Raw genomic sequence first — 52,202 nt, forward strand, 5'->3', positions numbered from 1 at the left:
CCCGCTTTCAGTTGGAGTTTGTGTTCCGCGATGCCAAACAGCACGCTGGACTGACCACTTGTCAGCTCCGGTCTACGGTGGCACTGGAGAACCACTGGAATGCCTCATCCTTTGCGCTGAGCCTGGGACGGGCAGAGGTTTTGCTGGAGGCCAACGGCCTCCAGCAACGTCCCGCCACTTCACGAGTGTTTTCCTATGAGGACATCAAACGACGGGCTTACAACCGACTCCTGGCCTGGCGAATTTTGAGCAATCTGGGTCTTCAGTCGCGATTTACTGAATTAGAAAAACACCCGTCTAGGCCGCTGGATTTGGGGGTTAAAGCAGCCTGAATCCGGCTAAAAGTGTCCGAACCATCAATGAGACCCGGAGGGTGGACCTTCAGGCCAGCACCAGATCCAGCGTCGCCACGGTTAAAACCCCCTCGCCCGTGTGGTGAATCCCCGCCGGGCCGGGAACGAGATGGATGGGCTGGGCAAAATCCGGGCTGTCCATCAGAACCGTGTGATACTCGCCGTTCTCGCCGCAGGCATCGGCCCCCAGCCGCTCGATTTCAGCCACCAGTTCGGCGTCCAGCGTCCTGCCCAGCAAGCCTGTGGGCAGGGCGTCTTCCCTGACGGCGACGATCAGGGCGCGGAAGCCCAGGCCCAGCAGCTCGTCCACCAGTGCCCGGCGGGATTCAAGCCACAACGGTAAATCGGCCCGCAAACCCGCTGCCGCGCAGACCTGTTCCTCCCAGTCGCGGTGGGCGGCCAGGTCGATATCTCCGAAGACAGCCCGCGCCGCACCGTCCACCGCCGCGCCCCCCAGCAGCGCCGTGAACTCGGCCTCGTAGGTGGCCCACGACGCCCGCGCCGTTCGCAGTGGCACGCCCAGCGCCGAGGCCTGTGCCGCGACAACTTCCGGGCGCAGGCCGTGGGAACGCGACCGCTGTCCCGCCCCGTCCAGCATATTCACGATGGCAAGGGGGACGCCTCCCGCCCGTTTTGCACGGTGGAAGGCCAGGGCGCTGTCCTTACCGCCGCTCCAGGAGGTAACAAACAGCTCCCCGGTCACGGGCGGGGTTTCAGGGCTGGAATCCGCAGGCCGCCGCGTCCGTCCCAGCCCTTGAAGGCGTAGAAGCGGCCCGGTTCTCCAGTTTTCAGGAAGTCGCTGAGGGGTTCGCGCATGGGGGGGGATTCCAGCTTTTCCAGCGCCTCCTCTGGGGTGCAGAAGCGGGCCTCGACGATAAAGCCATCGGGATCGGCGGGATTTAAGAGGCCGTCCCAGGTGGCCTCGAACGCCACGGCGATGGCGCGCTCACCCCGGCGCTCGTCCTCGATATGCACGGTGTAGGCCATGTGCAGGATGCCAGTCAGCCTCAATCCGGTTTCCTCGAAAATCTCGCGGTACAGGGCCTCAGGCAGGGTCTCGCCGTTCTCCACGACGCCGCCGGGCAGGGTGTGGCGCACACGCCCGTGGCCCTGCCAGTCGTTGCCCACCAGCAGCACCCGCCCGAAGCGGTCCCGCAGGATGCCTGCCGCCACCAGCAGGTCACGCCGCGCCATACTGTCCACTCTGGCCTGCGCCCTCGTCCTGCCCGGCCATCTCAAGGAGCTGCCGTTCCTTCTCGGCGCGGGCCAGTCCGGCCACCACCGGGACCAGCGCGCCGTTGATCACGCTGTCCAGCGGGTGGTTCTTGTCGTCACCCTCCAGCCGGTGATCGGTGACGCGGTTTTGCGGGTAATTGTAGGTGCGGATCTTCTCGCTGCGGTCCCCGCTGCCCACCTGCGAGGCGCGCTCGCTGCGCTCCTCCTCATCGCGGGTGGCGCGTTCGCGTTCGGCCAGACGCGAGGCCAGGACAATCAGCGCCTTCTCGCGGTTCTTGATCTGCGATCTCCCGTCCTGGCAGACCACCATAATCTCGTCGGGCGTTCCGGCGCGGTAGACGGCCCGCACGGCGCTGTCGGTGGTGTTCACGCCCTGCCCGCCCGCGCCCTGCGAGCGGTACACGTCGATGCGAACTTCGGAGAGGTCCAGATGAACCTCGTCCTGCTCGGCCTCGGGCAGCACCGCCACAGTCACGGTACTGGTGTGGATGCGCCCCGCCGACTCGGTGGCCGGCACGCGCTGGACGCGATGGACACCCCGCTCCCATTTGAAGGCGCGGAAGGCGGAATCACCCGTCACCTCCGCCACCACCTTGCTCGCGCCGCCCAGATCGCTCTCGTTGGCGTCCAGCACATTGACTTTGAGGTTCAGCCCCTCGGCATAACGGGTGTACATCCGCAGCAGATCGGTCACGAACAGCCCGGCTTCCGCGCCGCCCGCCCCGGCGCGCAATTCCAGGATCACGTCCTTGGCGTCGTCGGGATCGGTGGGCAGCAGCAGGACTTCCAGCTCGGCCTCGATGTCTGCCAGACGGGTTTCGATGGTCTTGATCTCGCCCGCCGCCAGCTCCTTCATGTCGGGGTCCGGGAGAAGTTCGCGCGCCCCGGCCAGGTCACTTTGCAGGCCATCGCGCTCGCGCAGCAGCGTCACCAGGGGCAAGAGTTCGCGGTGGCGGCGGGTCAATTTGCCGTACTCGCGCCCGTCCGCCAGGGCCGCCGGATCACCCAGGCGACGCTCCACCAGCCCAAATTCGGACTGGAGTTCTTGCAGGCGCGAACTCACGACTCATACACAGTCCACAGCGCATGGGGGCGCGGCGGACTCTCAGCCGACGAGGAATTCGTCAACAGACAGACTCTGGACACAGGCAACATGCGGCGCAGTCTAGCGTCCGCCTGCCGGGATGACTTGGAGCGAGGTCACAGGGCCGCTTGTGCCCCACACCTAACCCGGCCCGGCCCCCGCCGCGCGCCCCGCGTTAAGGTTGGGGCCATGAGAACTGTTACCGTGGGCGTCCTGGGCAGCGGCACTGTCGGCCAGGACGTGCTGAACCTGATCGAGCGCCGGGAAAGTGTCTTCAGCGATCTGGGCGTCAGGATTGAGATCTCGGGTGTGCTGGTGCGCGACGTGAACAAGGTGCGCGACGTGCCGCTCGGAACGCGCGTGACCACCGATCTGGGCTTCTTGCAGGAGTGCGGCGTGGTCATCGAGGCGATGGGCGGCGTGGACCGCCCGCTGGAGATGCTGCTGCCGTACCTGCGCTCGGGCCGCCCGGTGATCACCGCTAACAAGGCGCTGCTGGCCGAACGCTGGGACGTGCTGCGCGACTACGCGCTGGCCGGAACTCTGTACTACGAGGCCAGCGTGATGGCCGGAACCCCGGTGATCGGCCCGATGAGTACCGTGCTGCGCGCCAGCACCTTTACCCGCCTGCAAGCCGTGCTGAACGGTACGTGCCTGTACATCCTGAACCAGATGGAGGGCGGCAAGAATTACGCCGACGCGCTGGCCGAGGCGCAGGCGCTGGGCTACGCCGAGACACCGCCCACGCTGGATGTCGGCGGCTTCGACACCGCCCATAAACTGGCGGTCCTGGCGCGTTTCTGCGCCGACGGCAACTTTCCCTACAGCGCCGTGGAGGTGCAGGGCATCGAGGACATCACCCAGAAAGACATTCAGGACGCCCGCGCCGCCGGAGAACGCATCAAACTGGTGGCCGAGCTGGAACGCCAGGGAAGCGGGTGGAGGGCCACCGTCGCCCCGCAGCGCCTGCCGGACAACCACCCGCTGTGTACCGCCGGGGCCAGCCGCAACGCCCTGGTCTACGAGGGCGAGGAATGCGGAATGCTGATCTTTGCCGGGGGCGGCGCGGGCGGCATGATCACCGCCAGCGCGATGGTGGGCGACTTGCTGGACCTCCTGATCGGTTTTCCAGGGCATGTGCCGCTGCATTGAGGGGCCACTGCGCGGCATCTAAAAGCTAAACCGTCAAACCGCAAAAAGACTCGGACATCTTTGGCGGTTAGACGGTTGGACCGTGAGACAATTTTCTTCAGTACCCGACGGTGTAATACGCCGTGTCGCTGATCCAGTCGGTCTGGGGCACCGGCTGCACCACCGGACTGGGCACCGGATCGACGACGATGCTCAGCGCCTGCGCCAGACCCTGACTGGTCTTGGGCTTGACGGTGGCAAAACTCCCGCCGTTCTGGTAGCTGCTGAGTTCGGTCAGGCTCAGGGCGCGGCGGCTGGCGATGACCAGCACGCGGTTCAGGCCGTAGGGACCGGCCACGTTAAAGGTGAACTGATCTCCGCTAGCGGGAAAGGCGCGAGTCTGCCCGGCGCGCACATAGTTGCTGGAACCGTTGCTGGAGCTGATGCGGTTGGGCAGAATCTGATCGGTGCTGCCGTCCGGGTTGACGTTGAACAAGTAGACGAAGGCGTTCTCGTTGACGCTGGTGTACAGCGTGATGTGTTCGCCGATGCGGTAGGTGGGGTTTTGCGAACCGCTGCGGTCACGGTCCACCCATACGCGGGCGCTCAGGCTGGTGGGCACCGGATTCACGATGATGCTCTGGGCGCTGATCTTCGGCGCAGCGAGGGCAGGCGCGGCCAGTCCCAGCAGGGCAGCAGACACGGCAAGCAGCAGGGCGGGCTTCTTAAAGGATGAAATCATGTTGGAGCCTCCGGGGAAAAGCAGTCGTCACCGCTGACGCGGGGAATGTCCCAGCGCACTTTTTCGGCGCGTCTCTGCTTATGCCCCTACGCTACGCCTCTGCATCTGACGCCCGGTGAAGGTGAGCTGACTGAAGGTGAGGAAGCTGACCTTCTGGTTCATGAGACGGCACAAAAAGCAGCCTCCCAGATCAAGGGAGGCTGCCTTTGCTTATGGTGGCAGGGATACCAGGATTCGAACCTGGACAAACAGATCCAAAATCTGTTGTGCTGCCATTACACCATATCCCTACGGCTGTTTCCGGCACTTTAGCGCGGCGGTCAAGAGTATAGCGGCGGGGGGCGCGGGGGGTCAACTGGCCTTCACCCGGCCTCCACACTGTAGGGACCGCAACGGGCAGCGCGTTTATCGGATGCCACGCTGGCGGCATGACGTTCAAAAAAGGCGATCAGGTGAAGTGGAACAGCCACGGCGGCGAGGCCAGCGGCAAGGTAGTACGCGTGACCCACCAGGACGGCGAGGTCAGTGGCTTTCGGTACCGTGCCAGCAAGGACGATCCCCGCTTCATCATTGAGGTGGAGGGCGGCAAACACGTCGCGCACACGGCGGACGCGCTGTCGAAAGCCTGACCCCTGGCCTGCGCGTCCGCTTTACCGTTAGCATGGCGGGCGTGAGCATCCTGCCCGACTGGCGTATCCGTGAACTGGCCCATGCGGGCATGATCGACCCCTTCGAGGACCGGCTGGTCCGCACCGCCGAGAACCAGCAGGTCATCAGCTACGGCCTGAGCAGCTTCGGTTACGACCTGCGCTGCGCCGACGAGTGGAAGATCTTTACGAACGTCAACAGCGCCATCGTGGACCCCAAACACTTCGACGAGCGCAGCTTCGTGGACATCACGGCCAGCGAGATCATCATTCCGCCGAACTCTTTTGCCCTGGCCCGCAGCCTGGAATATCTGAAAATTCCCGATACGGTAATGGTGGTGGCGCTGGGAAAATCGACGTATGCACGCTGCGGCCTGGTGGCCAACGTGACGCCCCTGGAACCCGGCTGGGAAGGCCACGTCACCCTGGAATTCTCCAACACCACGCCGCTTCCCGCCAAGATGTACGCCTTCGAGGGCTGTGTCCAACTGCTCTTCTTTGAAGGCGAGCGCCCCGAGGTGACCTACGGGGACCGCAAGGGCAAGTACCAGGGTCAGCGGGGCGTGACGCTGCCCCGGCTGTAAGCGCCGTGAGCATCCGCCCGCGCACCGATTCTGATTTTCCAGCCTTGGTAGACGCTTTGCACGGCACCCACTGTGCCGACGCCCATCTCACCTCCATGCCCGCCGATCCCGCTGCATTCCTTGCGCCCCCGCTGACGCTGAACGCCTAGATGGCCGAGGTTGAGAGGGCACGGGGCGGTGGGTCAGGTGGCGTTGTGGGCCGTGCCAGAACTGGTGCCAGGATGGACCGCAGTCACTGGCCTACCAGCGCAGGAGGTCGCTTGCATCTCGCGGCTGCTCGCCGTACCTGACCACCAGAGGTAGGGGCTGGCCCACCAACTGTTCCGGGCAGCCTGGGCCGGGGCCGCTGGCCGCCATTCGCAGCTCTACGTCCACATTTCATCGCCCTAAGTCTGCTTGACCTCACCTTCATCTCTAAATCCAGCTTGAGCCTTTCCTCTCCCCAGTGGCCCGGCAGTCTGTCAACCTTGCCCCATGCCAGACAAAGACGACAAGAACAGCGGCCACACCAGCCAGCCCGCCGAGTACGACCGCAACAAGAAAGAGGTCCACGAGATCGAGCATGACCGCAAGCCGTCCTTCAAGGGCAACAACGACCGCGAGGCCAACGCCGCCCGCAACAACGAGCACGACGGCCTGAAGGAAAAGAAGGACGTGGAAGAAGCCCGTTCGGTCCCCGCCACCAAGCAGGGCTAACCACCAAACAGACGGCGGGGCCAGGAGGCGAGACTTCCTGGCCCCCCTTTCATGCCTCCGCCGCTACAGTGGGCCATGACCGAACCTTTCCGGCCCACCCCCGGCATCCTCGCGCTGGCCGCCCTGTTCGCCGCCGCAGGGATCACGCATTTTGCCCTGCCGCAGTTCTTTGACCGGATCGTGCCGCCAGGGCTACCCCTGTCCGCGCGCACGGCCACGCTGATCAGCGGCGCGGCGGAACTGGCGGGCGGGCTGGGTCTGCTGCACCCGGCCACCCGGCCCGCCGCACGCTGGGGGCTGCTGGCGCTGCTGCTGGGCGTGTTTCCCGCCAATATCTACATGGCGCAGGAACCGCAGAAATTCGGCGTTCCCGCGTGGGCGGCCTGGGCCAGACTGCCCCTTCAGCCGCTGCTGATGTGGCTGGTCTGGCATGCAGGGCGCGGGCGCGGCTGACCTGACCCACCCCGCTGACCGGGGCACGTATACTCCGCAGGTAAACAAATTCTTAAGGGACGGTCTCGGCACGCGGTACGTGCTGAAGACAGGGCCGTCCGGGGAGAGGTAGGAATGCCAGCACTGCTGGGACTTGCGCGCGCGATAGACCGTTTTTCATCCTGGCTGGGCGTCATTATCGGCGGAGTGACATTGCTGATGATCGGTGTGGGCCTCTTCAACGTGTTCGGGCGGTTCGCGGACCGTTACCTGGGAACACAGTTCAGCAGCAATTCTCTGCTGGAGTTGCAGTGGTACCTGTTCAGCGTGATCTTTCTGCTGGGCGGAGCGTACGTGCTGAGCGTGGACGAGCATGTACGGGTGGACGTGCTGTATGGCCGCCTGGCCCCCAAACGCCGCGCCCTGATCAATCTGGTGGGGACCGTGCTGTTCCTGCTGCCGTTCTGCGTGATCGTGCTGTGGGTGGCGATTCCGTGGTTCCGCCTGAGCTTTGGCATTCAGGAGGGCAGCCCCGATCCGGGCGGCCTGCTGCGCTGGCCCGTCAAGCTGCTGATCCCCATTGGCTTCGTGCTGCTGTTCATTCAGGGCATCAGCGAGGCGATCAAGGCGGCGGGCGCGTTGACCGGCCATTATGAATACCGCACCCAGGACGAGCTGGAGGCCCTGGCTGCCGATGTCCAGCTTGACCGCGCCGGGCTGGACGGCCTGCTGGTGGGTCTTCCTGACGAGGCCGAGGCCCGGATGAACGAGACAAAAATGAATGACGATCAGAGGAAGAAGTAATGGACGCCATCGGCCTGTGGATGTTTTTCGGCGCGTTCATTCTGATCTTCAGCGGCTTTCCGGTGGCCTTCTCGCTGGCCGGGACCGCCATTATTTTCGGCCTGATCGGGCTGAGTACCGGGCATTTCGATGCCCTGCTGCTCCGCGCCATCCCTGACCGGATCTTCGGCACGATGGGCAATTTCACGCTGCTGGCGATTCCGTATTTTGTGTTCATGGGCGGCATTCTGGGTAAAAGTGGGCTGGCCGAGGACCTGTTGCGAACGGCGGGCCTGCTGTTTGGACGCCTGCGCGGCGGCATCGCGGTGGCCGTGGTGCTGGTGGGGCTGCTGCTGGCCGCCACAACGGGGGTGGTGGCCGCCACGGTGGTCACCATGGGATTGATCAGCCTGCCGATCATGCTGCGCTACGGCTACGACAAGAGCCTGGCCAGCGGCGTGATCGCGGCGTCGGGGACGCTGGGGCAGGTGATTCCGCCCAGCGTGGTGCTGGTGGTGCTGGGCAGCGAGCTGGGCGTGTCGGTGGGTGATCTGTTTTTGGGATCGCTAGTGCCGGGGCTGATGCTGGCGGCGCTGTATATCGTCTATGTGATCGTGCGCGCGGCCATGAATCCCAAGCTGGCCCCGGCCATGCCCGCCGCAGAATTGAACATCAAGCCCGCCGCAATGGCCTTACAAGTGGTGCGGGCCATGATTCCGCCGCTGATCCTGATCTTCGCGGTCCTGGGGTCCATCTTCTTCGGCCTGGCAACGGCCACAGAAGCCGGGGCAGTGGGCGCGCTGGGCGCAGTGCTGCTGGCCCTGGCCAACCGCAAGCTGACGCGCGCCGGGCTGTGGGACGTCACGCTGTCCACCGCCCGCCTGACCACCTTCGTAATCTTTATCCTGATCGGCTCCACGTCGTTCTCGCTGGTGTTCCGGGCGCTGGACGGCGATCTGTACATGCAAAACATCCTGGCGAACCTGCCGGGCGGGGTGCTGGGCTTCCTGATCGTGACCAATCTGGCCATTTTCATCCTGGGCTTTTTTCTGGACTTCTTTGAAATCGCCTTCATTCTGCTGCCCATCTTTGCGCCCGTCGCCCGCGAACTGGGCATAGACATGATCTGGTACGGCATCCTGCTGGGCATCAACCTCCAGACCAGCTTCCTGACCCCACCGTTCGGGTTCTCGCTGTTTTATCTGCGAGGTATTGCAGGCAAATACCTGGCCACCAGTGACATTTACAGGGGCGTGATTCCGTTCATCTTCATTCAGGTCTTCGTGCTGACCCTTTGCGTGGCTTTCCCCGGATTGACGGCACTGCGGGCTGCTGGGCCGTAAGCATTCACCGCAGTAGAGGAGAGGCCCGCACCATGACAGTGCGGGCCTCCTTTATGGTGCCGGGTGACTGGAAAACCTCAGGGGTTGAAATCCAGCAGGGGCTTTTCATTGATCTGGTGCCAGGCGTGGACGCTGCGGCGGTAGGACTCCCAGGGGGTGTAGACCTTCTTGTAGCTGGCGTTCTTGCCAGAGTTCTCGGCGTGCAACTCCTGCATGGCCTTGTTGCCTGCCTTAAGGATGTCGGAGGAGTAGCGGCGCAGTTGGGTGCCGCCCTTTTGCAGACGCAGCAGCGCCGCCTGGTTCTTGGCGTCGTAGTCGGCCAGCATCTGGATATTGGCCTCGGCGCAGGCACTCGCCAGGATTTCCTTGTACGCCTTGGGCAGCGCGGCGTAGGCCTTTTTGCCCACCATCAGGTCCAGCGCCGGGCCGGGTTCCCACCAACCGGGGTAGTAGTAGAACTTGGCGGCTTTTTGCAGGCCCAGCTTCTCGTCGTCATACGGCCCTACCCACTCGGCGGCGTCGATGGCCCCACGGTCCAGCGCCAGATAGATTTCGCCGCCAGGGATGACCTGCACGTTTACGCCCAGCTTCGCCATGACCTGCCCGCCCAGGCCCGGAATCCTCATCTTGAGGCCCTTGAGGTCCGCCGCCGTCTTGACTTCCTTCTTGAACCAGCCGCCCATCTGCGCGCCGGTGTTGCCCGCCGGGAAGTTGATGATTCCGAAGTCGTCGTACACGCCGCGCAGCAGTTCCAGACCGCCGCCGCTGTAGACCCAGGCGTTGTGCTCATTGGCGTTGAGACCAAAGGGGATACTGGTGGCAAAGCCCAGTGCGGGGTTTTTGCCCACGTAATAATATGCAGCGCTGTGGCCGCACTCCACGGTGCCCTGCTGCACGGCGTCCAGCACTTGGAGGCCCGGCACCAGTTCGCCCGCTTCGTAAGGGCGGATGGTGAATTTGCCGTCGGTCATGGCGCTGACCCGCTCGGCCACGCTGACGGCCCCGCCGTAGATGGTGTCCAGGCTCTTGGGCCAGCTCGTGGCACATTTCCAGCGGATGTTGCCCGTCTGGGCAAAGCTGTGCGGCGAGAAAACGGTGCTGGCCGCAGCGGTGGCGGCGGCCCCTTTCAAGAACTTCCGGCGATCAATTCCCATGAATACCCTCCTGGTCACGTCCATGAACCGTGTGGCACATGGCGTCCCGTTAAGTTGAAGATACACGCAGTATAACGGGCGATCTTGACCTGGCCTTCATGCGAAGGGTGTGCACGCCCTCAATTGGCCTGTAAAGCCTCCAGTGCAGCCCGCAACACCGGCGGCAGGTCCACGGGCCGCCGCGAGGTGCGGTCCACGTACACATGCACGAAATGGCCCTGCGCCGCCGCTTCCCCCGCCCCGTCTTGGAAGACCGCCAGCTCGTAGCGCACGCTGCTGCGGCCCAGCTTGGTGACCCTCACGCCCACGCTCAGCGCCTCGGGAAAGGCGACGGGCGCGAAGAAGGCGCAGCCGGTTTCCACCACCAGACCGATCACGTCACCGCCCTGAATATCCAGCGCGCCCTGGCCCGCCAGGTAAGCGTTCACCGCCGTATCGAAATAGGCGTAGTAAGTGACGTTGTTGACATGCCCATACACGTCGTTGTCGGCCCAGCGCGTCTGGATGGGGTGGTGGTAGGGGTAGGCGGCGCGGGGCTGGGGCGTGGGACGGGTCATAGAGCCAGAGTAAGGCCGCCCGCTACACTCAGGCCATGACTCAAAAGAGTGAAAGGATCGTGATCGTGGCGGCCCGGCGCACGCCGATTGGCAGCTTTCTGGGCGGGTTGAAAGACGTGTCCGCTGCCGAACTGGGCGTGGCGGCAGCGCGGGCGGTGGCGGGGGGCCTGCCCGAGAGCGACATCGCCGACGTGATCGTGGGCAACGTGCTTCAGGCAGGCGTGGGGATGAACGTGGCGCGGCAGGTGGCGCTGGGCGCGGGTCTGGCAGACCATGTGCCGGGATTAACCGTCAACCGCGTGTGCGGCAGCGGCCTCCAGGCGATCATCAGCGCCGCGCAGGGATTGAAATCCGGGGACGGAAAGCTGTATCTGGCGGGCGGCACCGAGTCCATGAGCCGCGCCCCGTACCTGCTGCCCCGCGCCCGCGAGGGCTATCGCCTGGGCCACGCGGCGGCGCTGGACAGCATCCTGTCTGAGGGGCTGACCGACGTGTTTAACGACTACCATATGGGCATCACGGCTGAGAACATCGCCGTACAGTGGGGCATCACGCGGGAGGAGCAGGACGCCTTTGCGCTGGAGAGCCAGAACCGCGCCGCCGCCGCGCTGGAGGGCGGACACTTCGCCGAGGAGCTGGTGTCAGTGGAGGTGCCAGGGAGAAAGGGACCCACTACCTTTGGCACCGACGAGTACCCACGCGCCACCTCTGCCGAGGCGCTGGCGAAGTTGCGCCCGGCCTTCAAGAAAGGCGGCACCGTGACGGCGGGCAACGCCAGCGGTCTGAACGACGGCGCGGCCATGCTGGCCGTGACTACCGAGGACTATGCCAGAGCCAATGGCCTGAGCATTCTGGCCGAGATCAGCGGGTACGCGGCGATTGGCGTGGACCCCAAGGTCATGGGCATTGGCCCAGCCAAAGCCGTTCCCGCCGCGCTGGAGCGGGCGGGGCTGACCCTGGCGGACGTGGACCTGCTGGAGCTGAACGAGGCCTTTGCCGCGCAGTCGCTGGCGGTGGTGCGCGATCTGGGGGCGGACCCGGCCAAAGTGAACATCACGGGCGGCGCAATCGCGCTGGGCCATCCCATCGGCGCGAGCGGGGCACGGGTGCTGGTCACGCTGATCCACGCGCTGCGGCGCACCGGCAAGGAAACCGGGGTGGCCAGCCTGTGCATCGGCGGCGGCATGGGCATCGCCGTGGTGGTCCGGGCGCGGGGCTAAGATGACCACCGAAGCCGAGAAGGAGCTGTTTCTGGCGATCCGCGCGAACGACGCCGGGGCGGTCTGCGAGCTGACCCGGCAGGACCGCGCCTTGCTGGAGGCCGTCAGTCCGATGGGTGTGTCGCCCGTGCTGTTCGCCATGTATTACGGTCACCCGGACATGGCCCGCGTCCTCGTCAAACAGGGCGCGTCTCTGAACATCTTCGAGGCGGCGGCAGTCGGAGAGGCGGGGCGGGTGCGGGAGCTGTTGGACGCCGATTGCGCGCTGCTGCACGCGGTCAGTCCCGACGGGTTCTCGCCGCTGGGCCTCTCCGCCTTTTTTGGTCAGGATGAGGTGGCCGGGCTGCTGCTCTGGCGCGGGGCCAACGTGAACGCGGTCAGTCGGAATGCCATGCAGGTTCAGCCGCTGCATTCGGCGGTGGCCGGAAACCACTTCAACCTCGTCCAGAAGTTGCTGGAAGCCGGGGCAGACGTGAACGCCGCGCAGCACGGCGGCTTTACGCCGCTGATGGGCGCGGCGCAGAACGGCGACGCGGAACTGGTCAGGCTGCTGCTCTCGCACGGGGCACAGGCCGGTGCCCTGACCGACGACGGGCGCAGCGCTGCCGATCTGGCGCAGGAGGAGGGCCACGGCGAGGTGCTGATCCTGCTGGCCGGGCTTGAATAGGCGGGCTTTCATGGAGCCTCAAGAAAATGGGAAGGCCGTCCCTATCCGCCCCACCACCCCCTGGGACAGACTGGGGCATGAGTGACGAGCGCAAGACCGACGTACCCAACCCCAACGTGATCGGCCCAGAAACGGACGGCAGCGCGGGCGCGGTCACAGGCTTTGACACCCCCGATCCCAAAGACAATCACGCCGTGGTCTACACCACCACGCCGGGTGACGACCGGGTGGGCAGCGTGGATCACAGCGAGGGCGTTCCCCCGCAGGCAACGGAATCGGCGCACGACATTACCGGCAAGTATGACCACCTGGCAACGCGGGACGTGGCGGCGATGGAACATGACCCCGAGGCCCCTGAATTCGCCGGGGCACAGACCGTGGCGGGTCTGGGCGGCGAGGCGCTGGACGAGGTGGTCCCCACGGCAGGTCTGGGCGTCAATCCGGCGGCGGCGCTGAGCCGTGGCCCCGTGGTAGGACGCGCCGATCAGAACCCCGGCTATACGCCGCCCAGCGAGAAAGTCGCGCCGCATGTGCACGAGCAGCCTGGCGACCTGCTACCGGGTCAATCCGAGGAACTGGAAGACGAGATCAGCGGTCACCAGCGCTGATCCAGTTTCGGGCCTGATGAGGCCGCACAGGGAAGCCGCACGGGGATGACCCGGCGGCGCTTCATTCTGGCTTCTTTAGAGAGACGAGACGTACACCACGCCGTCTTCCACCTCGGTCTTGAACAGCCTGACGGGTTTCACGGCGGGCAGACTCCTGGCCTTGCCCGTCGCCAGCTCGAATTTCGCGCCGTGTTTCTGGCAGGTGATCCGGCCCATCTGGACCTCGCCGCCCAGCAGCGGGTAATCCTGATGGGTACAGTTGTTTCGCAGGGCATAGAACTGTCCCTCGTAGCGCACCACCAGCACGCTGATCCCGTCCATGTCCACGGCGCACTGGTGGCCTTCTGGCATCTCGGCTTCTGGACCCACCCGGACCCGCTCGGAACTCGCTGCTGCACTCATCGCCGCGAGTCTAGAGCAGCGGGCGTGCGGACGCCACCAAAAGGGGTGCTATGGAGCGCATCCGCCACACTCTACGGCAGGATACCGGGGTCCCTCCGCCAGCAAATGCCAGCAAACGGAAGAAGGGTCTCGGCAGGCGGTTCACGCCTCCACAGACCCTTAAACCTTGCACTTTCAGGCGAAATTCGGCTGCCGCCCCAACGCCCGCAGCCGCATCATGCTGCCGATGAAGACGGCGGTGGTCAGGCCGGTCAGGCCCAGCAGGACGATAAAGGCCGTCTGCGCGCCCAGCGTAGGTTTCAGGGCGGCGAAGATCAGGGGCAGGAAGAAGCCGCCCAGGCCGCCCAGCAACCCCACCAGACCGCCCACCGTGCCCATCTGGCCAGGGTGCCACTGGGCCACCAGCGTATAGGTGCTGGCCTTGCCCACGCCCATGCCCAGGCCCACCACGGTGGTCAGCAGCATGAAGGCGGTCAGGGGCAGTTCGCGGGTTAAAAACAGCAGGCCCAGCAGCATCACGGCAAACGCCGTCACGGTCACGCTGCGCGGGCCAAAGCGGTCGCTCAGGTAGCCGCCAACGGGGCGCAATAGGCTGGCCGGGAAGATGAACAGCGCGGTCAGCAGGCCCGCCTGGGCCAGTGGGACGCCGTAGTGATCGACGTAATATTTGGGCAGAAACAGGCTGAGGGCCACGTACGCGCCGAAGAAGACCACGTAATACAGCCCGAAGCGCCAGACCTGCGCCTGGGCCAGCGGGCGCAGCCAGTCGGCCAGCGTGCGGGTGCTGGGCGTGGCGATATCGGCGGGGGTCAGGGCGGCGGTCAACGCGGCGCAGACCAGCAGCGCCAGCGAGAAGACGAAGGGCACGAAGTGCCAGCCGCCCGGAATCAGCAGGCCCAGCGGCACCACGCCGATCAATGCCGGGGCCAGCAGCTTGGTGATGCTGGCCCCGGCGTTCCCGGCCCCGAATGTGCCCAGCGCCAGCCCCTGCCGTGCGGCGGGCACCCACTGCGCGATCCAGGCATTGCCCACCGCAAAACTGACGCCCGCCAGGCCCACGCCCAGCGCCAGGGCCAGCAGCAGGTTGTAGCCGCTGGCGAAGGCCAGAGCGAAAGAAAATGCAGCGGTCAGCAGCGTATTGACGATGAAGACCTTCTTGCCGCCGTAGCGGTCCGCCCAGATGCCCGCAGGCAAGCGCAGCAGCGAGCCGGTCAACACCGGAATGGCCGTCAGCAGCGCGAACTGACCGTCGCTCAGGCCCAGTTCCCCCCGGATCGGCAGGCCCAGAATGGCGAACATCAGCCACACGGCGAACATCAGTGTGAAGCCGATGGTGCTCCAGGCCACGACTTTGCGGGCCTCGGCGGACAGGGCGGGCGGGGCGCTGGCGGGCGTCAGGGGAATATTGGTCATGGGTCAACCTCTGGTGGAAAGGGGGAGAAACGAGGGCGGAAACCGGACAGCTCAGCCCAGAACAATCTCCAGGCCGCCGCGCGCCACCGAGAACGCCTGAGCGTGGGCCGGGAGCAGCGTCACCGCCGTCGCCTTGAACGCGGGCATCTGCGAGTGGGGGTCCAGGGTGTCGGGATCGGTCAGCAGGTTGGCCGCCTCGGGCCAGTGGAAGGGCAGGAAAACGGTATCGGGACGCAGGCCGGGGTTGAGGCTCAGCGGCAGCGTGACCTGCCCGTGCGCCGTGCGGAGGATGACCTCCTCACCCACGCGCAGGCCGTAGTCGCGGGCCGTTTCGGGATGGACCTGTGCGCCGTGATCGCCCCCATTTTTGGCGATTAAAGCGGCGTTGCGCCGGGTCTGGGTACCACTCTGATAGTGGTAGCCCAGCCGCCCGGTGGTCAGCGTCAGTTGGCGGGCCGGGGCGGGAGCGGGCAATTCGGGAACGTGCAGCGTGGCCCAGCCGTCGGCGGTGGGATAGGCGGGCGCGTAGGCGTGGGGGGTGTCGGGGCCGTCCGGGTGGCGCACCGGCCACTGGGCACTGGCGCGGTCCAGCCTTTCGGCGCTCAGGCCGCTGTAATCTGCCTTGCCGCCCTTCGTGGCCCGAAAGAATTCGCCTTGCAACTCGCGGAACGTGGCGTATTTAAAACCCTGCGGGCGTCCGACGGCTGCCGCCAGATCGCACAGAATGCGCCAGTCCTCGCGGGCCGCGCCGGGGGCGGTGATGGCCTTGCGGCGGCGCTGCACACGGCCTTCCAGGTTGGTGGTGGTGCCTTCCTCCTCGCACCACATGCCGCCGGGCAGGACCAGCGTGGCAAGCCGGGCGGTCTCGCTGGGCAGGAAGTCGATCACGATCAGGTGCTTTAAAGCCTTCAGGCATTCGGTGACCTGCCCCGCCCCCGCCGCGCTGACCACCGGATTGCTGCCCAGCACGACCAGGGCCTCGACGCCGCCCGGCTGGCCGCAGGCGTTCAGCAGGTTCTGGGCGCTCAGACCGGGCTGGGGCAGGTCTTCGGGCGCACAGCCCCACAACGCCGCCATCTCGGCGCGGTGGCGGGGATCGCGCAGGGAACGCGCGCCAGGAAGCTGATCGTTCTTCTGGCCGTGTTCGCGCCCGCCCTGGCCGTTGCCCTGGCCGGTCAGGGTGCCGTAGCCGCCGCCGGGTTTGCCAAAATGCCCAGTCAGATACGACAGGTTCAGCCACGCCTGCACGGTATCGGTGCCGTGGGCATGCTGCTCCGCGCCGCGTCCGGTCAGGATCAGCGGCTTGGCGGCCTCGGCGTAGCGTCTGGCCAGCAGCAACAGCTCGCCCTCCGGGAGACCACATTCGGCGGCCACGCGCTCTGGCGGGTACGCACTCGCGTGGGCCAGCACCTCGGCCAGCCCGTGGGCGGGCGCAGTGGGGCGAATCTTGCCCCAGCGTTTCATCAGATGGATCAGGCCCAGCGCCAGCACGCCGTCGCTGCCGGGGCGCACGGCCAGATGTTGCCCGGCCACCCTGGCGGTCACGGTGGCGCGCGGATCGATGCTGTACACCACACCGCCCCGGTCCTTGGCGGCCTTCAGGTACTGCATGATCGGCGGCAAGGTTTCTGCGATGTTCGCGCCCACCAGCAGAATCAGGTCACTGCCCGCCATCTCGCCCAGCGGAAAGCCCAGCCCCCGGTCATAGCCCACGGTGCGGTTCAGCGCCGCACTGGCCGAGGCCATGCAGTAGCGCCCGTTGTAGTCGATGTTCGGCGTCTTCAGGGCCAGCCGCGCGAATTTTCCCAGCAGGTAGGTTTTCTCGTTGGTCAGGCTGCCGCTGCCGTACACGCCCACCGCCGCCGGGTTGCTGTCCAGCAGCGGCGTCAGGGCGTCCCGCACGTAGGCCAGCGCCTCGGCCCAGGACACCGGCACCAGTTGACCGTCCTTGCGGAGCAGCGGATCGGTCAGGCGTTCGGGATGGCGCAGATCGTTCAGCGCCGCCTGCCCCTTCTTGCACACCGTTCCGTGCGCCACCGGACATTCCCTGGTGGGCATCAGCTTGACGGCTAGACCGTTTTCCACATGGACATCGAAGTTGCACTGCACCGCGCAGTACGGACAGGTGGTGCGAACGACGCGCGGGCCGGGCGGGGCAGCGGTGGGCAGGGAGGTAGGCGCGGTCATGGGGCTGAGCCTGCGGGATGCTTTGCAAAGTGTCAAGGCCAAGACCGATTAGCTGACAGAATTAACGAGACAACCAGCCATATAGGTCTAGAAGACATGCGGTCTGTTCAAAAGTCTCTTGACAAACTGCACAGAATCGGTCCCAATAGGCAGCAGGTCTGGCCCCACGCCAGCCCGACTCCCCCGCCTCCAACCGTGGAGGACGTTTCAGGAGCCTGCTATGCCTCAGCCACAGAACCAACCCACGTCCCTACCTACCCCCACCCGCCCGCCTCAGATCGTCGTGATCGGCAATGGCATGGTGGGCCACCGCCTGGTGGAGCAACTGCAAACCCAGGCGGGCGCTGTAGCACCTCAACAGACACCACAAATCACTGTCATTTGCGAGGAATCGCGGCTGGCCTATGACCGCGTTCACCTGTCCAGCCACTTCGATGACCCCGCCCCCGATCTGGCCCTGGCGACTGCTGAGGGCTATGAGCAGGGTGGCGTGCGCGTCGTCTACGGGCAGGCTGAGGCGGTAGACACCGCGCAAAAGACTATTCAGGTAAACGATCAGACCCTCAGTTACGACGCCCTGGTGTTTGCCACCGGCAGCTTTCCTTTCGTGCCGCCCATCGCTGGCAGGGACGCGCCCGGCTGTTTCGTGTACCGCACGCTGGATGACCTGGAACAGATCCGGGACGCGGCCAGGAATGCTAGGAGCGGCGTGGTCATCGGCGGCGGGCTGCTGGGGCTGGAGGCGGCGGGCGCACTGCAAAAGCTGGGGCTGACCACGCATGTCGTGGAATTTGCCCCGCAACTGATGCCCGCCCAACTAGACGCAGAGGGCGGCCAGACGCTGCGCCGCACCATTGAGGACATGGGTATTGGCGTGCATGTGGGTAAGTCCACCTCTGAGGTGACGCTGGACGACAGCGGGCGCGTGTCGGGTCTGGCCTTCGCGGATGGCAGCGCGTTGGAGGCCGATCTGGTGGTCTTCTCGGCGGGCATCCGTCCACGCGACGATCTGGCACGGGCTTCCGGGCTGGCGCTGGGCGAACGCGGCGGCATTGTCATCGACGACACTTGCCAGACCAGCGCGCCGGGCGTGTACGCGGTGGGCGAATGCGCGCTGCACGGCGGGCGCATCTACGGCCTGGTGGCCCCCGGCTACAGCATGGCGAAGGTGGCGGCGGCCAGTATCCTGCATGGGCTGGGGTTGGGAAACGCCCCGGCGACGTTTACGGGCGCTGACCTCTCCACCAAACTCAAGTTGCTGGGCGTGGAGGTGGGTTCCTTTGGCGACGCAAAAGGCGTGACCGAAGGCTGCCGCACCGTGTCCCTGAGTGACAACGTGCGCGGCACCTACAGCAAACTTGTTTTGTCTGCCGACGGCCTGCGTATGCTGGGCGGGCTGCTAGTGGGCGACACCGCGCGCTATAACGATCTGCTCGATCTGGCGCTGTTCGGGACGCCATTGACCGTACCGCCCGAAACATTGATCGTGCCACCGTTGCCGGGCGGCGCTGTCCTGCCCGCAATCACCAACGCCCTGATCTGCTCATGCGAGAACGTGCGCGCCGACGCCGTGTGCAACGCGATTGGCGAGGGTGCGCGCGATATCAAGGCGCTCAAAAGCTGCACCGGGGCCGGGACGGGCTGCGGCGGCTGCGTACCAAGTCTGCACGGCCTGCTGCAAGGTGAATTGCGGCGGCTGGGCGAAACGGTCAGCAACCACCTCTGCGAACACTTCGCCTACTCGCGCCAGGAGCTGTTCAACTTGATCCGGGTCAGGGGACACCGCGCCTGGGATGGGGTGCTGGCCGCGCACGGCAGCGGCCTGGGCTGCGAGGTCTGCAAACCCGCCGTGGGCAGCGTCCTCGCCAGCCTGCACAATGAATACGTGCTCAAGCCGCAGCACGCGCCGCTTCAGGACACCAACGACGCCTTTCTGGCCAACATCCAGAAGAACGGCACATACTCGGTGATGCCGCGTGTGCCGGGCGGCGAAATCACGGCGGATAGCCTGATTGCCATTGGCGAGGTGGCGCGCAATTTCGGCATGTACTGCAAGATCACCGGCGGGCAGCGCATCGACCTGCTGGGCGCGCAGCGCGACGATCTGCCCGCCATCTGGGCCGAACTGATCGCGGCGGGCTTCGAGAGCGGACACGCCTACGGCAAGAGCCTGCGAACCATCAAGAGCTGTGTGGGTTCGACGTGGTGCCGCTACGGCGTGCAGGACAGCACCGGGCTGGCAATCCGGCTAGAACTGCGCTACCGGGGCCTGCGCAGCCCGCACAAGCTGAAAAGTGGCGTGTCCGGCTGCACCCGCGAGTGTGCCGAGGCCCGCAGCAAGGACTTCGGCATCATCGCCACCGAGGCGGGCTGGAACCTGTACGTGGGCGGCAACGGCGGCGTGACCCCCAGACACGCCCTGCTGCTGGCCGAGGGGCTGGACGAGCAAACCCTGACCCGCACCATTGACCGCTACCTGATGTTCTATGTCCGCACGGCAGACCGCCTCCAGCGCACCAGCGCGTGGCTGGAAGGGTTGGAGGGCGGTCTGGATTATCTGCGCGCCGTGATCATGGACGACTCTCTGGGCCTGTGTGCCGATCTGGACGCCGCGATGGATCAGCACGTCGGCAGCTACGAGGACGAGTGGGCCGCCGCCCTGGCCGATCCCGCCACTCCTGCCCGTTTCCGCACGTTCGTCAACGCCGACACCCGCGACACCGGGTTGCAGTGGGTGGAGGAACGCGGCCAGTTGCGCCCGGCATTTGCCCATGAGATGACGCAGGGTCTGACGCCGCTGCCGATGGCAGGCGGGGACGACTAGCGAAAAACCTTCAGACCCCCAGACCTTTTAACTTCCAGACCCTCTGACCACTCCAAAGGAGTCCCCATGACCCTCAATCTTAATCCCCATTCCAGCCCTCCCCTTCCTTCCTGGCAGCGCGTGTGCAGTCTGGCGGACATCCTGCCGGGCCTGGGCGTCTGCGCGCTGGTGGACGGACGGCAGATCGCCGTCTTTCATGTCGCCGGGCAGGTCTACGCCGTGAGCAACCGCGATCCCTTCACCGGGGCAGACGTGATCTCGCGCGGGCTGACGGGCAGTTACCGCGACAGGGAAGCAAAGGAACGGCCCAAGGTGGCCTCGCCGCTGCTGAAACACGCCTTCGATCTGGAAACGGGGCAGTCGCTGGACCACGCGGACATGACCTTGCCCACCTACCCTGCGCGGGTTCAGGAAGGTGAGGTATGGATTGGTTTGGTGGACTGAGGGTGCTGAGTCTGGAATCGCGCGGCGCCGAGGAAATGGCGACGCTGATCGGCAAATACGGCGGCGTGCCCGTGGTGGCCCCCAGCATGCGCGAGCAGAAGCTGGACCTGACCCGCGCCATCTGGACACCTTGCGCGGCATTCAACTGGTGGCGCGCGGCAACAAGCCCATGCAGGCGCTGAAGGAATTCGGTCTGTTGGGCGTGAATGTCGCCAAACCCCACACCTGGCACGAGGTCCAGGCCCACCTGCTGTCTGCCCTGGAGGCCGGGCAACACGCCGTCCTGCTGGAATACGGCGAGGCCATGCCCGCCCCGATGCTGCGCGAACTGGGCTTCGCGGGCCTGCGTGTAACCAGCCTGCCGGTGTACCGCTGCGCCTTCCCGCTGGACACTGGCCCGCTGGACGCGTCGGTGCGCGACTGCGTGCTGGGCGGCCCGGACGTGCTGCTGCTGTCCAGCGGCACCCAGGCCCTGCACTTCCTGAAATACGCCGAGGGGCTGGGACTGCTGTCCCACGCCCGCGAGGCGCTGAACCGTCTGGTGATCGTCAGCATCGGCCCGGCGTGCAGCGAGGCCGCCGCCGATCTGGGCCTGCGGATCGATCTGGAGGCCAATCCGCACAAGATGGGCATTCTGGTGCGCCTGGCCGCCGAACACACGCCGGGCATTATCGAGAAACGGCGGCTTTTGCGGGCGGGGTAAAACAGGCCCCTCACCCCAACCCCTCTGCAAGCAGGTCTGCGACTCTCCCCTGCGGAGAGGGGCTTTTTGTTGCCCCTTCTGGTGAGGGCGCAAATGCCGAGTCACCTTCTGACCCTCTACCACGGGGAGAGAGTGCCGCGCCACTCGGCGGGTGAGGGGTCCTCCCTACAACAGCCGCCCATCATCCCCCGCATCCGGCGTCTGCACGGGCACGCCGCGCGCATTCAGGGCCTCGCGCAGCATGGGGATGTTCTTGAGGGCGTGGCCCTTGGTCGTGTTCTGAAAGAAGATATAGAGTTCGCTCAAATCCTCGGCCACCAGCGCGATTTTCTCGGCCCACTCGTCCATCTCGGCGCGGTTGTAGCGGTAGTCGTGACGCTCGGCGGCGCTCTTGCCCTCCCACCAGCTTCCCTCGTTACGCCCGTGCAGGCGCAGGTAGCCCACGTCGCCGGTGACATGTACCTGCGGTTCGGGCATGCCGCCCACCGGGGGGTAATCGGGGCTGACCCAGATCAGGCCGAACTCGCCCATGCCCTCGCGCACCTCGGGTTTGTCCCAACTGGCGTGCCTTAGCTCCACGGCCAATTCGTGTCCGGCAAAGCGCTCGGCCAGCGCCAGCAGGTATTTGCGGTTGTCGGCAGTGCGGTGAAACGAGTAAGGAAACTGCGCCAGATACGGCCCCATCAGCCCGGCGTCGCGCAGCGGTTCTGGACTCTGGAGCATCCGGTCATAGTCGGCGTCGGTGGGCGCGCGGTCATGCGTGAACGCCTTGTTCAGCTTGACGGCAAAGCGCGTGCGCCCGCCGGACTTGCGCGCCATGCCCCCAAAGGCTTTCAGGCCGGGGATGGCATAGAACGAGCTGTTTAGCTCCACCGCATCGAAATGCCGGGCGTAGGCGTCCAGATAGCCGTCTTTCTTGACGCCCTCGTAGATCAGGCCGGGGGCCGTCCAGTCGTCGTTGCTGTAGCCGCCGCAGCCGATATACACGCGCATGAATTCAGGGTAGAGCGTGGGTCAGTCGGCAGGGTCCGGGATGAAGGCGGGTTCAAGATGGAGCCTTAAAAAAGGCACGGAACAGCCTCCACGCCTTCCGTTCTTCTGGCCCGCTCAGTACAGGCGCGGATGCCGGTTCAGATCGGTCCAGAACGCCTGGATGGTGTGCATCGCCTCGCTGAACTGGGCGAAGTCCAGCGGCTTGATCACGTAGGCGCTCGCGCCGTGCGCGTAGGAATCGCGGATGTCGCGGTCCTCGCCGCTGGTGGTCAGCATCACCACCGGGATATCGCGCAGAGCTGACTCTGCGCGGATGGCGTCCAGAACGGCCAGACCGTCCATCTGAGGCATCTTCAGGTCCAGCAGGATCAGGTCCGGCAGGGGGGTATTGTCCTGAACCGCACAGCGCAGTAAACCCAGGGCTTCCTGACCGCCCCCGGCCACCACGACTTCGGGCCGGGAATCGCCTACCCGCTCGCTGCCGATGGCAGACAGGGCCAGTTCCAGATCGTTGGGATTGTCGTCGACGAGCAGGATTCGGTGCGTGATCACGGCATTCTCCATGAAGGGTGGGCCGGCAGACCGCCCTGTCGATACACAGGTGGTCCGGGGTGGCTGGCTCGGCCTGGGGAAGCCACCAGATGCCTCCAGTTTAGCATAGTGAATAAAGGAATCTTAAACTTCAAGGGGGGTGTGAACAACTTGGCATTGGGCAAATTTTGTGTGTAGAAGGACACAATCTGGTCTTGAGCGGCAGGAAGCAGCTCTCATGATAAGGCGGGCCGTGGGGCCGCACCAGCCGCCAGGATCAGACCCCCCAGGTCCGGCCTGGTAGACGCCTGCCGCGCGCCGCGCCCGTGGTCACGTAAACTCCGGGACATGTTGACCAAGCGCATCATTCCCTGTCTGGACGTGCAAAATGGCCGGGTGGTCAAGAACGTCCGCTTTTTTGAAGATCACCGCGATGCGGGCGATCCCCTGGTGCTAGCGCAGGTCTATGAGCAGCAGCAGGCCGATGAACTGGTCTTTTACGACATCACCGCCACCCACGAGGGCCGGGGCCTGATGCTGGACGTGGCCGCGCGGGTGGCCGAGCAGGTGATGATGCCGCTGACGGTGGGCGGCGGCGTGAATGCGCTCTCGGACTTCCGGCAACTGCTGCTGGCCGGGGCCGACAAGATCAGCGTCAACAGCGGCGCGCTGACCCGCCCCGAGCTGATCCGCGAGGCCAGTGACCACCACGGCGCGCAGTGCGTGATGCTGTCGGTGGACGCCAAGCGCCGCCCGGACGGCAGCGGCTGGAACGTCTTTCGCGCGGGCGGGCGGGTGGACACCGGGCTGGACCTGCTGGAGTGGGCCGTGCGCGGGCAGACGCTGGGCGCGGGCGAGATCTGTCTGAACATCATGGACGCCGACGGCACGCAGGCGGGCTTTAACCTGGAGGCGACCCGCACCGTGGCCCGCGCGGTGGACCTGCCGGTGATCGCCTCCGGCGGGGCGGGGCAACTCTCGGACTTTTACGAGGTCCTGACCGCCGGGCTGGCCGACGCCGCGCTGGCGGCCAGCGTCTTTCACTTCGGCGAACTGACCGTGCCACAGGTCAAGGCGTACCTGCACGCGCAGGGCGTGGCGGTGCGGCCCGAATGGCAGGACACGGCAACTGTGGAGGAGGCCGTGCTGCAAGGCGGGGCCAGATGAGCGGCGCACCCCAGCCCCCTGACCTCTCGGCCCTGAACTTCGGCGCGGACGGCCTGATTCCGGTGGTCACGCAGGACGCGCGCACAGGGGCGGTGCTGATGCAGGCGTATGCGGACCGGGACGCGCTGGAACGCACCCTGGCCACCCGCGAGGCCACCTATTACAGCCGTTCGCGCGCGGGGCAGTGGATCAAGGGGAAAACCAGCGGCCACACCCAGCGCGTGTTGGGCGTGTCTGTAGACTGCGACGGCGACAGCGTGCTGTACCGCGTGGAGCAGACCGGGGCCGCCTGCCACACCGGGGAATACTCGTGCTTCTACACGCCGCTGCTGGAAGACCAGACCCCCACGGCTGGCCTGGACGGCACGTTGGAGCGCGTCTATACCACCATCTCGGAGCGCCTCGCCACGCTGCCGGAGGGCAGTTACGTGGCCCGGTTGCACGCCGGGGGCCTGGACCGGGTCCTCAAGAAAATCAGCGAGGAGAGCGGCGAGGTGCTGCTGGCCGCCAAGAACGGGGACCGCGCCGAACTGGCGACCGAGGTGGCCGACCTGCTGTTCCACACCCTGTTCGCGATGGCCGAGGTGGGCGTCTCGCCGGGCGACGTGGCCGCCGTCCTGCAAGGCCGCGAGGGAAGGAGCGGCCTGAAGGGGCCGAAGGAAGCGGGCTGAAGGCGTGGTGAAAGGAGCGTGAAGCCCCGGCCTGATCCAAATGCCCGCGCGGCGCATATGGCTGTTCAGGAGCGCGTGTCCACCTGGGGAGGCACGCGTTCCCTTTTTTATTGCCCTGCCTTTTATTGCCCCGCTTTTCATGGTTCAGCCGCGCTGGCCCGGCCATGACTGTCCCCCCGGACGACAGCCCCGCCAACAGGAGCGGATGGGACAAGGGCCAGTGGCGGGCCTGGGCGCGGGAACGCCGCGCGGCCCTGCCCGATCACTCGGCAGCAATCACCGCGCATCTGCATACCTTCTTGCAGGAGGCGGGCGCGCGGCGGGTGCTGGCCTACCGCGCCCTGCCCGACGAGCCAGATGTAGCGGCGCTGGCCCACGACTTCGAGTTGCTGGCTCCCCGCGCCCGCTTCCGGCCCACGCCCAGATTGACGCTGCACCCGTGGAACACCGCCACTGAGCCGAACCGCTTCGGAGCCTTGCAGCCGCCCGCCGACGCACCCGAGGTTCCATTGAGCAGCGTAGACGCGGTGCTGCTGCCCGGCCTCGCCTTCAATGAACGCGGCATCCGCCTGGGCTACGGCGGCGGATTCTATGACCGCCTGCTGCCCGGTTTCGGCGGCCTGAGCGTGGGCGTCATTCCGGGGGCGCTGATCGTGCCGCACCTGCCTGCCGATCTGCACGACGTCCCGGTGGCCTGGCTGGCGACAGAGGGCGGAATGATCCGCATTTCCAATTCGTCCTCAGGCGGAGCTGGCTAATGGGCCAGAGGCTCGAAGACCCTGGCGAAGGTAAAGGCGTGCGGCATCGGCCCATGCTCGGTCAGATGCCCTAGCCGCTCCCTGGCCTCCAGCACCGTGGGGCGGTGGCCGTCTTGCACCCACCACAGCGCCACAAAGATGTCCATGCGGGTGAACCACTCGCGGCGGCGCTTGAGGAAGTCGGTGTGATGGCTGCGGTACGTGAAGCTGCGCAGCGCCTCCGCGTCCTGCCAGACGCTCAGGTTCACGATGATGCTGGAATTCTCGTTGTAAGAAATGTTGGTGGCGTTGCCGCCGTCGTCCTGGAGCCGCCACACGAAACCGGGCGTGGCCTCGGCCAGTGCGTTGACCGGGTCCAGATTTGCCACGAATTCGGCCATCATGGGATCGTCCAATGGCGCGCGCACACGGGCGAGGTTGACCTGAGCAAGCTGCATGGGGCAGGCTAGCGGCTCGGGGTCAGGAGCCGCGTTGCGGGTACGGCATGCGCGTTGCCGGATCGCCCAGATCGATCTCGAAGTAGAGGAAACCCTCCTCTCCTGCCCGGCGTCGTCGGGGCGGTAGCCCATGCGCTGGTAGGCGGGGCCAGTCTCATGGGTGTTGGCGTATCAGAACACGTAACGCAAAGGTCTTGCCCGCGCCCAGTCCTCTACCGCACGCATGAGCAACCGGGCCACGCCGCGCCGCCGCCACCCCGGAACGGTGTACAGGTCTTCGAGCTTGGCCGTACGGTGCGATTCACCGGAGCGCAGATGAGGACCGTAGTCGTGCAGGGCAGCGTAGCCAGCGACCTCTCCCCCGTCCGCCTGAGCCACCAGTACGGGGCGCAGTGGATTGCCGCAGAAGGAAGGGAAACGACGTTCCAGCGCCGACTCGTCCTCCACAAACCCCATGTCCAGCAGCATGGGTTTCAGGGCCGGAAAGTCGGCGGGGGTGGCGGGGCGCACGTGCATCCTCACACCGTAGCGCCGCGCCCGCCCCTGCGCGTCCGCCCTCTGTAGCATGCGGGCATGCCCCGCCGACTTCTGCCCCTGCTGAGCCTGCTCCTGACCGCCTGCGCCCCCGCCCTCGGCGGACCGGTCCAGCCACTCGCCGACTTGACCGCCACGCTGAGCGTCCCCAATCCCGAACATCTGCGGGTGGTGGTGATGGGCGATCAGGGGACCGGGACGGAGGTTCAGCGGCGGGTGGCGGCGGCCATGCAGACCGTGTGCGCGGTGCAGGGCTGTGACCTGGGCGTGGGCCTGGGCGACAATTTCTATCCGGCAGGGCCGAAAGAGGCTGGCTCTCTCCTCTTTAAAACCAGATTCGCAGACGTTTACGGCCCGCTGAACATTCCCTTCCTGATGGTGCCGGGCAATCACGACGAGAGCGGCACATTCAACGGCGACGGCACAGACGCCAGGGGCGCGGACGCCGAAGTCGCCTATTCGCGTCTGAACCCGCAGTGGGTCATGCCGGGACGGACCTACCGCGCGCCCGTGGGAACGCTGGCCGAGTTCTTCGCCGTGGACACCTCGCCGCTGGCCGCCTACCTGCCCGTGCGCCGCGCCAGCGAGCGGCCCGGAGGCGTGTGGGACGCCGCCCAGCAGGCGTGGCTGACGGAGTCCCTGGCAGCCAGCCCCGCCCGCTGGAAACTGGTGCTGGGCCACCATCCGCTGTTTTCCAACGGCAAGCACGGGGACGCCGGGCGCTACGACGGCCTGCCCTTTGCCTTCCAGCGCGGGGACGCCGTGCGGAAGCTGTACGGGCTGGCCTGCGGTAGGGCGGACCTGCTGCTGAGCGGCCACGATCACGCCCTGGAGGTCTTCGCGCCGCAGCCCGAATGCCCCGGCACCTGGACCGCCGTTTCGGGCGCGGCGGGCAAGACCGAGGGCGGCAGCAAAGGCACCCGCCCCGCCGCCGCCGAGTTCTACGGGCAGCCCGGCTTCCTGTGGCTGGACGTGACGCCGCAGATCCTCACCATCAGCACCTATACGGTGGCCCCAGACGGAGTGCCGACGCTGGCCGGGGCGCAGGAAATCAGGAAAGCAGCGAGATAGATCGCCCCGCATCTCCACGGACTCCTATTGATAAAGTGTTGAAAACATTTGGACATCCCAGCGGGCGTTCAAATGTCCTCATGGGCGCTGCCCCGGACAAGACAGCGAGCAGGAAAGCAACGGCGGGGGCCTCACCGCCGCCCCAGCCTGGAGGCCGGGCGCGACGTGCAGCCCGGTCTGGGATTCGGAAGGATGGCAGGGTCTCCTGAGCGGCAGGTCATGGGCCGCGAAAAGGTCACCGTGCCACCCGCAGTGCCTGGAAAGTCAGGCAGAACCTGCGCGTGGTGGGCAAGTTGCGGCCAGTGCCGCTCAACCACAATCCGGTCGAGGTTGAGGAATGGTCCGCCGGGTGCGTGGGGCTGGTGAAATCGGCCAGCAATGACAGCGTCACGGAACTGCTCACGCTGGGCAAGGAGGGGCAGGCCGCCCTCCCCCACCGTCAGGGTCAAAAAAAGCCCTCTCCGCAGGGGAAAGGGTAGGGGTCCGGGGTCTCTTTACAGCCCGGCTTCGGCCAGGAAGGCGTCCAGCTTCTGCGGGCGAAAGCCGCTGAGGCTATGGACCACGTCGCCGCTGACCAGGGTGGGCACGCTGCGGCGTCCGCCGTTGACCTTCATCACGTATTCGGCAGCCCCCTCATCCTGCTCGATGTTGATTTCCTCGAAGTCGAGGCCCTTGCTGGTCAGGGCGCGTTTGGTGGCGTGGCAGTCGGGGCACCAGGTGGTGGTGTACATCTTGATCATGGGCAGTTCCTCCGGTGTGTGGTGAGTCAAATGCGGGCGATCACCGTCCCCCGCCCGGCGTACCAGTTTACTAAATAAAGCAGGGATGACAAGTGCGCCGGTTCAGCAAAGGCGAACGGCCCACCGCGCGGGCAGGCCGTTGCGTATCCTGGAGCGTTACGCCGGGGCGGGGGCTTCGGCGGGCGCGTCCGCTTTGGGGGCGGTGGCCTGGGCGATGATCTGAGGCTGGGCGTCGGGCTGGGCGTCCGTGGGCGCGACCGCAACCATCTCGCCGTCCTCGTCGCGCTCTTTCCTGGGAGCGGGGGCGGCCCTTGGGGTCATGATCATGTTCATGTCCATGCCCATCATGCTGGGGTTGCTTTCCGGCACGCCGACGTCGGCCAGGGTCTCGGCCACACGCACCAGGATGCGTTCGCCCAGTTCGGGATGGGTACGCTCACGGCCACGGAACATGATCGTGACCTTGACCTTATGGCCCTCTTCCAGGAAACGGCGCACATGCCCGGCCTTGGTGTTGAAGTCGTGCGCGTCGATCTTGACCCGGAACTTGATGGCCTTGACTTCCTGGGCGCGCGCCCGCTTGCGGTTTTCCTTCTCGTTTTGCTGCTGCTCGTAGCGGAAGCGGCCATAATCGAGCAAACGGCAGACGGGCGGCACGGCCTGTGGACTGACCATCACCAGATCCATTCCCGCCTCACGCGCCATGTTCATCGCCTCGCGCGTGTCGATAATGCCCACCTGCTCACCTTCCCCGCCGATCAGACGAATCTGCCGGACGCGAATCTGCTCGTTGACCTTGTGATCTTTCGCTATATTCATCACCTCCGCGCGCCCCCTGCACGCTGACAGCGTCATTGCTGACGGGTTGGGGCGGCTGAACCCACATTCACGTTGAAAGCTGTGGCGGGTAAACATCTCAGTTTACCACGCACGCCCCCTGTCCTTTTGTGGTGTGGCCCCAGGTCAACACTGGCCGGGTGCCGCGCCGCCGCCCGCTTTCTGCCATGCTCCCCGCTATGAACGGTCTTGCCCTGTCTTCATCGCCCGCCGCCCACTCGCACCACTACGGCCCCCTGCACGCCCGCGATCCCGATCTGGAAGTGCTGCTGACCGACGGACTGGGCGGCTTCGCGCTGTCCAGCGTGGCCGGGGTGCCGACGCGCTGCTATTCGGGCCTGGTGGTCAGCCAGTCGCCCCCTGTGCAGCGCTTCACTCATCTGGTCTCACCGCTGGAGGTGCTGGAAGTGGGCGGCCAGCGTCACAGCCTGCATGCCCTGGAACTCGCGCCGGGCGTGTTCGAGGGACGCGGGCTGGAGGGTCTGAGCGGCGTGACCCTGCGTGACCTGCTGCCCGAACGGGTGCAGATGGTGGGCGGCGTCCGCGTGACGCGCCGGATGGTCAGCCCGGCCCACGCGGGCGCGGTTGCGTACCTGTACACGGTGGACGCGCCGGAAACCGTCACGCTGACGCTGGGCGGCTACTTTGTGGACCGCGATATGCACCACGTCCACGCGGAGGCCCCCAAGCTAAAATTTCAGACCAACAGTGAAGAGGTCCTGGTGCGCGGCGAACGGACCACGCGGGTCCGGCTGCACGCGTCGGGGGCGGAGATCATGGCCTTTGCCCCAAAACCCTTTCCCCAGCGGGTCTACTACCGCCACGACGCGGCGCGCGGCGAACCCGATCACGAGTACACGCTGGGCGCGGCGTTGTGGGAAGTCCAGTTTCCAGCGGGCGGCGGTCAGGTGGCGCTGGTGGTCCAGGGAATGACCGACGCCACGCCTGAGCTTCCCGATCCCTGGCTGGCCTACGGGCAGGAGGCGACGCGACGCCGCGAACTGGCTGAGCTAGCGCAGCAGACCTGTGGAATAACCGACGATCTGGTGGCGACGCTGGCGGTGGCGGCGGACGCCTATCTGGTGCGGCGCAGCAGCCCGGCGGGAACCAGCGTCATCGCGGGTTATCCGTGGTTTGCCGACTGGGGCCGCGACGCCATGATCTCGCTGACCGGCCTGACGCTGCTGACTGGGCGTTTCGCACAGGCCCGCGAGCTGCTCAGCACCTTCCTGAAAACCCAGCGGCGCGGGCTGATTCCCAACCACTTTCTTGAACACCAGAAGGGCCACGGAGGTGGCCAGGGCGCGGGCTACAACACGGTGGACGGCGCGCTGTGGCTGGCGGTGGCACTGGAGCGCTATCTGGCTGTCAGCGACGATCTGGACTTTGCTCGGGAAGCGCTGCCTCAACTGCGCGACTTGCTGGGCTGGCACCTGCGCGGCACCGATCACGGCATCCGTGTCGATCCGGCAGATGGCCTGCTGCTGGCCGGAGAACCGGCAGTGCAACTGACCTGGATGGACGTGAAGGTGGGGGACTGGGTGGTCACGCCGCGCCACGGCAAGCCGATTGAAATTCAGGGACTGTGGCTGGCGGCGCTGGACGCGGAAATGCGGCTCTCGGAACGGCTGGGAGCGCCGCCGGAATTTGCGGAGGCCAGGTTAAAGGCGCAGGGCAGTTTTGGGAAATTCTGGGACGGACAGACTTTTGCGGACGTGATCGGGCCAGATGGCACCCTGGACCCCAGCGTGCGCCCCAACGCCGCCCTAGCTCTGGCCCTGCCCGCTACCCCGTCCACGCCCACACAAAAGGACGCCGCCATCCGCCAGATGCAGGCCGAGCTGCTGACGCCGCTGGGGCTGCACACCCTGTCGCCGCGCGATCCGCGTTACCGGGGCAAGTACGGCGGCCCGCAGGTGCTGCGCGACGCGGCCTACCACCAGGGCACCGTGTGGCCCTGGCCGCTGACCGCGTACCTGGAACTGCTGCTCTTACGCGGCGAGGTCACGCAGGCCCGCAAAGCGCTGGACGGACTGAGCGGCCACGTCTGGGAGGCGGGCGTGGGCCACGTCTCGGAGGTCTTTGGCGGCGACGCGCTGCTGCCGGGCGGCTGCCCCTTCCAGGCATGGAGCGTGGCCGAGCTGTTGCGCGCGCATGTGCTGGTCTCCAGGGCAGAAAAACGGTAACGCATCGCCCAAAACTCGGGTTAAAGCGTGTCCCAGAGCTTATTCCCGGCGATTACACGACACACTTATGGCTAGATACCTGAACTTGACGTCTGCCGGACACTAACCCTAGCATCGGCCCCATGACGCGCCTCGCCCTTCCGCCGCAGGCCACCCAGGTGGGGCTGGCGGTGGATATCGCGGCCTTTGCCATGCACGGCGGCGAACTGCACGCCCTGCTGGTGCAGCGCGGGCAGTTGCCGCACGCGCGCGACTGGGCGCTGCCCGGCGGTTTCGTGCAGCCCGGCGAGGAACTGCATGAGGCCGCCCTGCGCGAACTGCGGACCGAGACCACCGTGCAGCTCGAACCGCGCCACCTGGAGCAGTTCTACACCTTCGGCGAGGTGGGCCGGGACCCGCGCGGACGCATCGTGAGCGTGGCGCATCTGGCGGTGCTGCCACACGGCACGGTCAGCGTCAGCGGCGGCGGCCACACCCTGGGCGCGGAATGGCTCAGCGCCCACCGCCCGCCCCGGCTGGCCTTCGATCACCAGGCGATCCTGACGCGCGCCCTGCTGCGGCTGCAACTGCGCTTGGAATACGCCAATCTGGCGCTGGAATTCTTGCCTGATACCTTTACCCTGCCCGAACTCCAGACCGTCTACGAGGCGATCTTGGACCGCCACCTGGACAAGCGCAATTTCCGCAAACGCCTGCTGGCCCAGGGCATCCTGATCCCCAGCGGTGAGCGCCGCAGTGGCGTGGGCCGCCCCGCGCAACTGTACCGCCGCGCCAAGAACGTGCGGGTGGCCGCGCTGTAGGCGGGGTGTGGGCCGTGGATGGTGGCACAAGACCGGGGTCGGTTCACCCCCCGTAACTGGCCCGCAAACGCGCCAGCCCCTGCCGTGGCTCGATGCGCCCTGCGGGCAACCCGGCCAGGGTCACCGCCGACAGGCCACGCGCTGCCAGACCATCCAGCAACAGCTCCAGCAGCGGCGGCGTGACTGCCGGACCGTCGTGCAGCAGAACCACGCTGCCGGGGCGAATGCGGGCCAGGGTCTGCCGGGCCAGGGTGGGCGCGGCGGCGTCGATCCAGTCACGGCCTTCTATGTCCCAGAGGGCGATCTGCCGACCCGCCAGCCGCGCCAGCAGACGGGTCAGCGGGCCGTGACCACCGTAGGGCGGGCGGTACAGCAGCGGTCCAGCGTCTCCCGCACGTGGATGCCACCTGATCTGTGCCCATTCCCGCCAGGGCGTCAGCAGCAGCGCGTGGCAGTGCCAGCGTCCGTGCGCCTCGGTCTGGTGGGGGCTGTTCAGGAGCGTCTGCAAAAAGCTGGGATGCGCCTCACAGGCTGGTGCGGTGACGAAGAAGGTGGCGCGGGCCTCATGCCGCTCCAGAATTGCCAGCAATTCGGGCGTGCGCGGTGAGGGGCCGTCGTCGAAGGTCAGGGCCACTCGGCCCGAATCACGCGGGCCACTGCCCAGCGCACCCCACCCGGCGGCGCGGCCCAGCACGTCGGCCAGGATGGCGGCAAGGACAACCAGACCCAGGGGCTGGACGACTGGCCAGACGCGAGGCCAGCCTGGTGGCCCCCTCATCCCCCTGCGCCGCAAAGTCCCCCTCCCACAGAGAGGGGGGCCACCGATCAAGCTCCGCTTGTCTTTTTCCACAACCGACACCCCTCAGCCCATCACCTCTTATGCCCCCGCCTCGTGGCGGGTGGTCAGCGCGCGGCGAAAGATCACGTAGCCCAGCGCTGTTACAAAGGCCAGGGACGCGCCGGTGATAAACGGTCCGGTCGGTCCCAGGGCGCGGTAGGCGAAGGCTCCCAGCAGCGGCCCCATCCAGGTGCCGACATTTTCCACGGTCATCAGCGCGCCCCAGGCGGCGGGGCGCTCGGCCTCGGGCAGGCGGCCCGTGACCAGGGCGGCCCAGCCGGGCATGATAAAGGCGTAGCCCACACCCACCAGCGCGGCCATCACAAACAGCGCCCAGAACGGCGGTGTGGTGGCAACCCCGCCCAGGCCCAGCGCCAGCAGTGAGAAGCCCAGCGTAACCGCCAGACGGGCGCGGCCCCCATCGGCCACCTTACCCGTCAGCGGCAGGCTGCCGAAGGCCACCGCGCCTCCGGTGCCCAGCACCGCCACCATGCCCCAGTAGGTCAGGCCCAGATCGCGGTACAGCGTGAACAGCAGCGGCCCCAGCAGGGTCATGGTCAGCGTTTGCATGAAAGCCGCCGGAAACAACGGGGCCAGCGCGCTCAGCGCCGTTTTCAGGCGGGCGCGGCGGGCCGGGCGGTCCTCCTGCTCGGCCTCTGCTGCGCGCCGTAGCCGGTCCGGGACGAACAGAGCGGCGAGCAGCGCCGCGCCCAGCACCGCCAAGACGATGCTGAAGGCCAGCACGCGCGGGCGCTCAGCGATCGCGCCCAGCAGCAGAAAACCCGCGCCGATCAGGGGCATCACGCCCAGGCTGATGGCCGTGACCGCACGGCCCCTGTGGCTGTCGCGGGTGGCGTCGGCGGTCAGGTTCATGGTGCCGGGCCACATGGCGCTGAAGCCCACGCCGTGCAGCGCGGCGCACACCAGCATCACCCAGGCGGTGTGGGTGCCGGACATCACCGCCAGCGCCCCCAGCGACAGCGCCGCGCCGCTCAGCATCACCAGCCGCACCCCGAACCGGCTGATCAGCGCCCCGGCGGGGCCGCGCATCAGGGTATCGGCGATAAAATGCACCACGAAGGTGGTGGCCGCCAGCGCCACGGCGTCGGCCTTGGACACACCGAGCAGCGTGCCGATGGCCTGCGGCAGATACGCCGCATACAGTCCGCTGCGAACAAATTCCGAACACGCCAGCACCAGCGCGGCCACCAGCACGCCGGGCAACCTGTCGGGCTTGACAGGGAGCCGCTCGCGCAGGGCAGTCACGGCGCTCACGTCCTTAGCCTCGTACAGCGGGAGGAGGGCACTCGCTGGCCCGCCAGCAGGAAAAGCAGCCCGACTTGCAAAGCTGCGGGGCACAGAGATTGACTTCCAACCGGTCCCTTGCGTCTTGTGTTCGCCGTATCTATGCCCATTCCTCCAACGAAAGCATGAGACAAGCCTGCTACCCTGTGCCCGTGTCCGCGTTTTCCGTGATCATCCCGGCCCGCAACGAGGCGGCGTACCTGCCCCTGACCCTGCGGGCGCTGGAGGCGCAGCACCTGGCCCCCGCCGAGGTGATCGTGGTGGACAACGGCAGCACCGATGACACGCCGGAAGTGGCGCGGGCCTGGGGCGCGCGGGTGCTGCGCTGCGCCCGCCCCGGCGTGGCCCAGGCCCGCCAGTCTGGCCTGGAGGCGGCGCGCAGCGACTGGATCGCCACCACCGACGCGGACTCGTTGCCCAGCCCACAGTGGCTCTCGCTGCTGGACGCCGCCACGCCAGGCCGGGTAGCCCTGTACGGCCCGATGGGCTTTTGCGGGGTGGCCCCGCAGTGGGCCTGGGCGTCTCAGCAGGCTTACAGCGCCTTTTTGCACGGCTGCCGGGTGGTGGGCAAGCCCAACCTGGCCGGGGCCAATATGGCCTTTTCGCGGCAGGCCGCTTTGCTGGCGGGCGGTTACCCGGAGGTAGAAGCCTACGAGGACGTGATGCTGGGACAGGCCCTGGCAAAGCTGGGACCGCTGGCCTACGTGCCGGGCGCACTGGTGCAGACCAGCGCCCGCCGCATGGACAGGGGGGCGCTGCCTTTTGCGTGGCAGCACCTGAGCAACATCACCGGTCATACGCGAGGATACTTTGACCAGAAGCACCCTGAACAGAAGCGCTGAGGCCGGGTTCTGCGGGGAACGGCACCTCGCGCGGCATGCCCAGGGCGGCGGCGTACACGTCCAGCACCCGCGCCGCCACCCCCGCCGGAGTGGTTCCCGACGCAAAATCCCGCGCCCCGGCAGACAGCCGCGCCCACAGCGCCGGATCATCCAGCACGGCGTGGGCGTACCTGATCATGGCGTTCACGTCCGCCGGGGCCACCAGGTAGCCGCTGCGCCCGTGGGCCACGCTGCTCAAGGTGCCGCGCGCCCCCACCGCCACCACCGGCACGCCCATCAATTCGGCCTCTTGCAAGACCAGGCCCTGCGTCTCGGTGTCGCTGGCGAACAGGAACAGTTCGGCCAGGCGGTAATACGCGCCGATCTCGGTCCAGGGCCTGACGCCCAGAAAGCTGACGCGGCCCTCGATGCCCAGGCGGCGGGCGTGCGCTTCCAGATGCACCCGCTCCGGCCCCTCGCCCAGCAGCACCAGATGGGTGTCGGGCAGCCTGGCCACGGTGTCCAGCACATGATCGAAGCGCTTCTCGCGGGCCAGCCGTCCCACGCTGAGCAACCGGCGTTTCCCGGCGGGCCAGGGGCTTCCTATGGGCGGGGCCGCGTGCAGCACCCGCGCGTCGATGCTGGTGGGAATGACCACCGGATTGCGAACGTGCATGGCGTGCAGCACGTCCAGCATTCCAGCGGTGGGCGCAATCACGGCGTCGGCCCGGCGGTAGACCAGACTGACCAGACGGGTGACCGTTCCGGTCTGGCGCTGGAGCGCCGTCAGCCCCGGCACGTAATGGGTGTACGCCTCCAGGTGGGTGTGGTACGTCGCCACATGCGGCACGTTCCACTTGCGGGCCAGCCGCGCCCCCGCCAGCCCCAGCGTCAGCGGCGTGTGGGTATGCACCACGTCGTACTTCTGGGCAAAGTCCTTGCGGGTGGGCCAGGCCAGTCGGTAACTGGGCAGGAACATGTAACTGAGGCTGGGCACCCGCCGCACGTCGGTGCGGCTATCCACGTTGTCGGGGAAATCCGGGGCCACCACTTCCACCTGATGCCCCAGCGCCCTTAATTCGTCGCTCAGCAAACCCACACTGGTCACGATGCCGTTCTGATCAGGCAAAAAGGTATCGGTGAACAGGCCGATGCGGAGCGGTCTCATCCGTGCCCACCAGTGGAGTTCCATTCCGGGAGGGGCCGTCCTGCTGGGAGGGGGGAAGTCTGAAGCATCGCTAGACAGGAGGATACGACGCCGGAGATGAGAGAGTCGTCCACCTTTGGTCTCATGTTCCGGCGGCCTCGCCCCAGAGCAGGCGGGGCCAATCGCCGGGAGCGGCAAAACCCGCTACAGTCGCTCCATGCGTGCCGCGCCGTCTCCTCTGCTCGCCGCCCAACTGCGTGCCGGAGCCTACGGCGCGTGGGCGGGCGGCCACCCCGGCACACCCGAAGTCGGCGTGACGGTGCCGGTTGGGGACGAAACCGAGATCAGGACCGTCCTGGACACGTTGGGGCAGGCAGGCGCAACAGTGACCCTGCTGATCCCCTCTCCGCTGGCCCACAGCGCGCCAGATGCTCTTTACGCCGCCGCGCAGGCTGGCCATGAGATCGCTGGATCGGGCAGGCCAGGGCAACTCGGCGTTCTGGAGGCCGCCTCGGCCCAGCCTCTCCAGAGCTGGAATTCACAGGGGCTGGGCCGCGCGGACCTCCGCCGCCTGGCCGCGCAAGAGATCCACCCCCTGCCCTTCGCGCTGGAGACGCCGCAGCCGGGGCAGACGGTGCGGGTGCTGCCGGAGGAACTCGGCCAGAGCTTGCCGGAGATGCGGGCGCTGGGGTACCGCCCCGTCCCCGTGCGCGAGGTGCCGGGGTTGCGACAGGCCGGGCCGCGTGACCTGCTGTTGCACCTATACACCCACACCGTGGAGGCAAATTTTGCCCGCGAACACGGCGTGATCGATCTGGCCCAGCGTGCCGACGCCGTGATGCGGGTGGCCGCGCTGGGCCACGCGCCCGCGCCGCTGCCTTTGCCGCGAGGCACGCCCACCGCTGAACTGCATCTGCACTCGCCGCGCATCGTGGGTCTGGCCGGGCGGGGCGCATTGACCGCCTACCGCGCCTACCTCCGCAGCCTGCGCGACGTGGCCGCCGCCATGCAGACCCTGCCCGAATTGCAGGACGCACAGGCCGTGTTTGCCGTGACCCTCTTCCACGGGCCACTGGAGCAGGGCGGCTTCGCGCTGCTGCCGCTGCCGCCCGCCCGCGCGCAGATTTATGGCCTGGGATTTCGCATGCTGCGCATCGTCTACGGCACCGCCCGCCCGCCCAGCCAGCCGCAGCCGAAGATGGCCTGGATGACCCGGGAGGCGTTCCTGGCGAAGTACGGGTGATTCCAACTACAGTGGTCACCTCTGGACACATTCTCAGTGTGTTAAATTTTGACCATGACTCAGGCACATCGCAAGCACGTCGTTTTCCCACCTGACACCTTGCGCTTTCTGGAGGACTACCAGCGCAAGCACCAGCTCCCCTCCTTCAGCGCCACCATTGAAGCCGCCGCACTGGCTTTGCAGCAGCAGGAGTTGCGGCAGGCATATGAGCAATACGCCCAGGATTTTGCCCGGGACGCCCAGGCCCAGGCAGAGGCTGAAGAGTGGCTGGACTTCCCCATGAATGAAGGCGCAGAGGGTCAGGAGTGAAGCGCGGCGATCTCTATCTGGTCAACTTTGAACCCAGCACGCCAGGAGAACCCGCCCGCACCCGGCCCGCCGTGATCCTGACCAATGACCTTGCCAACGAAACGCTGCCGCATCTGGTGGTGGCTCCGGTGACCAGCAATGTCAGCCGGGAATATCCCTTTGATGTCGCGCTCCCCGCTGGGAGTTGCAGGCTGACCGAAAGCAGCCGCGTGCAACTGAATTACATCCGTGGCCTGAACCGCAGCCGGATCGGGCGCTATCTGGGCAGCCTGACCACTGCGCAGATAAGCGAGCTGGACGGCAAATTGAGAGTTCATCTGGGGCTGAGCTGAGGCGATTACCAGCCATCAGGATCAAGATGACGTTGCTCCCAAGTCACCCATCCCCAGATGCAAGCAGGCGGCGTGTTCCCGGTCAGGCTCACTATAGTTTCCGGCATGCAAACCGTGGCCGAGACACTGAGATCGCACCGCTCCATCCGGCAGTTCAAACCTGATGAAATTTCCCAGGCCACCCTTGATGAGGTGCTGCACGACGCCATCATGGGCACGTCCTCATCGGGGAACCTCAACAGCTATTCGCTAATCGTGACCCGTGACCCGGCGCGAAAACGGCGGCTGTACGGTTTGCACGGCGAACAGGACTTCATCCTCCAGGCCCCGCTGGTCATCACGTTCTGCGCCGACTGGTACCGCACGCGGCAGTGGTTAGAGTTGCGGGGAGCGCGGGACAACTTCAACAACTTCCTGGGCTATCAGGTGGCGGCGAACGAGGCGATGCTGATTTCCCAGAGCGTGACGCTGGGCTTTGAGGCGCGGGGCTACGGCATCTGTTACATGGGGACCACGCTCCAGGCCATGCAGGAGATCGCCGATTACCTGGAGCTTCCCGAAACCTGTCTGCCCATCACCACCATCGTGGTGGGTGTTCCCGACGAGCGCCCAGACAGGCGTGAGCGCCTGCCGATGCGGGCCTATGTCCATGATGAGGCTTACAGGAAGCCTGGCCCATCTGATCTGGAGGAGCTGTACCGGGCGCGCGAGGAGAGTGGCTGGCAACGGTACATGTCCATGCCGCATCTGAGGGCCATGTGCGAGGAGGGCGGCATTACCTCGCTGGCGCAGATGTACACCAGTCCCTACAAATATGACCCGGACGCCTACGCGGCCACATCACGGCAGCTTCTGGAAGCGCTCAGGGGGCGGGGATTTCTGCCCAGCACGCTGGAACTTGGCCAGACTGATGGGTAAAGCTCAGGCGTTGCGCCCACGCGAACTCCTACCCCGGCAAGCTGAACCTCAGCGCCGTTCCCTGCCCTGGCCCGCTGTCCACATTCAATGCTCCCCCGGCCAGGGCAACGCGCTCGCGCAGGCCGGTGAGTCCCAGATGGCCCGCCTCGGCGCGGGCCTCGGCCTGCTGGGGCGTGAAGCCCTGGCCATCGTCGCTGATCACCACATCCACGCCGTCCGCCCCAAAGATGACGCGGATGGCGGCGCTACTCGCCCCGGCGTGCTGGTCCACGTTGTTCAGCGCCTCCTGCGCCAGCCGGAAGACCGTCAGCTCGCTGGCTGCCCCCAGACGGCGCTCGAAGCCGCCCACTTCCAGCCGGGTGGGCGTATGCGCCTGCCCCGCCAGCCATTCCAGCGCGGGCAGCAGTCCCAGATCGTCCAGCACGCTGGGGCGCAAGTTGCGGGCAAAGCGGCGCACGCTGTCCAGCGCGGCGTTCAGGTCCGCCAGAATGTCGTCGGCGCGCTCCCGCTGCTCGCCGCTCAGCTCGCGCGCCAGCCGGGCCACCCGGCGGCCCGAGGCGGTCAGCACCTGCGCGGTGTCGTCGTGCAGTTCGCGGCTGATGCGCTTGCGCTCCTCCTCCTGCGCCTGGGTGAACAGCGAGAGGTAGGTTCGCAGTTCGCTCTGGCGGGAGGTGGCGGCCTCCAGCGCCTGCCCGCGCCGGGTGATCTCGTCGGCCAGGGTCTGGAGTTCCGAGAGGTCACGGGCGACGAGCAGCACGCCGGAGTTTGGGCCAGCTTCGACGGCACTCAGGCGCACTTCCAGGCGGTAGGGGCCAATCCCAATCTCGGCGCGGCCCCCGGTGCTCTCCGTGCGGGCGGCGTCCCAGGCGGCGCGCAGGGCGTCGCGGGTGACGGGCGTGGGCAGGGAGAGCAGCCTCTCCCCCACCAGCAGCCCGGTCAGCGGTTCCAGCAGGCGGGAGGCGGCGGGATTGGCATAGGTCACGGTGCCGCCCGCGTCCGCGCTGAGGATCAGGTCATGCGCGCCCTCGGCCAGTTGGCGGTAGCGGGCTTCCTCGCGCTCCAGGGCGGAAAGCAGCCGCACGCGGGTCAGGGTCTGGGCCATCTGATCGGCCACGCTACGGGCCAGTTGCAGGGGGTGATCGCCGGGGGCTTCCGGGCCGGGATCGTCGGCGTACAGGAAACCCAGGGGGTGGGCCTCATCGCCCAGTGGCACGATCAGACCGCTGCCCGCCACGGGCAGGCAGGCGCGGCGCGGCAGGGGCCGGGGGCCGCGTCCCAGTTGCGATTTCAGCGCGGCCAACTCCTCTGCCGTAGGCGGATAGAGGTTGAACGTCGCGCAACGCAGCACCTCGCCCGCGTCGTCGGTCAGGGCGATCAACCCTCGCCCGGCGTTCAGGGCCAGGGTGGTCAGGCGCACAGCCCCCGCCAGCGCGGCGTCGTCCTGGCTCTCGCCCAGCACGCGGCCCACGTTCAGCAGCACGGCGGCCTCGCGCTCACGGCGCAGCTCTTCCTCGTACAGGCGGGCGTTTTCCACGGCCAGGGACGCCTGGGCGGCAAAGACCTCGGCCAGCGCCAGATCGTCGTCGTCCAGCGGGAGCGGCGCTTCCCAGTACAGCGTCAGGGTGCCGAACACCCCGGCGCGGGTGATCAGGGGCAGGCCCAGCACGCCCTTGTAGGGATAGCGGCCCCCGGCCAGCAACTGACGGGTGTAGCGGCTGCCGCCGCCGTAATTGGCGGTCGCCAGATCGTGCGCGGCCACCGGTTCGCGGCGCTGGGCCGCCCGCCCGGTCACGCCCGCGCCCATCTTGGCGCGCACCCGCAGCACGTACTCGCTGGGCAGGCCTACGGCGCTGCGGATGCTCAGGGTGCGCCCGTCCGGCTGGGCCTCGTAGATGGCGGCGGCGTCGGCGCGGAACAGAGACACGGCCCGCTCCAGCACCCGCGCAAGGGTGTCTCCCAGGTGCAGGCTGCCCGCCAGCGCCGCCCCGGCCTCGCGCAGCGCCTCGGCGGCCTCGCGTTTGCGGGTCTCGATGCCGTAGAGGCGGGCGTTGTCAATCGCCAGCGATGCCTGCTCGGCCAGCGCCAGCACCAGCCGGGCGTCGTCGTCGGTGGCGGTTGCGCCGGGCCTGCGGCTGTCCACATACAGCACCCCCAGCGGCTGGCCGCGTGCGCTGAGAGGAGCGATGACCGCCGCCTCCGGGTTCAGCTCCAGCAGGCCCTGGGCCATCGGCGTGTCGGCGTCCCTGGTGCGCTCGAAGCGAATGGCCTCCCCGCGCCTGATCAGCGTTTCCAGGCTGACCGGACCAACGCCCACGCCGCCGGTAAACGTCTCGTCGAAGCCGTGCGAGAACACGTCCCCCGTTCTGGCCCCACCCTCGCCGAACTCGCTGAACAGCGCCACGAAAGCGCGGGAAAACCCCAGCGCCTGGGCCGCGCTCTGGGCCGTGCCGGTCAGGACCTCGGCCAGATCCAGGCTGCCGCCCAGACGGCGCACCAGGGCTTCCACCGTTTCGGCCACGCGCCCGCGTCCGCGCCGGGCTTCGCGGGCCTGAACGCCTTCCAGCGCCAGCGTCAGCAGCGGCACCAGCGCCGACAGTTCCGCGATGCCCTCCGTGCTGGCCCCTACGAATTCCAGGACGCCACAGCCAAACGGCAGGCAGACCAGCATGCCCTCTTCCAGCAGATGGCCGCCGTCCATTGCGCGCCGGGCCAGCGTGCCGTCGCTGAGGCCCAGGCCGCGCCCCTCCTGGGCCAGCGCTTCCAGGCATCCGGCCTCCCCCTCGGCCACCCAGACCTGAACGCCGTGCGCCGCCGACGCGTGGCAGGCGTACTCCGCCAGCGCCGATGCAAAAGCGCGGGCGGTCTGGGCGGCGGCGAGGGTGGGGGGTGGGGGGGTCATTTTTGGGAGACGAAGTCAGGGTTCGCCCTGCTCCTCTACCGCCTCTTCCACCACTTTCAGGAGGGGTTCAGGGGCGGCAGCTTTGCGGCCTCGCGTTCGGACGGACGGAGCCTCGCCGTATTCCAGTGAGCCATGTTCTATGACGTGACTCAGGGGAATCTTGGGATTGTTGATGTCCCTGCCGCCCGTGGCGTGCCATTTCCTCTCCCACTCGGCAAAAAATGGTTCAAGTTGCGCCGCCTCCAGCCGGTAGATGGCCTGCAACTCAATGGCACTGTAGACGGCGAAAATCCAGGGAACCTGACGGTATTTGGCAAGAATGACGGGGTTCAGGTGGTGATGGGTGGTAAACCCCTTGCCCCGGTTGTTGATGTTGAGGGTCTTCAGCTCGTACTCGGTGCCGCTGGCGTCCACGGCGTCGTTGCCTTCACGGCCCGGCAGCACACGGATGTTCATGACCAGCAGCAGTTGCAGTACCTTGCCACCGTTGTCCTGAAACACGTCGGCGATGCCATGCCGATCTGCCAGCGCCTGAAAAGCGCGGATGGTGGGCATCAGGGCTTCCAGCTCGGCCAGATCAGCGTGACTTTGGCGACTCACTGGGTCTCCGTCAGCAGAGCCGTGATGTGGACACCCAGCGCCCCGGCCAGCCGCTCCACATTGTCCAGGGATAGGTTGCGTTCCTGGCGCTCAACAGAGCCGACGTAAGTACGGTGCAATCCAGTCAAATCGGCCAGGGCTTCCTGCGAGATGCCCTGCTCACGCCGCAGCCGCCGCAGGTTGGCCGCGAGAACGGCCCGCGCATGTAAAGAAGTGTCCTGAGCTGGCATCCCCGCCACCATCCGGCAATGATGACTCTGAGTCTACAGCCTCTGAGTAGCATTTGAGGATCAGCCCGCGCTAGTATTAAAGGGATGCCCCACGCCGCCGAACTTTACCTTCCCCGCCTGCGTCCCGCCTACCGGACGGAGGGCGGCGCGGCTTATCTGGGCGACTCGCTGGAGCTGCTGGCACACCTACCCGACGACTCGGTGCAACTGGTGATGACCAGCCCGCCATTTGCGCTGCTGAGGCAAAAGGAATACGGCAACCGCGACGAGGCCGAGTACGTGGAGTGGCTGGCGCAATTCGCCGCCCTGGTCAGGCAAAAGCTCAGGCCAGACGGCAGTTTTGTGCTGGATTTGGGCGGGGCTTATCGGCGCGGCATTCCGTCCCGCAGCCTGTACAACTTCCGGGTGTTGCTCAAATTCTGTGACGAGCTGGGTTTCCATCTGGCCGAGGATTTCTACTGGTTCAACCCGTCCAAACTGCCCAGCCCGATTGAATGGGTCAACAAACGCAAAATCCGGGTCAAGGACGCCGTGAATACGGTGTGGTGGTTCAGCAAGACCGAGTGGCCCAAGGCCGATGTCTCACAGGTATTGACCGAATACAGCGACAGGATGAAGAAGCTCATTAGCGATCCCGCCGCGTATTACACGCCTGCCGAGCGGCCCAGCGGCCACAACATTGGCGCGTCGTTCGGCAAGGACAACGGCGGCGCGATTCCGCCCAACCTGCTCCAGATTCCCAACAGCGAGGCGGGCGGACAGTATCTGACTGCCTGCCGCCGGGTGGGGGTCAAAAGCCATCCCGCCCGCTTTCCGGCCAGACTGCCAGAGTTCTTCATCCGCTTTCTGACTGAGCCGGGTGATCTGGTGCTGGACATCTTCGGCGGCAGCAACACCACGGGCCGCGTCGCCCAGACCGAGGGCCGCGCGTGGCTAACTTTTGAGCAGAATGCGGAATACTTGGCTGCCTCCACCTTTCGTTTCATGGAGAAAAGTGCCAGCGTGAGCGAACTAAACGACGTTTATACGGCCATCCTGCGCGGCGAAAGTCTTGACCTGAGCCATCTGAACGCGCCGCTACTCAAGTTCGCTTAAGCTGACCTGTCCTCAAAGCATCTTCGGGTCAATCCAGCCCCGTTTAATTCCGTGCAACACCGCCTCCGTGCGGCTGCCGACGCCCAGTTTGGAAAAGATGTTCGCCAGATGCACCTGCACCGTGCGCGGGCTGATGTCCAGATCGCGGGCGATTTCCTTGTTGGTGCGCCCGGTGGCGGCCACCCGCAAGACTTCCAGCTCACGCGGGCTGAGGCTGTCCTCCGGCGGGGTGGGCTGGGCGGCGGCGCTGAAGCGTTCCAGCACCTTGCGGGCCACGCTGGGGTGCAGCGCACTTTCCCCGGCAGCCACCGCCCGCACCGCGCCCAGCAGATCGTCCTCGCTGGTGTTCTTGAGCAGGTAACCCGCCGCCCCAGCCTCCAGCAAGGCAAACACGTAGGCGTCGTCGTCGTAACTGGTCAGCACCAGCACGCCCACGCGCGGCTGCTCGGCCTTGATGGCGCGGGTGGCCTCGATGCCGTTCATGCCGGGCATGGACACGTCCATCAGGATCACATCCGGCTTCAGGGCGCGGGCCTGGGCAATCGCCTCCTCGCCGCTGGCGGCTTCCCCGGCCACATGCAGGTCCGGCTCGCCTTCCAGCAGCTCGCGGGTTCCCTTGCGGACCACCGGATGATCGTCCACCAGCAGCAGCGAAATACGGCGGGGCAGGCCCGTTTCAGATGTACTGTCGGAGTCATGGGCAGGGTCAGGCATGGGCGCAGAATATCCGGCCCGGCACATGAAAAGGGGCCATCCCCGCGAAGGAAGATGGCCCGGATGAAATTTGAAAACGCCTAGCTCTTGCTCAGGTCCTTCCACAGGGTGCCGGTGGCAAAGGAGAGCATGGGGTTGAAGGTGTCCAGGCTGATGCCCTGGAGGTTGTCGCGGTAGGCCAGCACGCCCGGCTGGTTGGGCATGTTGATGTACCACGCCTGGTCGATGGCCCGCTTGGCAATGTCGGCGTACAGCGCGTTGCGCTTGTCGACATCGGTGATGCTGCGCGCCTCGTCGATCCAGGTGTCGATCTGCTCGTCCTTGGCATTGATGCGCGGATTGTAGTACCCCTCGGAGCTGTAGAAGGTGTACACGAAGTTGTCCGCATCGGCGTAATCCGGTGCCCAGCCGGTCATCACCATCGCCTCGCTGCCCTGGTTGCTGCCCTTGATGATGTCGCTCCACTCCTTGGCCACGATATTCACGCGGAACTTGGGGTTGATGGTCTCGATGTTCTTCTTCAGGATTTCCATGCCGGTCTGGGCAGTGGCGCTGCCCGCGCGGTAGGACACGTTGACGGTAAAGCCCTTGTCCCACACCTGACCGTCCCAGGCTTTCTTGAAGTACTCGGTGGCCGCATCAGTGTCGTACTTGGCGGCTTCAATGGACGCGTCGTAGCCAGGAAAGCTCTCGGGCAGCAGGAAGTTCAGGGCCGCGCCCTTGCCCTTCTGCACGTCCTCGATGTACTGCGGGGTATCAAAGGCCGCCACAAAACCCCGGCGCACATCGGCGTCGCTAAAGAAGTTGGCGGGGATGCCTTGGCCGTCCAGCTTGCCGCTGCCAATTGCGCCCTTGCCACTGATCTTCTGGTTCATGCTGATGCCAAAGGCGCTGGTAGAGGGCAGATCGTCCAGGATGGCGATGCCGGGCTTGTCGGTCAGTTGCGCCTCGATGATCGAGCGTCCGCCGGTCTCGATGATGTCGGCGTCGCCCTTCTCAAAGGCCTGAAGGCGCGCGGCCTGCTCGGGAATCTTCTGGAGGATCACGTCCTTGATGCTGGGCTTGTCGCCCCAGTAGTCGGGAAAGGCGGTGGCGGTCACGGCGGTGGCCGTCTTGTCCAGCAGCTTGTACGCGCCGGTGCCGCTGGGGTCCTGCGACAGCGGACTGCCGGTGATGTCCTTGCCCACGGCGTCCTTCCAGGTGGCTTCGGTGCCGTCCCACTCGCCGATTTCGGTGGCGTGCGCGCTGTCCACGATGCCCTGCCCGATGTAGGCCAGCTTGGCCAGGAAGGCGGGATCGGCCTTGGGCAGCTTGAACACCAGCGTCTGGCCGTCGCACTTCACGGCGTCGGTGATCTTTTCCCAGGTGACGCCCTGATCGTCGTTGGCGTTGCTCTGGGTGCCCAGCAGGCTCTCGGAGATAAACCAGTTGCCGCTGTCTCCCGTGTTGGTCACCAGGTTGCGGCGGAAGGTGTACTCGGCGTCCTTGCACTCAAAGGGATTGCCGGTGTGGAACTTCACGCCGTCCCGCAGGGTAAAGCGGTACTCGGTGCCGTCGTTCTCCTCCTGCCACTCGGTGGCCAGCAGCGGCTTGAGTTCCGACAGGCTGTTGCCCTGGTAGGTCACGAGCGTCTCGTACAGGTTTTCCACCACCTGACCGCTGGCGGTGTCGTAGGTGGTGCCGGGGTCCAGCGTGGGAATGTCGGCGGATTCCTGAATGACCAGTACGCCGGTGGGTTCCGCGCCGCCGCCGCCGGATGTGTCGGCTGTGGTGGTCTCAGTTGTGGTGCTGCTCGTGCTGGCGGTGTCGTTTTTACATGCCGCCAGGCTCAGGGTCAGGGTGGTCAGGGCAATGGCACTCAAAATTTTCTTGTGAGCCGGTTTGGGAAGGGTCATGAGGGTCTCCTTGAGGAGAATCGGATCATCGGGATGAGGTCTGAAAGCCTCTGCGGTTGAAGAAGGGTTTTAGAAGTACTGGGATGGAACGCCGCTGAAATGGTCTAATGAAAGACAATTCGTCAGCAGATCAGCTTAGACAGTGCCCATGAGAGATGATTAGACAGACGGCCAAGCTGTTCTCTGGCTGGCCTGTCCCACATCAGACTCAGCGCTCAGCTTTCCAGAATCAGGGGGTTGGAGGACCGCAAAACGTGGGGAAAAGACCGCCCTGGACGGACCTCCGCTTCATACCCTGCCCCGAAAATGAAAGACCTCCCACAGCCGTTCTTGAGCGCCTTCGTGTAAGGTTTCCTAATGACTGCCTCCGCCATTCCCGACTCTTTTCTGCTGCGCGGCACGGCTGCCGCCAACACCCTGCGGCTGGTGGGCATGGAATCCACCCGCATCGTGGAAGACGCCCGGTTGCGCCACCACCTGAGCAAGACCGCCACCGCCGCGCTGGGCCGGACGCTGACCGCCTCGGCGCTGCTGGTCGTGATACTGGGCAAGAAACCCGACCGCCGCGTGACCGTGCGCGTCGAGGGCGGCGGCCCGGTGGGCTGGATCGTCGCCGAGGGCAGCGCCAGTGGGCAGATTCGCGGTTATGTGCGCGAACCGGGCGCGGACCTGCCCCTGCGCGAGTCCGACGGCAAGCTGGACGTGAGCGGCATCGTGGGCAGCACGGGTGAACTGGCGGTCACGCGCCTGCTGGACAACGGCGAGCCGTACACCGGCAGCATCGAACTGGTCAGCGGGGAGATCGCCGAGGACGTCAGCAGCTATCTGGGCGTCTCCGAGCAGATTCCCAACGCCGTACTGCTGGGCGTGTACGAGGCGGGTGGGCGGGTGGCCCACGCGGGCGGCCTGCTGATGCAGGCCATGCCCGGCGTGAGCGATGAGACGCTGGCCCGGCTGGAAGCCAACATCCGCGCGCTGGGCCAGATCACCGACGGCCTGCGCCGGGGCGGAATCTTGGACGTGATGAACCGCGTGACCGAGGGGCTGGACCTGACCCTGGCCCCCGGCGCGCAGGCCGCCCGCTTCGAGTGCCGCTGCTCGCGCCAGAAGGCCGAGGACAGCCTGAAATTCTTCGATGCCGATGAGCGCCAGGACATGATGGATACCGGCGGTCAGGAAATCGTGTGCCACTGGTGCGGCGAGAAGTACCACATCACCCCCGCCGAGATCGCCGCGCTGGACGCCCAGCCGGAGCGGGCGCGGGCTTAAAAATTCTTCAGTCGGCCCTCTCCACAGCGGAAGGGGCTTTTTTTACAGCCGCTCAAGCCAGGGATGTTCCGGGTGAACAAGTTCCAGCGCGGCGCGCAGCCAAGCAACGGCCTCGCGGCTCAGCGTAGGGCGCATCCGTTCAAAGTCCCGCGCATCCTTGCCGCGCACTTCCTGGCCTCCGGTGGCCGCCTTGAACAGCAACACCGCCTGCGGAGCCAGATACGGCAGGCCAGCGCGGGACCATAATCTGGCTTCGGACAGAGGCAGGGTTATGCGCGGGTCTCGGCGGTAATGCTACACGTCGCCGCTGAAATTGGTCAGCAATACATCGAGCATCAGCACGTCCGGCAAGTCGGGGTGGCGGGCGTGGATCTGGTGCAGGGGTGGCTCTAGCGGGACGGTCCAGGGCTGATATTCACCGTTCTGCGGCGCATCCAGCTTCCAACCGGAGAGTAGATGCAAGAGTTGCGGCTGGGCCTCCCGCGTCACGGCCACGTCCAGATCGTCATGGGGGCGTGTCACCTGACCCAGATGCAGGTCCAGCGCCACACCTGCGGCGAACATCCACGGAGCGTCCAGATCGGCCAGTTTCTGTGCCACCAACTTCGCGGGGGTGAAGCCGACGGTGCGGGCGTGGTGAGCAATGGCGTCGGCATTCAGCGCGTCGTCTGCCGTCCCCCTTCCGTCTTTCAGAAAGACCTGACGGTAACGCGCCGCCGCTTCGTCCTCGTCCAGCAGCAGCGCCCGCAACGCCCCCTGCTCCGCGCGCCAGCCGCTGCTGTGATCGGGCAGCACCAGCCGCCAGCCTGCGGGGTGACGGTAAGCCTCACCCTCAGGCAGGTAACCCAGCGCCTCCAGCATGCGGCGTTGCTCCTGGCTGGGCGGCTCCGGCAGCAGGTCCAGATGCAGTTCGGGAACGTCCAGATCAGCCAGCGCGGGGACGCTGCCCGGCCCGCCGAGCTGGACGTGGAATACACCTTCGCACCGTCCTCCTTGCAGGTAATCGCCCAGCACGTTTTTCAGCTCACGGATGGCCGCGTTCAGGTCAGGCATCTTTCAAGGAAAGCATGGGTGAAGCCCCTGCCGCATCCGCTCTTATGCGGAGCGCACCCGGTCTGGCGATACTGACCGCATGAACGCCAAAGGAACCGCCACCGCCCTGCTGCTGGGCGGCCTCGCCGTGGGGCTGGCCGGGTGTGACACCGGACCGCAGCAGACTGACACCACTCAGAAGACAACCCAGACAGCCCCGGCCCAAACAGCTCCAGCACAGCCGACTCCGACACAGACGACTCCGGCAAAAACCACAGCCACATCGTCCCCAGACGACCAGAATGCCGACGCCGCGCCGGGCGCGCTGGGATTGGAGGCGGGCGCGCGGCTGCAATCCGAGCAGAACACCATCGATGTGGTCAGGCGCTTTGAGCCGGGACTGGTGTTTATTACCACCGAGCAGCAGGTGGCCGCGCAGGACCCGTTTGGCATGATGGGCGACTCGCAGGTGCAGCAGGGCGTGGGCAGCGGCTTTTTTGTCAACGACGCCGGGGACATCCTGACCAACTTCCACGTCGTGGCGGGCGAGGGGGGGGGCGGCGGCGGCGCCAGCAGGATCAGCATCCGGGTGATGAACCAGGACAGGACCGTGGAGGCCAGGGTCATCGGCTCCGCGCCGCAGTACGATCTGGCGCTGATCCGCGCCGAGGGGCTGGACAAAGCGCTGATCCGCCCCATTCCGCTGGGCAACAGCGACGATCTGAAGGTGGGCCAGAAAGCCATTGCCATGGGCGCACCCTTCGGCCTGGATTTCAGCGTCTCGGAGGGCATTGTGAGCAGCACCGCGCGCCAGATTCCCATCGGCTTCTCGGGCGGGGGCGAGGGCATCACACAAAAGGCCATTCAGACCGACGCGGCCATCAATCCGGGCAATTCCGGCGGGCCGCTGCTCAGCAGCGCGGGCGAGGTGATCGGCATCAACACCCAGATTCTCTCGCCCAGCGGTCAGTCCAGCGGGGTGGGCCAGAGCGCGGGCGTGGGCTTCGCCATTCCCATCAACGCGGCCAGGAATCTGCTGCCGCGCCTGCAAGCGGCAGGGGGCGGTCAGGTCAATCTGCCGCGCATCGGGATCAGTGTCGGGCTGGCCGTGCAAGGGCAGCAGGGCTATCTGCCGGTGGGGCTGGGAGCGCTGACCAGCCAGAGCAAGCAGCAACTGAAGCTGCCCGACACGGGACTGGTGGTGGGCCAGGTGCAGCCCGGCACGCCCGCCGCCCAGGCTGGACTCAGGGGCGGCACCCGCGAACAGGAGTTCCGGGGCGGCGTCGTCAGCCTGGGGGGCGACGTGATCGTGAAGGCCGATGGTCAGCCGGTGGACGCGCTGGAAGACTTGCAGGCCGCCCTGATCAACAAGACGGAGGGCGACACCGTGAGCCTGACCGTGGTGCGCGGCGGCCAGGAACGCGAGGTAAAGGTGACGCTGGACGCGGCGGCCTTCAAGTGAAGTTCGCCAAGCCCCCGGCTGCCACACTGATGCTATGACGGACCTTGCCCAGCACATCTGGAGCCGGTTGCAGGCGGCGGACCGCGAGTGGTTGCGGACGCTGGCGCGGCAGGCCGGGCCGCACACCCGCGTGGCGCTGGTGGGCGGCGCGGTGCGGGACGCGCTGCTGGGCCAGACCCCCCTCGATCTGGACGTGGTGGCCGAGGGCACGGACGTGGAGACCCTGGCCCGCGCTTCCGGGTTACCCACCCTGTTCCATCCGGCCTTTCAAAATGCCACCGTGACCCTGCCGGATGGCCGCACCGCCGATCTGGTGCGCGCCCGCCGCGAGAGGTATCCGGTGCCGGGTCAGAATCCGCTTCCCCATCCCGGCACGCTGGAAGGCGACCTGCGGCGGCGCGACTTCGCGGTCAATGCCCTGGCCCTGCTGATCGGGCCGGTGGGCGAGATGACCTTGCTGGACGAGCTGGGCGGCCTGGATGATCTGGAGGCGCGGGTGCTGCGGCCCCTGCACCCGGCCTCCTTGCATCAGGACGCCAGCCGTCTGGTGCGCGGGGCACGGCTGGCGGCGCGGCTGGGCTTCACGGCGGACAGCGAATTGCTACGGCAGGTGCCGGGCGCTCTGGCCGTGGCCGGGAACACGCCTCGCCTGTGGGCTGAACTCAAGTTGCTGCTCTCCGAGGCGCGTCCGGGAGCGGCGGCGCGCACGCTGGAGGGGTGGGGCGCGGGGGAGCTGCTGCCCGGCGTGGAGTGGCTGGAGAGGTTGGATGGGCTTCAGGACGCCGGGCAGTCCATGTCGCCCCAGCTTTACGCCGCCGCCGCGCTGCACACCTCTCGGGATGCAGCGCTGCTGGCCGAACGCCTGGGCCTGGGGGACCGCCCCGGCGCGTTGCTGGCCCGCGCCCTCTCGGACGCCTATTTTCCAGACGGCACACCGGAGCGGGTGCTGCGCGGCCTGCTGCGCCCAGACGCCCCGGTGCCGCTGACCGGGCGTGACGTGCTGGCGCTGGGCGTGCTGCCAGGCCGCGCGGTGGGCGAGGCGCTGGCGTATCTGGCCGAACTGCGCCGGGACGGCAAGATTGGCAGTCGACAGGACGAACGCGCGGCGCTGCAAAAGTACCTGAAAGCCGAACGGAATTAAAAAAGGCCCGTAGAATGCCCAGCGTATGGGCCTCCTCAGCTTACTGACCTCCAACCCTGGCGCGTTTGTCATCATCGCGCTGGCGCTGGTGCTGTCCCTTGCCGTTCACGAATTCGCGCACGCCTACACCGCAGACCGCCTGGGCGACGGCACGCCGCGCCGGTATGGGCGCGTGACCCTCAACCCGCTGGCCCACCTGGACCCGGTAGGCACGCTGCTGCTGCTGGTGGCGGGCTTCGGGTTCGCCAAGCCGGTGCCGATCAACCCCAGCAACCTGGGACGCTGGGGCACGCTGTGGGTGGCCGCCGCCGGACCGATCAGCAACATCCTGATCGCCTTTCTGTGCGCCGTGCTGCTCAAGGTCCTGCCGGTCACCCAGATTGGCCTGACCATTTTACTCACGGTGCTGGGCATCAACGTGGTGCTGGCCGTCTTCAACCTGATTCCCATTCCGCTGCTGGACGGCAGCCGCATCCTGGGCGCGCTGGTGCCGTCGCTGGGCCGCGCCCTCTCGCAGTTCGAGTCCCAGCCGTTCAGCTTCCTGATCGTTTTCGGCTTCATCTTCCTGGCCCGCGAACCCCTGAGTCAGTTCATCCGCACCGTGCAGAACTGGGTGCTGACGGTGGTGGGAATTTAGAGCATTTGTCAAAAGAGTTCTCCACTTTTGACCGAATGAAATGAGTGGATTTTGCCCGGCATTTGGGACTGGCACCTCAGTACCCGACACTTTTCGAGGGGGCTTGAAATCCGTCGTCCAATACGCGAAAACAGAGCGCGTCTCCCGTTGCCCTGAAATCGTTCAGTCTGTGCTTCGTTTCCCACTTCCCCCAATACCGCAAGAATCAGGTGGAACTGCTCGCCTTGCTCGTCCTGGCCTTGATTGGAGCCAAAGACGTTCGCCACGCGGCACTGGCCGAGCGTTGCCCTGGCAACGCTCAAACGGCTTCCGTCATCCGCCAGATCGAGCGATTCTTTCACCAGCATCCGCTCTGTCCTCTGGATGTCGCTGGTCTGGTG

57 protein-coding genes, 1 tRNA gene and 1 pseudogene are annotated in these 52,202 nt (G+C 66.5%); 32 read left to right on the forward strand and 27 right to left on the reverse strand.

Going from position 1 to position 52,202, the window contains the following annotated elements; all coding sequences use genetic code 11:
- Window positions 1–332: pseudogene (locus Q322_RS22430) on the forward strand (IS4 family transposase); the annotation flags it as partial.
- Window positions 333–381: 49 nt separating this feature from the next.
- On the opposite strand, the gene Q322_RS0110760 reads toward Q322_RS22430, so the two are convergent.
- From Q322_RS0110760 to prfA, 3 genes are read right to left on the reverse strand one after another with little or no spacing between them, the layout of a single operon-like run.
- Window positions 382–1,056 carry a Dph6-related ATP pyrophosphatase gene (locus tag Q322_RS0110760; protein ID WP_029477922.1) on the reverse strand — a complete coding sequence of 225 codons (675 nt, stop codon included), beginning with the start codon at window positions 1,054–1,056 and terminating at the stop codon, window positions 382–384.
- Window positions 1,053–1,547 carry an NUDIX hydrolase gene (locus tag Q322_RS0110765; protein ID WP_029477923.1) on the reverse strand — a complete coding sequence of 165 codons (495 nt, stop codon included), beginning with the start codon at window positions 1,545–1,547 and terminating at the stop codon, window positions 1,053–1,055. The genes Q322_RS0110760 and Q322_RS0110765 overlap by 4 nt, the downstream gene beginning before the upstream one ends.
- Window positions 1,534–2,652: a peptide chain release factor 1 gene (gene prfA / locus Q322_RS0110770; protein ID WP_029477924.1), complete on the reverse strand. Its 1,119-nt coding sequence runs from the start codon at window positions 2,650–2,652 to the stop codon at window positions 1,534–1,536. The genes Q322_RS0110765 and prfA overlap by 14 nt, the downstream gene beginning before the upstream one ends.
- Before the next feature lie 210 nt (window positions 2,653–2,862).
- Here prfA and Q322_RS0110775 point away from each other — a divergent pair, with 210 nt between their 5' ends.
- The gene (locus Q322_RS0110775) at window positions 2,863–3,825 is read left to right on the forward strand and encodes a homoserine dehydrogenase (protein WP_029477925.1); all 963 of its coding nucleotides are present in this window, start codon (window positions 2,863–2,865) and stop codon (window positions 3,823–3,825) included.
- A 97-nt stretch (window positions 3,826–3,922) separates the two neighbouring features.
- Here the strand turns inward: Q322_RS0110775 and Q322_RS0110780 are convergent, their stop codons facing one another.
- Window positions 3,923–4,546: a DUF4384 domain-containing protein gene (locus Q322_RS0110780; protein ID WP_029477926.1), complete on the reverse strand. Its 624-nt coding sequence runs from the start codon at window positions 4,544–4,546 to the stop codon at window positions 3,923–3,925.
- A 216-nt stretch (window positions 4,547–4,762) separates the two neighbouring features.
- Window positions 4,763–4,836, reverse strand: a tRNA-Gln gene (locus Q322_RS0110785).
- A 138-nt stretch (window positions 4,837–4,974) separates the two neighbouring features.
- Between Q322_RS0110785 and Q322_RS0110790 the strand changes: the two genes are divergently transcribed.
- From Q322_RS0110790 to Q322_RS0110815, 7 genes are all read left to right on the forward strand, one after another.
- Window positions 4,975–5,175 carry a hypervirulence associated TUDOR domain-containing protein gene (locus tag Q322_RS0110790; RefSeq protein ID WP_029477927.1) on the forward strand — a complete coding sequence of 67 codons (201 nt, stop codon included), beginning with the start codon at window positions 4,975–4,977 and terminating at the stop codon, window positions 5,173–5,175.
- Between the two features lie 41 nt (window positions 5,176–5,216).
- Entirely contained in the window at window positions 5,217–5,777 is a 561-nt protein-coding gene (dcd, locus tag Q322_RS0110795) for a dCTP deaminase (RefSeq protein ID WP_029477928.1), read from the forward strand.
- A 5-nt stretch (window positions 5,778–5,782) separates the two neighbouring features.
- A complete protein-coding gene (locus Q322_RS23340; RefSeq protein ID WP_156953005.1) occupies window positions 5,783–5,926 on the forward strand; it encodes a hypothetical protein in 144 nt (47 codons plus the stop codon).
- A gap of 325 nt (window positions 5,927–6,251) precedes the next feature.
- Window positions 6,252–6,473: a hypothetical protein gene (locus Q322_RS0110800; RefSeq protein ID WP_029477929.1), complete on the forward strand. Its 222-nt coding sequence runs from the start codon at window positions 6,252–6,254 to the stop codon at window positions 6,471–6,473.
- 75 nt (window positions 6,474–6,548) lie between these two features.
- Window positions 6,549–6,926, forward strand: coding sequence for a DoxX family protein (locus Q322_RS0110805; protein ID WP_029477930.1), 378 nt, complete (start codon window positions 6,549–6,551; stop codon window positions 6,924–6,926).
- A gap of 114 nt (window positions 6,927–7,040) precedes the next feature.
- Window positions 7,041–7,709, forward strand: coding sequence for a TRAP transporter small permease subunit (locus Q322_RS0110810; protein ID WP_084147936.1), 669 nt, complete (start codon window positions 7,041–7,043; stop codon window positions 7,707–7,709).
- Window positions 7,709–9,031, forward strand: a complete 1,323-nt coding sequence (locus Q322_RS0110815; protein WP_029477932.1) for a TRAP transporter large permease — start codon at window positions 7,709–7,711, stop codon at window positions 9,029–9,031. Before Q322_RS0110810 ends, Q322_RS0110815 begins: the two co-directional genes overlap by 1 nt.
- Before the next feature lie 77 nt (window positions 9,032–9,108).
- Here Q322_RS0110815 and Q322_RS0110820 read toward each other — a convergent pair whose 3' ends face one another.
- Complete coding sequence (locus Q322_RS0110820) at window positions 9,109–10,185, reverse strand: TRAP transporter substrate-binding protein (protein WP_245593220.1); 1,077 nt, start codon at window positions 10,183–10,185, stop codon at window positions 9,109–9,111.
- 119 nt (window positions 10,186–10,304) lie between these two features.
- Window positions 10,305–10,742, reverse strand: coding sequence for an acyl-CoA thioesterase (locus Q322_RS0110825; RefSeq protein ID WP_029477934.1), 438 nt, complete (start codon window positions 10,740–10,742; stop codon window positions 10,305–10,307).
- 35 nt (window positions 10,743–10,777) lie between these two features.
- On the opposite strand from Q322_RS0110825, the gene Q322_RS0110830 reads away from it, so the two are divergent.
- From Q322_RS0110830 to Q322_RS0110840, 3 genes are all read left to right on the forward strand, one after another.
- Entirely contained in the window at window positions 10,778–11,962 is a 1,185-nt protein-coding gene (locus Q322_RS0110830) for an acetyl-CoA C-acetyltransferase (protein WP_029477935.1), read from the forward strand.
- A gap of 1 nt (window position 11,963) precedes the next feature.
- A complete protein-coding gene (locus Q322_RS0110835) occupies window positions 11,964–12,629 on the forward strand; it encodes an ankyrin repeat domain-containing protein (RefSeq protein WP_029477936.1) in 666 nt (221 codons plus the stop codon).
- Between the two features lie 77 nt (window positions 12,630–12,706).
- Window positions 12,707–13,237 (forward strand): hypothetical protein, encoded by a 531-nt coding sequence (locus Q322_RS0110840; protein ID WP_051668449.1) that lies wholly within the window; start codon window positions 12,707–12,709, stop codon window positions 13,235–13,237.
- Window positions 13,238–13,312: 75 nt separating this feature from the next.
- Here Q322_RS0110840 and Q322_RS0110845 read toward each other — a convergent pair whose 3' ends face one another.
- The 3 genes from Q322_RS0110845 to Q322_RS0110855 form a co-directional block, all read right to left on the reverse strand.
- Window positions 13,313–13,639, reverse strand: a complete 327-nt coding sequence (locus Q322_RS0110845) for a non-heme iron oxygenase ferredoxin subunit (protein WP_029477938.1) — start codon at window positions 13,637–13,639, stop codon at window positions 13,313–13,315.
- Window positions 13,640–13,813: 174 nt separating this feature from the next.
- Window positions 13,814–15,052, reverse strand: a complete 1,239-nt coding sequence (locus Q322_RS0110850) for an MFS transporter (protein WP_029477939.1) — start codon at window positions 15,050–15,052, stop codon at window positions 13,814–13,816.
- Window positions 15,053–15,103: 51 nt separating this feature from the next.
- A complete protein-coding gene (locus Q322_RS0110855) occupies window positions 15,104–17,239 on the reverse strand; it encodes a molybdopterin oxidoreductase family protein (RefSeq protein WP_029477940.1) in 2,136 nt (711 codons plus the stop codon).
- A 220-nt stretch (window positions 17,240–17,459) separates the two neighbouring features.
- Here Q322_RS0110855 and nirB point away from each other — a divergent pair, with 220 nt between their 5' ends.
- The 4 genes from nirB to Q322_RS20890 all read left to right on the forward strand — a co-directional run bounded on the left by nirB (window position 17,460) and on the right by Q322_RS20890 (window position 21,210).
- On the forward strand, window positions 17,460–20,063 hold the full coding sequence (gene nirB / locus Q322_RS0110860; RefSeq protein ID WP_051668450.1) for a nitrite reductase large subunit NirB: 2,604 nt from the start codon (window positions 17,460–17,462) through the stop codon (window positions 20,061–20,063).
- A 66-nt stretch (window positions 20,064–20,129) separates the two neighbouring features.
- The gene (nirD, locus tag Q322_RS0110865; RefSeq protein ID WP_051668451.1) at window positions 20,130–20,507 is read left to right on the forward strand and encodes a nitrite reductase small subunit NirD; all 378 of its coding nucleotides are present in this window, start codon (window positions 20,130–20,132) and stop codon (window positions 20,505–20,507) included.
- 2 nt (window positions 20,508–20,509) lie between these two features.
- On the forward strand, window positions 20,510–20,689 hold the full coding sequence (locus Q322_RS24545) for a hypothetical protein (protein ID WP_245593221.1): 180 nt from the start codon (window positions 20,510–20,512) through the stop codon (window positions 20,687–20,689).
- Window positions 20,638–21,210 (forward strand): uroporphyrinogen-III synthase, encoded by a 573-nt coding sequence (locus Q322_RS20890; protein ID WP_245593222.1) that lies wholly within the window; start codon window positions 20,638–20,640, stop codon window positions 21,208–21,210. The genes Q322_RS24545 and Q322_RS20890 overlap by 52 nt, the downstream gene beginning before the upstream one ends.
- Before the next feature lie 165 nt (window positions 21,211–21,375).
- On the opposite strand, the gene Q322_RS0110875 is transcribed toward Q322_RS20890, so the two are convergent.
- Window positions 21,376–22,203 (reverse strand): DUF72 domain-containing protein, encoded by an 828-nt coding sequence (locus tag Q322_RS0110875; protein WP_029477943.1) that lies wholly within the window; start codon window positions 22,201–22,203, stop codon window positions 21,376–21,378.
- 114 nt (window positions 22,204–22,317) lie between these two features.
- Window positions 22,318–22,755, reverse strand: coding sequence for a response regulator (locus tag Q322_RS0110880; protein ID WP_156953006.1), 438 nt, complete (start codon window positions 22,753–22,755; stop codon window positions 22,318–22,320).
- Between the two features lie 327 nt (window positions 22,756–23,082).
- On the opposite strand from Q322_RS0110880, the gene hisF reads away from it, so the two are divergent.
- The 3 genes from hisF (at window position 23,083) to Q322_RS0110895 (ending at window position 25,330) form a co-directional block, all read left to right on the forward strand.
- Window positions 23,083–23,901, forward strand: a complete 819-nt coding sequence (gene hisF / locus Q322_RS0110885) for an imidazole glycerol phosphate synthase subunit HisF (RefSeq protein ID WP_051668452.1) — start codon at window positions 23,083–23,085, stop codon at window positions 23,899–23,901.
- Window positions 23,898–24,572, forward strand: a complete 675-nt coding sequence (gene hisIE, locus Q322_RS0110890; protein WP_029477946.1) for a bifunctional phosphoribosyl-AMP cyclohydrolase/phosphoribosyl-ATP diphosphatase HisIE — start codon at window positions 23,898–23,900, stop codon at window positions 24,570–24,572. Before hisF ends, hisIE begins: the two co-directional genes overlap by 4 nt.
- A 164-nt stretch (window positions 24,573–24,736) precedes the next feature.
- The gene (locus Q322_RS0110895; protein ID WP_029477947.1) at window positions 24,737–25,330 is read left to right on the forward strand and encodes a 5-formyltetrahydrofolate cyclo-ligase; all 594 of its coding nucleotides are present in this window, start codon (window positions 24,737–24,739) and stop codon (window positions 25,328–25,330) included.
- On the opposite strand, the gene Q322_RS0110900 is transcribed toward Q322_RS0110895, so the two are convergent.
- Both Q322_RS0110900 and Q322_RS20895 read right to left on the reverse strand, forming a co-directional pair.
- Entirely contained in the window at window positions 25,327–25,767 is a 441-nt protein-coding gene (locus Q322_RS0110900) for a DUF3291 domain-containing protein (protein WP_029477948.1), read from the reverse strand. The genes Q322_RS0110895 and Q322_RS0110900 overlap by 4 nt on opposite strands.
- A gap of 171 nt (window positions 25,768–25,938) precedes the next feature.
- Window positions 25,939–26,334, reverse strand: coding sequence for a GNAT family N-acetyltransferase (locus Q322_RS20895; protein ID WP_245593223.1), 396 nt, complete (start codon window positions 26,332–26,334; stop codon window positions 25,939–25,941).
- 6 nt (window positions 26,335–26,340) lie between these two features.
- Here Q322_RS20895 and Q322_RS0110910 point away from each other — a divergent pair, with 6 nt between their 5' ends.
- Window positions 26,341–27,372, forward strand: a complete 1,032-nt coding sequence (locus Q322_RS0110910; protein WP_029477949.1) for a metallophosphoesterase — start codon at window positions 26,341–26,343, stop codon at window positions 27,370–27,372.
- Window positions 27,373–27,866: 494 nt separating this feature from the next.
- Here the strand turns inward: Q322_RS0110910 and Q322_RS0110920 are convergent, their stop codons facing one another.
- Complete coding sequence (locus Q322_RS0110920; RefSeq protein ID WP_029477951.1) at window positions 27,867–28,112, reverse strand: glutaredoxin family protein; 246 nt, start codon at window positions 28,110–28,112, stop codon at window positions 27,867–27,869.
- Window positions 28,113–28,268: 156 nt separating this feature from the next.
- Window positions 28,269–28,934, reverse strand: coding sequence for a translation initiation factor IF-3 (infC, locus tag Q322_RS0110925; RefSeq protein WP_084147937.1), 666 nt, complete (start codon window positions 28,932–28,934; stop codon window positions 28,269–28,271).
- Between the two features lie 194 nt (window positions 28,935–29,128).
- Here infC and Q322_RS0110930 point away from each other — a divergent pair, with 194 nt between their 5' ends.
- The gene (locus Q322_RS0110930; RefSeq protein WP_245593224.1) at window positions 29,129–31,135 is read left to right on the forward strand and encodes an amylo-alpha-1,6-glucosidase; all 2,007 of its coding nucleotides are present in this window, start codon (window positions 29,129–29,131) and stop codon (window positions 31,133–31,135) included.
- Between the two features lie 122 nt (window positions 31,136–31,257).
- Window positions 31,258–31,935: an NUDIX hydrolase gene (locus tag Q322_RS0110935; protein WP_029477954.1), complete on the forward strand. Its 678-nt coding sequence runs from the start codon at window positions 31,258–31,260 to the stop codon at window positions 31,933–31,935.
- Between the two features lie 43 nt (window positions 31,936–31,978).
- On the opposite strand, the gene Q322_RS0110940 is transcribed toward Q322_RS0110935, so the two are convergent.
- Window positions 31,979–32,713, reverse strand: coding sequence for a polysaccharide deacetylase family protein (locus Q322_RS0110940; protein WP_029477955.1), 735 nt, complete (start codon window positions 32,711–32,713; stop codon window positions 31,979–31,981).
- 99 nt (window positions 32,714–32,812) lie between these two features.
- The gene (locus tag Q322_RS0110945; RefSeq protein ID WP_245593225.1) at window positions 32,813–34,048 is read right to left on the reverse strand and encodes an MFS transporter; all 1,236 of its coding nucleotides are present in this window, start codon (window positions 34,046–34,048) and stop codon (window positions 32,813–32,815) included.
- A gap of 182 nt (window positions 34,049–34,230) precedes the next feature.
- Here Q322_RS0110945 and Q322_RS0110950 point away from each other — a divergent pair, with 182 nt between their 5' ends.
- Window positions 34,231–34,920: a glycosyltransferase family 2 protein gene (locus Q322_RS0110950; protein ID WP_211248892.1), complete on the forward strand. Its 690-nt coding sequence runs from the start codon at window positions 34,231–34,233 to the stop codon at window positions 34,918–34,920.
- Here Q322_RS0110950 and Q322_RS0110955 read toward each other — a convergent pair.
- Window positions 34,865–36,067 carry a glycosyltransferase gene (locus Q322_RS0110955; protein WP_029477958.1) on the reverse strand — a complete coding sequence of 401 codons (1,203 nt, stop codon included), beginning with the start codon at window positions 36,065–36,067 and terminating at the stop codon, window positions 34,865–34,867. The genes Q322_RS0110950 and Q322_RS0110955 overlap by 56 nt on opposite strands.
- A 196-nt stretch (window positions 36,068–36,263) precedes the next feature.
- Here Q322_RS0110955 and Q322_RS0110960 point away from each other — a divergent pair, with 196 nt between their 5' ends.
- The 4 genes from Q322_RS0110960 to Q322_RS0110975 all read left to right on the forward strand — a co-directional run bounded on the left by Q322_RS0110960 (window position 36,264) and on the right by Q322_RS0110975 (window position 38,848).
- Window positions 36,264–37,289: a YkoP family protein gene (locus Q322_RS0110960; RefSeq protein ID WP_029477959.1), complete on the forward strand. Its 1,026-nt coding sequence runs from the start codon at window positions 36,264–36,266 to the stop codon at window positions 37,287–37,289.
- A gap of 54 nt (window positions 37,290–37,343) precedes the next feature.
- Window positions 37,344–37,598, forward strand: a complete 255-nt coding sequence (locus Q322_RS0110965) for a hypothetical protein (RefSeq protein ID WP_029477960.1) — start codon at window positions 37,344–37,346, stop codon at window positions 37,596–37,598.
- Window positions 37,595–37,930 (forward strand): type II toxin-antitoxin system PemK/MazF family toxin, encoded by a 336-nt coding sequence (locus Q322_RS0110970; RefSeq protein WP_029477961.1) that lies wholly within the window; start codon window positions 37,595–37,597, stop codon window positions 37,928–37,930. The genes Q322_RS0110965 and Q322_RS0110970 overlap by 4 nt, the downstream gene beginning before the upstream one ends.
- A gap of 105 nt (window positions 37,931–38,035) precedes the next feature.
- Window positions 38,036–38,848: a nitroreductase family protein gene (locus Q322_RS0110975; protein WP_034418346.1), complete on the forward strand. Its 813-nt coding sequence runs from the start codon at window positions 38,036–38,038 to the stop codon at window positions 38,846–38,848.
- Window positions 38,849–38,876: 28 nt separating this feature from the next.
- On the opposite strand, the gene Q322_RS0110980 is transcribed toward Q322_RS0110975, so the two are convergent.
- Genes Q322_RS0110980 through Q322_RS24035 form a run of 3 tightly spaced genes read right to left on the reverse strand, consistent with a single transcriptional unit; the run spans window position 38,877 to window position 42,577 of the window.
- Window positions 38,877–41,747, reverse strand: coding sequence for a sensor histidine kinase (locus tag Q322_RS0110980; protein ID WP_029477963.1), 2,871 nt, complete (start codon window positions 41,745–41,747; stop codon window positions 38,877–38,879).
- 15 nt (window positions 41,748–41,762) lie between these two features.
- On the reverse strand, window positions 41,763–42,347 hold the full coding sequence (locus tag Q322_RS22435) for a PDDEXK family nuclease (protein WP_211248893.1): 585 nt from the start codon (window positions 42,345–42,347) through the stop codon (window positions 41,763–41,765).
- A complete protein-coding gene (locus Q322_RS24035; RefSeq protein ID WP_029477965.1) occupies window positions 42,344–42,577 on the reverse strand; it encodes a helix-turn-helix domain-containing protein in 234 nt (77 codons plus the stop codon). The genes Q322_RS22435 and Q322_RS24035 overlap by 4 nt, the downstream gene beginning before the upstream one ends.
- Window positions 42,578–42,661: 84 nt before the next feature.
- Here Q322_RS24035 and Q322_RS0110995 point away from each other — a divergent pair, with 84 nt between their 5' ends.
- Window positions 42,662–43,672 (forward strand): DNA-methyltransferase, encoded by a 1,011-nt coding sequence (locus Q322_RS0110995; RefSeq protein ID WP_051668454.1) that lies wholly within the window; start codon window positions 42,662–42,664, stop codon window positions 43,670–43,672.
- Window positions 43,673–43,684: 12 nt separating this feature from the next.
- On the opposite strand, the gene Q322_RS0111000 is transcribed toward Q322_RS0110995, so the two are convergent.
- Entirely contained in the window at window positions 43,685–44,386 is a 702-nt protein-coding gene (locus Q322_RS0111000) for a response regulator (protein ID WP_029477967.1), read from the reverse strand.
- 80 nt (window positions 44,387–44,466) lie between these two features.
- Window positions 44,467–46,281, reverse strand: coding sequence for an ABC transporter substrate-binding protein (locus tag Q322_RS0111005; protein ID WP_029477968.1), 1,815 nt, complete (start codon window positions 46,279–46,281; stop codon window positions 44,467–44,469).
- Between the two features lie 357 nt (window positions 46,282–46,638).
- Between Q322_RS0111005 and hslO the strand changes: the two genes are divergently transcribed.
- Window positions 46,639–47,550: an Hsp33 family molecular chaperone HslO gene (gene hslO, locus Q322_RS0111010; RefSeq protein ID WP_029477969.1), complete on the forward strand. Its 912-nt coding sequence runs from the start codon at window positions 46,639–46,641 to the stop codon at window positions 47,548–47,550.
- Between the two features lie 42 nt (window positions 47,551–47,592).
- Here hslO and Q322_RS24550 read toward each other — a convergent pair whose 3' ends face one another.
- Both Q322_RS24550 and Q322_RS20900 read right to left on the reverse strand, forming a co-directional pair.
- Window positions 47,593–47,754, reverse strand: a complete 162-nt coding sequence (locus Q322_RS24550; RefSeq protein ID WP_245593226.1) for a hypothetical protein — start codon at window positions 47,752–47,754, stop codon at window positions 47,593–47,595.
- A gap of 90 nt (window positions 47,755–47,844) precedes the next feature.
- Window positions 47,845–48,603: a nucleotidyltransferase domain-containing protein gene (locus Q322_RS20900; RefSeq protein ID WP_245593227.1), complete on the reverse strand. Its 759-nt coding sequence runs from the start codon at window positions 48,601–48,603 to the stop codon at window positions 47,845–47,847.
- A 79-nt stretch (window positions 48,604–48,682) separates the two neighbouring features.
- On the opposite strand from Q322_RS20900, the gene Q322_RS0111020 reads away from it, so the two are divergent.
- Genes Q322_RS0111020 through Q322_RS0111030 form a run of 3 tightly spaced genes read left to right on the forward strand, consistent with a single transcriptional unit; the run spans window position 48,683 to window position 51,822 of the window.
- Complete coding sequence (locus Q322_RS0111020; RefSeq protein WP_084147939.1) at window positions 48,683–50,044, forward strand: S1C family serine protease; 1,362 nt, start codon at window positions 48,683–48,685, stop codon at window positions 50,042–50,044.
- A gap of 34 nt (window positions 50,045–50,078) precedes the next feature.
- Entirely contained in the window at window positions 50,079–51,185 is a 1,107-nt protein-coding gene (locus Q322_RS0111025; protein ID WP_029477971.1) for a tRNA nucleotidyltransferase/poly(A) polymerase family protein, read from the forward strand.
- A 25-nt stretch (window positions 51,186–51,210) separates the two neighbouring features.
- Window positions 51,211–51,822: a site-2 protease family protein gene (locus Q322_RS0111030; protein WP_029477972.1), complete on the forward strand. Its 612-nt coding sequence runs from the start codon at window positions 51,211–51,213 to the stop codon at window positions 51,820–51,822.
- A gap of 8 nt (window positions 51,823–51,830) precedes the next feature.
- Here Q322_RS0111030 and Q322_RS23345 read toward each other — a convergent pair.
- The coding region (locus tag Q322_RS23345; protein ID WP_029477973.1) for a hypothetical protein at window positions 51,831–52,202 on the reverse strand (372 nt) is incomplete at its 5' end.

The organism is Deinococcus frigens DSM 12807, assembly GCF_000701425.1.
GTDB classification, from domain to species: domain Bacteria; phylum Deinococcota; class Deinococci; order Deinococcales; family Deinococcaceae; genus Deinococcus; species Deinococcus frigens.

Coding starts and splice junctions, on each gene's coding strand:
- Q322_RS0110810 (WP_084147936.1), top strand. CDS start 7,041: ATGCCAGCACTGCTGGGACTTGCGCGCGCGATAGACCGTTTTTCATCC.
- Q322_RS0110975 (WP_034418346.1), top strand. CDS start 38,036: ATGCAAACCGTGGCCGAGACACTGAGATCGCACCGCTCCATCCGGCAG.
- nirD (WP_051668451.1), top strand. CDS start 20,130: ATGACCCTCAATCTTAATCCCCATTCCAGCCCTCCCCTTCCTTCCTGG.
- Q322_RS0110790 (WP_029477927.1), top strand. CDS start 4,975: ATGACGTTCAAAAAAGGCGATCAGGTGAAGTGGAACAGCCACGGCGGC.
- Q322_RS0110955 (WP_029477958.1), bottom strand. CDS start 36,067: ATGAGACCGCTCCGCATCGGCCTGTTCACCGATACCTTTTTGCCTGAT.
- Q322_RS0110920 (WP_029477951.1), bottom strand. CDS start 28,112: ATGATCAAGATGTACACCACCACCTGGTGCCCCGACTGCCACGCCACC.
- Q322_RS0110840 (WP_051668449.1), top strand. CDS start 12,707: ATGAGTGACGAGCGCAAGACCGACGTACCCAACCCCAACGTGATCGGC.
- Q322_RS0110845 (WP_029477938.1), bottom strand. CDS start 13,639: ATGAGTGCAGCAGCGAGTTCCGAGCGGGTCCGGGTGGGTCCAGAAGCC.
- Q322_RS0111020 (WP_084147939.1), top strand. CDS start 48,683: ATGAACGCCAAAGGAACCGCCACCGCCCTGCTGCTGGGCGGCCTCGCC.
- Q322_RS0110820 (WP_245593220.1), bottom strand. CDS start 10,185: ATGGGAATTGATCGCCGGAAGTTCTTGAAAGGGGCCGCCGCCACCGCT.
- Q322_RS20895 (WP_245593223.1), bottom strand. CDS start 26,334: ATGCTACAGAGGGCGGACGCGCAGGGGCGGGCGCGGCGCTACGGTGTG.
- Q322_RS0110875 (WP_029477943.1), bottom strand. CDS start 22,203: ATGCGCGTGTATATCGGCTGCGGCGGCTACAGCAACGACGACTGGACG.
- hisF (WP_051668452.1), top strand. CDS start 23,083: ATGTTGACCAAGCGCATCATTCCCTGTCTGGACGTGCAAAATGGCCGG.
- Q322_RS24035 (WP_029477965.1), bottom strand. CDS start 42,577: ATGCCAGCTCAGGACACTTCTTTACATGCGCGGGCCGTTCTCGCGGCC.
- Q322_RS0111005 (WP_029477968.1), bottom strand. CDS start 46,281: ATGACCCTTCCCAAACCGGCTCACAAGAAAATTTTGAGTGCCATTGCC.
- Q322_RS0110980 (WP_029477963.1), bottom strand. CDS start 41,747: ATGACCCCCCCACCCCCCACCCTCGCCGCCGCCCAGACCGCCCGCGCT.
- Q322_RS0110895 (WP_029477947.1), top strand. CDS start 24,737: ATGACTGTCCCCCCGGACGACAGCCCCGCCAACAGGAGCGGATGGGAC.
- Q322_RS0110995 (WP_051668454.1), top strand. CDS start 42,662: ATGCCCCACGCCGCCGAACTTTACCTTCCCCGCCTGCGTCCCGCCTAC.
- Q322_RS0110765 (WP_029477923.1), bottom strand. CDS start 1,547: ATGGCGCGGCGTGACCTGCTGGTGGCGGCAGGCATCCTGCGGGACCGC.
- Q322_RS0110965 (WP_029477960.1), top strand. CDS start 37,344: ATGACTCAGGCACATCGCAAGCACGTCGTTTTCCCACCTGACACCTTG.
- Q322_RS0110900 (WP_029477948.1), bottom strand. CDS start 25,767: ATGCAGCTTGCTCAGGTCAACCTCGCCCGTGTGCGCGCGCCATTGGAC.
- Q322_RS0110805 (WP_029477930.1), top strand. CDS start 6,549: ATGACCGAACCTTTCCGGCCCACCCCCGGCATCCTCGCGCTGGCCGCC.
- Q322_RS0110855 (WP_029477940.1), bottom strand. CDS start 17,239: ATGACCGCGCCTACCTCCCTGCCCACCGCTGCCCCGCCCGGCCCGCGC.
- Q322_RS0110930 (WP_245593224.1), top strand. CDS start 29,129: ATGAACGGTCTTGCCCTGTCTTCATCGCCCGCCGCCCACTCGCACCAC.
- Q322_RS0110850 (WP_029477939.1), bottom strand. CDS start 15,052: ATGACCAATATTCCCCTGACGCCCGCCAGCGCCCCGCCCGCCCTGTCC.
- Q322_RS0110910 (WP_029477949.1), top strand. CDS start 26,341: ATGCCCCGCCGACTTCTGCCCCTGCTGAGCCTGCTCCTGACCGCCTGC.
- Q322_RS0110775 (WP_029477925.1), top strand. CDS start 2,863: ATGAGAACTGTTACCGTGGGCGTCCTGGGCAGCGGCACTGTCGGCCAG.
- Q322_RS0110830 (WP_029477935.1), top strand. CDS start 10,778: ATGACTCAAAAGAGTGAAAGGATCGTGATCGTGGCGGCCCGGCGCACG.
- Q322_RS0110800 (WP_029477929.1), top strand. CDS start 6,252: ATGCCAGACAAAGACGACAAGAACAGCGGCCACACCAGCCAGCCCGCC.
- Q322_RS0110815 (WP_029477932.1), top strand. CDS start 7,709: ATGGACGCCATCGGCCTGTGGATGTTTTTCGGCGCGTTCATTCTGATC.
- Q322_RS0111000 (WP_029477967.1), bottom strand. CDS start 44,386: ATGCCTGACCCTGCCCATGACTCCGACAGTACATCTGAAACGGGCCTG.
- Q322_RS20900 (WP_245593227.1), bottom strand. CDS start 48,603: ATGCCTGACCTGAACGCGGCCATCCGTGAGCTGAAAAACGTGCTGGGC.
- Q322_RS0110960 (WP_029477959.1), top strand. CDS start 36,264: ATGCGTGCCGCGCCGTCTCCTCTGCTCGCCGCCCAACTGCGTGCCGGA.
- Q322_RS0110825 (WP_029477934.1), bottom strand. CDS start 10,742: ATGACCCGTCCCACGCCCCAGCCCCGCGCCGCCTACCCCTACCACCAC.
- Q322_RS0110835 (WP_029477936.1), top strand. CDS start 11,964: ATGACCACCGAAGCCGAGAAGGAGCTGTTTCTGGCGATCCGCGCGAAC.
- hisIE (WP_029477946.1), top strand. CDS start 23,898: ATGAGCGGCGCACCCCAGCCCCCTGACCTCTCGGCCCTGAACTTCGGC.
- Q322_RS0110940 (WP_029477955.1), bottom strand. CDS start 32,713: ATGAGGGGGCCACCAGGCTGGCCTCGCGTCTGGCCAGTCGTCCAGCCC.
- hslO (WP_029477969.1), top strand. CDS start 46,639: ATGACTGCCTCCGCCATTCCCGACTCTTTTCTGCTGCGCGGCACGGCT.
- Q322_RS0110780 (WP_029477926.1), bottom strand. CDS start 4,546: ATGATTTCATCCTTTAAGAAGCCCGCCCTGCTGCTTGCCGTGTCTGCT.
- nirB (WP_051668450.1), top strand. CDS start 17,460: ATGCCTCAGCCACAGAACCAACCCACGTCCCTACCTACCCCCACCCGC.
- Q322_RS0111030 (WP_029477972.1), top strand. CDS start 51,211: ATGGGCCTCCTCAGCTTACTGACCTCCAACCCTGGCGCGTTTGTCATC.
- Q322_RS0111025 (WP_029477971.1), top strand. CDS start 50,079: ATGACGGACCTTGCCCAGCACATCTGGAGCCGGTTGCAGGCGGCGGAC.
- Q322_RS0110935 (WP_029477954.1), top strand. CDS start 31,258: ATGACGCGCCTCGCCCTTCCGCCGCAGGCCACCCAGGTGGGGCTGGCG.